42 protein-coding genes and 1 riboswitch are annotated in these 40,819 nt (G+C 40.3%); of the genes, 21 read left to right on the top strand and 21 right to left on the bottom strand.

What is annotated here, in order from left to right:
* A partial coding sequence (locus tag HY063_08325) for a CTP synthase (protein ID MBI3501787.1) occupies window positions 1–1,515 on the top strand: 1,515 nt, incomplete at its 5' end.
* A gap of 23 nt (window positions 1,516–1,538) precedes the next feature.
* Here HY063_08325 and HY063_08320 read toward each other — a convergent pair.
* Window positions 1,539–2,801: a sulfate adenylyltransferase gene (locus tag HY063_08320; GenBank protein ID MBI3501786.1), complete on the bottom strand. Its 1,263-nt coding sequence runs from the start codon at window positions 2,799–2,801 to the stop codon at window positions 1,539–1,541.
* Between the two features lie 222 nt (window positions 2,802–3,023).
* Here HY063_08320 and HY063_08315 point away from each other — a divergent pair, with 222 nt between their 5' ends.
* The 5 genes from HY063_08315 to clpX all read left to right on the top strand — a co-directional run bounded on the left by HY063_08315 (window position 3,024) and on the right by clpX (window position 8,150).
* Entirely contained in the window at window positions 3,024–3,599 is a 576-nt protein-coding gene (locus tag HY063_08315; protein ID MBI3501785.1) for a DUF2267 domain-containing protein, read from the top strand.
* Between the two features lie 9 nt (window positions 3,600–3,608).
* Window positions 3,609–4,748, top strand: coding sequence for a hypothetical protein (locus HY063_08310; GenBank protein MBI3501784.1), 1,140 nt, complete (start codon window positions 3,609–3,611; stop codon window positions 4,746–4,748).
* A 90-nt stretch (window positions 4,749–4,838) separates the two neighbouring features.
* Window positions 4,839–6,179 carry a trigger factor gene (gene tig / locus HY063_08305; protein MBI3501783.1) on the top strand — a complete coding sequence of 447 codons (1,341 nt, stop codon included), beginning with the start codon at window positions 4,839–4,841 and terminating at the stop codon, window positions 6,177–6,179.
* A gap of 18 nt (window positions 6,180–6,197) precedes the next feature.
* Window positions 6,198–6,893: an ATP-dependent Clp endopeptidase proteolytic subunit ClpP gene (gene clpP, locus HY063_08300; GenBank protein ID MBI3501782.1), complete on the top strand. Its 696-nt coding sequence runs from the start codon at window positions 6,198–6,200 to the stop codon at window positions 6,891–6,893.
* Window positions 6,894–6,896: 3 nt separating this feature from the next.
* Window positions 6,897–8,150, top strand: coding sequence for an ATP-dependent Clp protease ATP-binding subunit ClpX (gene clpX / locus HY063_08295; protein MBI3501781.1), 1,254 nt, complete (start codon window positions 6,897–6,899; stop codon window positions 8,148–8,150).
* A gap of 17 nt (window positions 8,151–8,167) precedes the next feature.
* On the opposite strand, the gene thiE is transcribed toward clpX, so the two are convergent.
* The 10 genes from thiE to gdhA all read right to left on the bottom strand — a co-directional run bounded on the left by thiE (window position 8,168) and on the right by gdhA (window position 18,154).
* Entirely contained in the window at window positions 8,168–8,812 is a 645-nt protein-coding gene (thiE, locus tag HY063_08290; protein ID MBI3501780.1) for a thiamine phosphate synthase, read from the bottom strand.
* The gene (locus HY063_08285; GenBank protein ID MBI3501779.1) at window positions 8,809–9,450 is read right to left on the bottom strand and encodes a carbonic anhydrase; all 642 of its coding nucleotides are present in this window, start codon (window positions 9,448–9,450) and stop codon (window positions 8,809–8,811) included. Before HY063_08285 ends, thiE begins: the two co-directional genes overlap by 4 nt.
* Before the next feature lie 2 nt (window positions 9,451–9,452).
* Complete coding sequence (locus tag HY063_08280; GenBank protein MBI3501778.1) at window positions 9,453–10,208, bottom strand: hydroxymethylpyrimidine/phosphomethylpyrimidine kinase; 756 nt, start codon at window positions 10,206–10,208, stop codon at window positions 9,453–9,455.
* Window positions 10,209–10,218: 10 nt separating this feature from the next.
* Window positions 10,219–10,749: a thiamine phosphate synthase gene (locus tag HY063_08275; GenBank protein MBI3501777.1), complete on the bottom strand. Its 531-nt coding sequence runs from the start codon at window positions 10,747–10,749 to the stop codon at window positions 10,219–10,221.
* Between the two features lies 1 nt (window position 10,750).
* Window positions 10,751–12,952, bottom strand: coding sequence for a tetratricopeptide repeat protein (locus HY063_08270; GenBank protein MBI3501776.1), 2,202 nt, complete (start codon window positions 12,950–12,952; stop codon window positions 10,751–10,753).
* On the bottom strand, window positions 12,939–14,579 hold the full coding sequence (gene thiC / locus HY063_08265; protein MBI3501775.1) for a phosphomethylpyrimidine synthase ThiC: 1,641 nt from the start codon (window positions 14,577–14,579) through the stop codon (window positions 12,939–12,941). Before thiC ends, HY063_08270 begins: the two co-directional genes overlap by 14 nt.
* 100 nt (window positions 14,580–14,679) lie before the next feature.
* Window positions 14,680–14,880: a sulfur carrier protein ThiS gene (gene thiS / locus HY063_08260; protein ID MBI3501774.1), complete on the bottom strand. Its 201-nt coding sequence runs from the start codon at window positions 14,878–14,880 to the stop codon at window positions 14,680–14,682.
* A 52-nt stretch (window positions 14,881–14,932) separates the two neighbouring features.
* A riboswitch (TPP riboswitch) is annotated at window positions 14,933–15,033 on the bottom strand.
* Between the two features lie 53 nt (window positions 15,034–15,086).
* Window positions 15,087–15,695: a leucine-rich repeat domain-containing protein gene (locus tag HY063_08255; GenBank protein ID MBI3501773.1), complete on the bottom strand. Its 609-nt coding sequence runs from the start codon at window positions 15,693–15,695 to the stop codon at window positions 15,087–15,089.
* The gene (locus tag HY063_08250) at window positions 15,692–16,621 is read right to left on the bottom strand and encodes a bifunctional riboflavin kinase/FAD synthetase (GenBank protein ID MBI3501772.1); all 930 of its coding nucleotides are present in this window, start codon (window positions 16,619–16,621) and stop codon (window positions 15,692–15,694) included. The genes HY063_08255 and HY063_08250 overlap by 4 nt, the downstream gene beginning before the upstream one ends.
* A 126-nt stretch (window positions 16,622–16,747) precedes the next feature.
* A complete protein-coding gene (gdhA, locus tag HY063_08245; GenBank protein ID MBI3501771.1) occupies window positions 16,748–18,154 on the bottom strand; it encodes an NADP-specific glutamate dehydrogenase in 1,407 nt (468 codons plus the stop codon).
* A gap of 129 nt (window positions 18,155–18,283) precedes the next feature.
* Here gdhA and HY063_08240 point away from each other — a divergent pair, with 129 nt between their 5' ends.
* From HY063_08240 to HY063_08230, 3 genes are read left to right on the top strand one after another with little or no spacing between them, the layout of a single operon-like run.
* Complete coding sequence (locus HY063_08240; protein ID MBI3501770.1) at window positions 18,284–18,925, top strand: 4'-phosphopantetheinyl transferase superfamily protein; 642 nt, start codon at window positions 18,284–18,286, stop codon at window positions 18,923–18,925.
* Window positions 18,926–18,934: 9 nt separating this feature from the next.
* Window positions 18,935–19,672 carry a geranylgeranylglyceryl/heptaprenylglyceryl phosphate synthase gene (locus HY063_08235; GenBank protein MBI3501769.1) on the top strand — a complete coding sequence of 246 codons (738 nt, stop codon included), beginning with the start codon at window positions 18,935–18,937 and terminating at the stop codon, window positions 19,670–19,672.
* A gap of 47 nt (window positions 19,673–19,719) precedes the next feature.
* Window positions 19,720–20,349, top strand: coding sequence for a thiamine phosphate synthase (locus HY063_08230; protein MBI3501768.1), 630 nt, complete (start codon window positions 19,720–19,722; stop codon window positions 20,347–20,349).
* Between the two features lie 5 nt (window positions 20,350–20,354).
* Here HY063_08230 and HY063_08225 read toward each other — a convergent pair whose 3' ends face one another.
* From HY063_08225 to thiH, 4 genes are read right to left on the bottom strand one after another with little or no spacing between them, the layout of a single operon-like run.
* Window positions 20,355–21,512, bottom strand: coding sequence for a HesA/MoeB/ThiF family protein (locus HY063_08225; GenBank protein ID MBI3501767.1), 1,158 nt, complete (start codon window positions 21,510–21,512; stop codon window positions 20,355–20,357).
* Window positions 21,512–22,381 carry a glycosyltransferase family 2 protein gene (locus HY063_08220; protein MBI3501766.1) on the bottom strand — a complete coding sequence of 290 codons (870 nt, stop codon included), beginning with the start codon at window positions 22,379–22,381 and terminating at the stop codon, window positions 21,512–21,514. The genes HY063_08225 and HY063_08220 overlap by 1 nt, the downstream gene beginning before the upstream one ends.
* Window positions 22,378–23,115 carry a polysaccharide deacetylase family protein gene (locus tag HY063_08215; protein MBI3501765.1) on the bottom strand — a complete coding sequence of 246 codons (738 nt, stop codon included), beginning with the start codon at window positions 23,113–23,115 and terminating at the stop codon, window positions 22,378–22,380. Before HY063_08215 ends, HY063_08220 begins: the two co-directional genes overlap by 4 nt.
* A complete protein-coding gene (thiH, locus tag HY063_08210) occupies window positions 23,112–24,239 on the bottom strand; it encodes a 2-iminoacetate synthase ThiH (protein ID MBI3501764.1) in 1,128 nt (375 codons plus the stop codon). Before thiH ends, HY063_08215 begins: the two co-directional genes overlap by 4 nt.
* Before the next feature lie 58 nt (window positions 24,240–24,297).
* Between thiH and HY063_08205 the strand changes: the two genes are divergently transcribed.
* Genes HY063_08205 through recJ form a run of 4 tightly spaced genes read left to right on the top strand, consistent with a single transcriptional unit; the run spans window position 24,298 to window position 28,038 of the window.
* Window positions 24,298–24,750 (top strand): cytochrome B, encoded by a 453-nt coding sequence (locus HY063_08205; GenBank protein MBI3501763.1) that lies wholly within the window; start codon window positions 24,298–24,300, stop codon window positions 24,748–24,750.
* Window positions 24,751–24,782: 32 nt separating this feature from the next.
* Complete coding sequence (locus tag HY063_08200; GenBank protein MBI3501762.1) at window positions 24,783–25,112, top strand: cytochrome c; 330 nt, start codon at window positions 24,783–24,785, stop codon at window positions 25,110–25,112.
* Complete coding sequence (gene hflX, locus HY063_08195; protein ID MBI3501761.1) at window positions 25,109–26,296, top strand: GTPase HflX; 1,188 nt, start codon at window positions 25,109–25,111, stop codon at window positions 26,294–26,296. The genes HY063_08200 and hflX overlap by 4 nt, the downstream gene beginning before the upstream one ends.
* Before the next feature lie 47 nt (window positions 26,297–26,343).
* Entirely contained in the window at window positions 26,344–28,038 is a 1,695-nt protein-coding gene (gene recJ / locus HY063_08190; GenBank protein ID MBI3501760.1) for a single-stranded-DNA-specific exonuclease RecJ, read from the top strand.
* A 1-nt stretch (window position 28,039) separates the two neighbouring features.
* On the opposite strand, the gene HY063_08185 is transcribed toward recJ, so the two are convergent.
* Genes HY063_08185 through HY063_08175 form a run of 3 tightly spaced genes read right to left on the bottom strand, consistent with a single transcriptional unit; the run spans window position 28,040 to window position 29,989 of the window.
* Window positions 28,040–28,816: a hypothetical protein gene (locus HY063_08185; protein ID MBI3501759.1), complete on the bottom strand. Its 777-nt coding sequence runs from the start codon at window positions 28,814–28,816 to the stop codon at window positions 28,040–28,042.
* Window positions 28,817–28,852: 36 nt separating this feature from the next.
* The gene (locus tag HY063_08180) at window positions 28,853–29,257 is read right to left on the bottom strand and encodes a biopolymer transporter ExbD (GenBank protein MBI3501758.1); all 405 of its coding nucleotides are present in this window, start codon (window positions 29,255–29,257) and stop codon (window positions 28,853–28,855) included.
* Window positions 29,258–29,263: 6 nt separating this feature from the next.
* Window positions 29,264–29,989, bottom strand: a complete 726-nt coding sequence (locus HY063_08175) for a MotA/TolQ/ExbB proton channel family protein (GenBank protein MBI3501757.1) — start codon at window positions 29,987–29,989, stop codon at window positions 29,264–29,266.
* Between the two features lie 158 nt (window positions 29,990–30,147).
* On the opposite strand from HY063_08175, the gene ruvB reads away from it, so the two are divergent.
* The 6 genes from ruvB (at window position 30,148) to nuoD (ending at window position 35,285) form a co-directional block, all read left to right on the top strand.
* Window positions 30,148–31,170: a Holliday junction branch migration DNA helicase RuvB gene (ruvB, locus tag HY063_08170; GenBank protein MBI3501756.1), complete on the top strand. Its 1,023-nt coding sequence runs from the start codon at window positions 30,148–30,150 to the stop codon at window positions 31,168–31,170.
* Window positions 31,171–31,173: 3 nt separating this feature from the next.
* Window positions 31,174–32,223 carry a tRNA epoxyqueuosine(34) reductase QueG gene (gene queG, locus HY063_08165; GenBank protein ID MBI3501755.1) on the top strand — a complete coding sequence of 350 codons (1,050 nt, stop codon included), beginning with the start codon at window positions 31,174–31,176 and terminating at the stop codon, window positions 32,221–32,223.
* Between the two features lie 304 nt (window positions 32,224–32,527).
* Window positions 32,528–32,893, top strand: coding sequence for an NADH-quinone oxidoreductase subunit A (locus HY063_08160; protein MBI3501754.1), 366 nt, complete (start codon window positions 32,528–32,530; stop codon window positions 32,891–32,893).
* A 29-nt stretch (window positions 32,894–32,922) separates the two neighbouring features.
* Window positions 32,923–33,483, top strand: a complete 561-nt coding sequence (locus HY063_08155) for an NADH-quinone oxidoreductase subunit B (GenBank protein ID MBI3501753.1) — start codon at window positions 32,923–32,925, stop codon at window positions 33,481–33,483.
* A 92-nt stretch (window positions 33,484–33,575) separates the two neighbouring features.
* Window positions 33,576–34,079, top strand: coding sequence for an NADH-quinone oxidoreductase subunit C (locus HY063_08150; GenBank protein MBI3501752.1), 504 nt, complete (start codon window positions 33,576–33,578; stop codon window positions 34,077–34,079).
* Between the two features lie 3 nt (window positions 34,080–34,082).
* A complete protein-coding gene (gene nuoD, locus HY063_08145; GenBank protein ID MBI3501751.1) occupies window positions 34,083–35,285 on the top strand; it encodes an NADH dehydrogenase (quinone) subunit D in 1,203 nt (400 codons plus the stop codon).
* 324 nt (window positions 35,286–35,609) lie between these two features.
* Here nuoD and HY063_08140 read toward each other — a convergent pair whose 3' ends face one another.
* Window positions 35,610–37,118, bottom strand: a complete 1,509-nt coding sequence (locus tag HY063_08140) for a F0F1 ATP synthase subunit beta (protein MBI3501750.1) — start codon at window positions 37,116–37,118, stop codon at window positions 35,610–35,612.
* Between the two features lie 88 nt (window positions 37,119–37,206).
* Window positions 37,207–37,554, bottom strand: a complete 348-nt coding sequence (locus HY063_08135) for a DUF4296 domain-containing protein (protein ID MBI3501749.1) — start codon at window positions 37,552–37,554, stop codon at window positions 37,207–37,209.
* Window positions 37,555–37,627: 73 nt separating this feature from the next.
* Between HY063_08135 and HY063_08130 the strand changes: the two genes are divergently transcribed.
* Together HY063_08130 and HY063_08125 are read left to right on the top strand one after the other, a co-directional pair.
* Window positions 37,628–39,037 carry a hypothetical protein gene (locus HY063_08130; protein MBI3501748.1) on the top strand — a complete coding sequence of 470 codons (1,410 nt, stop codon included), beginning with the start codon at window positions 37,628–37,630 and terminating at the stop codon, window positions 39,035–39,037.
* Window positions 39,034–39,837 carry an SDR family oxidoreductase gene (locus HY063_08125; protein ID MBI3501747.1) on the top strand — a complete coding sequence of 268 codons (804 nt, stop codon included), beginning with the start codon at window positions 39,034–39,036 and terminating at the stop codon, window positions 39,835–39,837. Before HY063_08130 ends, HY063_08125 begins: the two co-directional genes overlap by 4 nt.
* 26 nt (window positions 39,838–39,863) lie before the next feature.
* On the opposite strand, the gene HY063_08120 is transcribed toward HY063_08125, so the two are convergent.
* Window positions 39,864–40,616, bottom strand: coding sequence for a hypothetical protein (locus tag HY063_08120; protein MBI3501746.1), 753 nt, complete (start codon window positions 40,614–40,616; stop codon window positions 39,864–39,866).
* Between the last annotated feature and the right edge of the window lie 203 nt (window positions 40,617–40,819).

Genomic DNA, 40,819 nt, shown 5'->3' with positions numbered 1-40,819 from the left:
ATTCAAAAATTAGATCCTTATATAAATGTAGACCCCGGCACAATGAATCCGTATGAGCACGGTGAGTGTTACGTTACGGATGATGGCGCGGAAACAGATTTGGATTTGGGACACTACGAAAGATTTCTTTCTGTTCCCACTTCACAGGCGAACAATGTTACCACAGGAAAAATTTATCAGAGCGTGATTGATAAAGAAAGGCGCGGAGATTATCTCGGGAAAACCGTGCAGGTGATTCCGCACATCACCGATGAAATAAAATCGCGCATACGCTTGCTGGGAAAAACAGATAAGTATCAAATCGTCATCACGGAAATTGGCGGAACGGTTGGCGATATTGAATCGCTCCCTTACGTGGAGGCGGTGCGCCAGATGAAATGGGAACTCGGAAAAGATTGCCTCGTGGTTCACCTCACGCTTATTCCTTATTTATCCACCACAGGCGAACTGAAAACAAAACCCACGCAGCATTCGGTAAAAACTTTGCAGGAATACGGAGTGCAGCCTGATATTTTAGTTTGCCGCACCGAACATAAACTGAACAAAGACATCCGCAGAAAAATTGCGCTCTTCTGCAATGTGGAAACTGAATCGGTGATAGAGGCGATTGATGCGAGCACGATTTACGAAGTACCACTGCTGATGGAAAAAGAAAAACTGGATGTGGTAGTATTGAATAAACTTCACCTGCCCGTTCCTGAAAATATTGATTTGGAAGATTGGAAACAATTCCTTCAAAAGTTGAAGCATCCGAAGTTTGAAGTGAAAGTCGGGCTCGTTGGAAAATATATTGAACTGAAAGATTCCTACAAATCAATTTCCGAATCATTGATTCACGCAGGCGCTGTGAATAATTGCCGAGTGAATGTTGAGTGGATTCATTCGGAATGGATAAACGAAGAAAATGTTTCTGAAAAATTGGGCGGGCTTTCAGGATTGATTGTCGCTCCCGGTTTCGGCAAGCGGGGAATTGAAGGAAAGATTACTGCTATTAAGTTTGCGCGCGAACATGAAATTCCTTTTCTCGGAATTTGTCTGGGAATGCAATGCGCGGTGGTTGAGTTCGCGCGAAATGTTTTGGGAAAGACCGATGCGCATTCCACCGAAATAAATCCTGCCACTTCTTCTCCGGTAATTGATTTACTCGAAGCGCAAAAAAATGTTACGCATAAAGGCGGAACGATGCGCTTGGGCGCATATCCCTGCGAACTGAAAGAAGACACAAAAGTTTTTTCTGTTTACAAGGAAAAAAATATTTCCGAGCGCCACCGCCACCGCTATGAATTCAACAACGAATACCTTGGTGATTTTGAAAAAGCGGGAATGCTCGCTTCAGGAATAAATCCCGAAGGCGGGCTCGTTGAAATTGTAGAACTCAAAGACCATCCTTGGTTTATTGGCGTGCAGTTCCATCCTGAATATAAAAGTTCCGTTGCGCATCCGCATCCGCTGTTCGTTGGTTTCATAAACGCTGCTGTGGAAATTTCTTCGCTGAAGAATAAAGTGCCTGCCTGACCGGCAGGCAGGCACGCGTGAGTTTAAACCACGCAACCTCCCACCGTATCATTCGTGTTTTCATCAATGAGGAGAAAAGAACCGTTGGCGCGATTGATTTTAAATTCATCTAAGGCGAGGGGAGAGGCAGCGCGAAGTTGAATGCGGGCAATCTCATTCAGCGAAACAGATTTTTCTCCTTCTATTTTTTCAAGCGAAGTCACATTGATTTTGTAAAGCACATCGCGCACCGATGCTTTCACCGTTTTTCCATGATGACGGATTAAAAATTTTGCTCCCACATTCATCGGGAGCTCGCTCATCCAGCAAACAGTTGCTTCAATATCCTGCGTTGTTGAAATGGAATTATCTTTTTTCACAATCAAATCTCCGCGGCTGATGTCAATGTCATCTTCAAGATGAATTACAACCGGCTGAGGAGCGAATGCTTCATCCGGTTTTTTCTCCGCCATTTCAATTTCCTTAATGCGGGAAGAAATTCCTGCCGGTAAAATTTTCACTTCATCTCCTTTTCTGAAAACACCGCTCACAATTTTTCCGGCATAGCCGCGGTAATCATGCAGTTCATCTTTCTGCGGACGAATCACATATTGTACGGGAAACCGCGAGGAAGAAAAATTTATATCGCTGTCCACTTCTACAGTTTCCAGATGTGCAAGCAACATTTTTCCTTTGTACCACGGCATCTTTGAAGATTTTTCCACCACGTTGTCGCCAAACTTTGCACTGACAGGAATATAGGTAATGTCCTTCACGAAAAGTTTTTTACCAAACTCGTTATAGGCAAAAACAATTTCATTGAAAACTTTTTCAGAATAATTCATCAAATCAATTTTGTTCACGCACACGGCAAGATGCTGAATGCCGAACATAGATGAGATAATGGAATGGCGGCAGGTTTGCTCGGTGATTCCGTTGCGCGCATCAATCAAAATAATGGCAAGGTTGGAATTGGACGCGCCCGTTACCATGTTGCGCGTGTATTGCACATGCCCGGGCGTGTCGGCAATAATGAATTTTCTTTTTGCAGTGGTAAAATATTTATATGCCACATCAATCGTAATTCCCTGTTCGCGTTCGGCACGCAAGCCATCGGTGAGAAGCGATAAATCTATTTCCGCGGAGCCTGTCCCGCCATTAGCGGGATTGTTTTTTCCTTTGCTCGCTTTTTCTGCCGCCTGCAAAATATCGGTTGAAACAGAACCGCTGTCGTAAAGCAATCGCCCGATGAGCGTGCTTTTGCCGTCATCCACATTTCCTGCTGTGAGAAATCGAAGCAAGTCCATGAATTTTCTAAAGGAGCGTGAAGTTACAAAAACTTTTTTCGCTGAAGTATTTTTAAAATCCTGTCGGAAAAAAATGACATGGATTCTTTCTGTATATGATTTTTATCATTTCCTTTTCTTTTCATTACTGTGAATTTAGCAGGACAAACTGAGAACTATTTTTCTCAGAGAATAAAATTTAAGCAAGGTATCTTTTTTGAAAACAATTTTAAAAATAATCTCATGAAAAACCATTCACCCACCAAAAATGCAATTCGCTCCCTTTATAAACCCGAACTCGGTAACGGAACACGCCAGCGGGTAGAGGATGAAAAATGGAACCGCATTTACAAAACTTCCACCGAAGAACGCAGAAGAAAAATTAAAACCATGAACTTTGAAGAATACGCTTCGGAAGGAAACCGTTTTATAAAAGATGTTGCCGAAGAATTAAATACCAACCGCAACCGCGCTGCGCGGATTACGCGCGCAGTGCTTCACGCGCTGCGCGACCGTTTGCCGGCAGATGATTCCATTCAGTTTGCGCAAGGTTTGCCGATGATGCTCAAGGCAATCTGGCTCGACCAATATGATATTTCAAAAACGCCTGTGATTCTCCGCCACAAAGAAGAATTCCTCGATTACATTTATGATAGGGACGGGCTTGCTGCCTTTGCCGACTTTCCTGATGCCGAATCCATCGAAGAAAGTTTGCAGGCGGTGTTTTTTGTTTTGGAAAATAATATGAGTGCCGGGCAAATGCGGCATATAAAAAACATGCTCAACAAGGAAATAGTGGCGCCGATAGAAGATTATTAAATTCTTTTTGTGAAGAAAAAATTTACAAGCCCTGAATTGCAGGAAATGTTTGAAGAAGCGGGAAAGCTCTGCATTTCCATTATTACTCCTATGTATAAAATTTCTCCGGAAAGAAATCAGAATCCTGCCAGGGTAAAAAACGTAATCAAAAAAGCTAAAGAGCAACTCAAGCAAATCCGGGCAAAAGATAAAACGCAGGCAGCACTTCTGAAAAAAATTTCGGATACGATTACTAAACTTCACGATAAAATTAATTTTATTCACAGCGGAAAAGGAGTTGGAATTTTTGTTTCGGAAAACATTGCACACTTAGTTTATTTTCCTTTTGATGTAACAGAGAAAATAATTATTGGCGATTCATTTGAAATCCGCGATATGCTTTACAAGGAACATTACATGGCGGAATATCTTGTGTTGGTGCTCACATTAAATTCAGCAAGGTTGTTTATCGGGAAGGATGGAATTCATAGGGAAATCGCGGATAAAAATTTTCCGAAGGAATATAAAGACGATTTTATTTACAACAAGCCCGCACGTGGAAGTTCTTACGGCAATTCGCTCAAGAGCACGGAAAAAGATACGAGCATTATAAAAATTATCCGGCTGAAAGAATTTTATAGAACCGTTGATGCTGTGCTTCCCGAATATTTGACAGGAGAAATTCCCATCATAATTTCCGGTGTGGCGAAATGCCTGAGCAGCTTTCTCGAAGTAACGAAGTATCAGAAAAAAATAATCACACAGGTGGCGGGAAATTATTCCGACAAAAAGAAAGAAGAGTTTGAAATGAAAACCTGGAAAAAAGTTTTACAGCATCAGCGCGATTCGGAAACTGTTTTGATAAAAGAGTTGGAAAATAAAATCAAGACGCGAGGTTTGGTTATGGGGTTGAAAGATGTTTGGCGAAATGCGGAAGAAGGAAAAGGTTTGCTGCTCGTAGTGGAAAAAGATTTTCGCCAGCCGGGATTTCAGAAACCCGACAGCGAAAAAATTTACGCGAAGTCGTCCAACATTCTAGGTTTAAAAGTGCGCGATGATGCGGTGGATGATTTAATCGAACTCGTGCTCGAAAAAAACGGAACAGTTTCCTTTGTTAAAAATGGCGCGCTGAAAAAAATGCAGAGAGTTGCGCTGGTGACCAGATATTAAATTTTATACGTAAAATTTTTACAGTTTTCACCCAAAACTTCATCACCCATTTTCTTTTATCTTTGCCGTCCTTATACCTTATTATATACTATGGACATTGTCAAAGAAAATGTGGATGATTTGAACGCAGTTTTGAAAGTGAAAATCACGCCTTCGGATTATCTTCAGCGGTACAACAACGCGCTGAAAAAATACCAGAAGAAGGTTGATTTGCCCGGCTTCCGTCCCGGAAAAGTTCCGGTGGATTTGGTGAAGAAGCGTTTCGGAAAACATATTCTCGTGGAGGAAATTAACGATATGCTTTCAGAATCGCTGCATAAATATATTTCGGAAAATAAAATTGACATTCTCGGCAACCCGCTTCCGAAAGAAGATTCACATATTGATTTTGATAACCAAACGGAATTTGAATTTCAGTATGACCTCGGGCTCGCGCCAAAAATTGACATTGAACTTTCTTCTAAAGAAAAATTTCCGTACTATACTGTGAAGGCGGATGACGAACTCATCAACAAGCACGTGGATTATTTCCGCAGGAATTACGGTCAGGTGATTCATCCGGAAGCGAGTGAAGAAAAAGATGTTCTCATAGGAGATTTCACCGAAGTGGATAAAGAAGGAAATGTTGTTCCCGGAGGAGCTTTCAAAACCACGCTGCTCGATATTTCCAAAATCACCAACGCGCAGAACAAAGCAAAACTTGTTGGACTGAAGAAAGAAGATAAAGTTGTTCTCGAAAATCTTTCTGATGATGCGCAATATCTTTTTGAAATATTAGAGTTGCCTGCAGAAAAACTTTCCGGACTTTCTCTTCAATTCCGTTTGAAAAATCTCAGCCGCATTGTCCAGGCGGAAGTGAATCAAGAACTCTTCGATAAGATTTATGGTCCTGGAAAAATAAACAGCGAAGAAGAATTCAGAAATAAAATCCGCGAAGAGCTTGCCGTGATGTTTGTTTCGGACAGCGACAGGAAATTTATGAATGAAGTGGTCGAATCACTTTTGAAAAGAACAAATCTCGTTTTGCCGGAAGAATTTCTGAAAAGATATTTGCTCGCCACAAATAAAGAAAAAATTTCTGTTGAGCAAGTTGATAAAGAATATCACTCCTATTCAGACGCGCTCAAGTGGCAGCTGCTCGAAAATTATTTGCTGAAAAAATACCAGGTTGCCGTTACTTCGGAAGAAGTGGAGCATTACGTTACGAATCTTGTGAAAATGAATTTTGCAAAACACGGAATGGCAAACGCGGATGAAGCAACGGTGAAAGATTCTGTAAAAAAAGTTATGGCGGATGAAAAACAAATTCGCAATGCTTACGATAGATTATACGACCAAAAGTTAATTGACCTTTTTAAAAATACTTTCACGATAGAGAAAAAAGAAGTAACTTACGATGAGTTTTTCAAAACGAAAGAACATACACATTAATTAATAAATCATTTTTTTATGTTTGACCAAAACGAATTTAGAAAATATGCAACCAAACACAAAGGCATTAGCAGTCTGACTATGGATGCTTACACGAAACTAAGCAGCAGTACGATTCGCGGTGACTATTATATTTCTCCAACGATTATCGAAGAGCGCCAGTTGAATGTGGCAACGATGGATGTGTTCTCCCGCCTTATGATGGACAGGATTATTTTTCTTGGCGTGCCCATCAACGATTACGTTGCAAATATTATTCAGGCGCAGCTTTTATTTTTAGAATCAGTTGACGCAAAAAAAGATATTCAGATTTACCTCAACACTCCGGGCGGTTCAGTTTACGCAGGGCTTGGAATTTATGATACGATGCAATACATCGCTCCGGATGTTGCAACTATTTGCACAGGAATGGCAGCAAGTATGGGCGCAGTGATTATGTGCGCGGGCGAACCGAAAAAACGCAGCGCGCTTCCGCACGCACGCGTGATGATTCACCAGCCGATGGGCGGAGCGGAAGGACAGGCATCAGATATTGAAATCACAGCGCGTGAAATTCAGAAACTGAAAAAAGAACTGTATGAAATTATTGCGAAACATTCCGGAAAAGAGTACGATAAAGTTTGGAAAGATTCTGACCGTGATTACTGGATGACCGCGCAGGAAGCAAAGGATTACGGAATGATTGACGAAGTTCTTGTACGCACAACAAAATAATTTATGGCAAGTCAGAAAAATATAAAATGTTCTTTTTGCGGGCGAGACCAGCAGGACATTAACGTGATGGTGTCGGGCTTGGACGGACACATCTGCGATCATTGCACCGAGCAGGCACACCAAGTAGTGAAGCAGGAACTGAAAGCAAAGGGAGGAAAATCTTCTCATTTTGTTTTGAATCTTGTGAAGCCAAGCGAAATCAAAAAACATCTGGATGAATTTGTAATCGGGCAGGATGACGCAAAGAAAGTTTTGTCTGTTGCCGTGTATAATCATTACAAAAGAATTTTACAGAAGCCGAAACGCACCACAGGAAAAGGACAAGATGAAATTGAAATTGAAAAATCAAATATTATTTTGGTGGGTGAAACAGGCACAGGAAAAACTTTACTTGCTCGTACCATTGCAAAAATTCTGAACGTTCCATTCTGCATTGCGGATGCAACCGTTCTCACGGAAGCTGGATATGTGGGTGAAGATGTGGAAAGCATTCTCGCGCGCCTTTTGCAAGTGGCGGATTTTGATGTTGTGTCCGCTGAAAGAGGAATTGTTTTCATAGATGAGATTGATAAAATTGCCCGCAAGGGAGATAATCCAAGTATCACGCGCGATGTTTCCGGAGAAGGAGTTCAGCAAGGATTACTAAAACTGCTTGAAGGTTCAACGGTGAATGTTCCTCCGCAAGGCGGAAGAAAACATCCGGAGCAAAAATTAATTCAGGTGGATACTTCCAATATTCTTTTTATTTGTGGCGGTGCGTTTGACGGAATTGAAAAAATGATTGCGCGAAGAATCAAACCGCAGTCGCTTGGATATGCTGCATCAAAAGAAATGGACGCGATTGATAGAGAAAATATTTTGCAGTATGTGGCTCCTCCCGATTTAAAAAAATTCGGAATGATTCCCGAACTCATCGGACGCTTGCCTGTGCTCACTTATCTGGCTCCGCTGGATGAAAGCGCATTGAGAAAAATTCTCACTGACCCGAAGAACGCGCTTATCAAGCAGTATGTAAAACTTTTTGAAATGGACGGAGTGAAACTTACTTTCGATGATGAAGCGCTTGAATTCATAGTAGAAAAAGCAACAGAGTTTAAATTAGGCGCGCGTGGTTTGCGCTCTCTCTGCGAAGCGGTGATGACAGATGCGATGTTCGAAATTCCTTCGGAAGGAAAAACAAAAGAACTTCATATCACACTCGATTACGCAAAAGAAAAACTTTCCAGAAGCAAGTTGAAGAGATTGAAAGCAGCATAGCCACTGATTTCACAGATTTACACTGATTCTTTTTTCATCTGTGAGAACCTGTGTAATCTGTGGCAGAAGTTTTTTGTGGCTTCAATTTTATCTTCCACCAGATTTATAGCCGATGAAACCGCCACTCCGTGAATTCCGGTTTGCATTAAGGATTCAATATTTTCTAATTTAATTCCTCCAATCGCAATCATCGGAATTTTATTTCCGAACTGCTCAGCGATTTTTCTTATTTCATATAATCCAAGAACAGGATTCAGTTTTTCTTTTGTTGATGTAAATTGAAACGGACCAACTCCAATGTAATCACAACTTTCCTCAATTCTTTTTTTTACATCGTCAATTGTATTTGTGCTGCCTCCGATAATAATATTATTTCCAAGAATTTTTCTCGCTTCTTTCGGATTCATATCTTCTTTTCCAAGATGAACTCCATCTGCACAAATCTCTTTTGCTATCTGAATATTATCGTTGACAATTAATTTTGCTCCGTACTTGAGGCAAATTAATTTTGTTTCTTCTGCAATTTTTTTCCACTCATCAAAAGATTTATTTTTCACCCTGAGTTGAACCCAATCTGCTCCGCCTTTGCAGGCGAATTCGGCAAGTTGCGAGTGAGAAAAATTCAAAATATCCTGTGTGATGTAATGAAATCTGGAAATCACCTGAAAGCAATTTTATAAATGCTGTGCATTTCGGAATCATCGCGCACCGTTACGTTCAAATCTTTTATTAGTCCGTTGGAAACATCATACACCCATCCGTGCACGTGCGGACGCTTATGTTTTTCCCAGGCACGTTGAATGATAGATGTTTTACAGAGATTGTAAACCTGTTCGATGATATTGAGTTCGGTCAATCTGCGATTTCTTTTTTCCAAGTCAGAAATTTTATCCAGTTCTTTATTGTGAAGTCGGTACGCATCTTTAATATTGCTGAGCCAGTTGTCAATCATTCCTCCATAATGTTTGTTGCTGAGCGCGGCAGTAATTCCTCCGCAGTTATAATGTCCGCAAACAATCACATGTTTTATTTCTAAAATGTTCACCGCGAAATCAAGCACGCTCAGCAAGTTTGTGTCATTGTGAACGACCATATTTGCAATGTTGCGGTGTACGAACACCTCGCCTGATTTTGTTCCGGTGATTTCATTGGCGGGAACGCGGCTGTCCGAACAGCCAATCCATAACACCCCCGGTTGCTGACCTTTTGCTAAATCATTGAAGAAGTTGGGTTCTTCCTTGAGTTTTTTAGCAACCCATTTTTTATTTCCTTCGAGAAGTTTTTTATATAATTCCTCCATAGTCAATTTTTGTGGTAGCCGTGCAATGTTTTATTACTCGATAAAAATTTTGTCACGTAATCTTTTCCCTTCAGACAAGAGCGCTGAAGATTATTTCCATTCGATAGATTTGCCGTGATTGCCGAAGATAGTACACATCCGCTTCCATGCTTTCTTGTTGCTGAAATTTTCTTTGCTCTGTATGGAAAAACCTTTCCGTCTGTTGTAAACAGGAAATCTTTCCCCTTTTGTTTTTCGCTGTGCCCGCCCTTCAGAAATACATTGCAATATTTTGATAATTCTTTTGCTCCTTTCATTTCATCTGATTCTCCAGAAAGAATTTTTATTTCATCGGTGTTGGGGGTGAGGAGATAAATATTTTTGAGAATGGAAATGAGTTTTTCTTTTTCAAAGTTTTTATGAATTTCAAATCCTGCGCTTGCTTGTAGAATTGGATCCCAAACCAGCCGGCAGTCGGCAGTCGGCAGTTGGCAAAAGGAAATAATTTGTTCAAGAGTTTCTAAATCTTTTATCATTCCAAATTTCACAAACTGAAATCTATATTTTCTCGTAAGAACTTCAATCTGTTTTATGATTTCATTGGTCTCAATCCATTTCACTCCATCAAATTCGGAATCGTTCTGAAAAGTTAATCCGGTGACAACTCCCATTCCTAAAACCATATGCTGTTCAAATGTTTTTATATCCGCAAGAACTCCCGCGCCTCCGCTGGGATCGAAGCCGGCAATACTTAAAACACAAGGTCTTTCTTTTGGCATAATGGTTCTGTCATTCTGAGCGCAGCGAAGAATCTAAAACAGATGCTTCACTTCGTTCAGCATGACAAAGCAGTTTTAATCTTTTAAACTTCTCTATAGAATTTGGGCTGTTCCATATTGCTCCGAGAACAGCCACTCCTGCAAAACCAAGTTTATGGCAGATTGAAATTTTATCTTCATCAATTCCTCCAAGTGCAATAATTTTTTTGTGTTTAATTCTTTCTTTCACTTCTTGTAAATCAAATTTTGATTTGTAATTAATTTTAGAAATGCTGTCGAAAATGGGGGAGAGGAAAGCATATTCATATTTCTTATAATAATTATCTAATTCATTCAGCGAATAAAATTTTGGAAACTGTGAATGATAAAAAATTCTGCAGGAATATTTTTTTGGAAACCTTCCAAAATAATTTTTTATTTCTTCCTCTGAAAAATCGTGCTTGTGTATGTGAAAAATTTCCAACCCGTTTTCAAACAGAGAATTTATTATTCCAATTTCATTCGGAATATTTTCTGGTGATGATATGACGATGAGTTTCATTTTAGATTTTAATTCCGATTATGAGCAAATCATCCACCTGTTCCAGATTACCTTTCCAGTCCTCAAAAGTTTTTTCGAGAATAAGTTTTTGTTCATTCATTGGTTTGTTGCTGTTTACCGATAACAAATCATTAAGCGGTTTGTATTTGAATTTTTTCCCTTTCGGACCGCCAAACTGGTCGGCAAAGCCATCGGTGTACAAATACAAGGTTTGAGGTTTGAGGTCTGAAGTTTGAGGTTCAACAGCCCTAAGCGTAAAAGAATTTTTTCTGTCGCTCAAACCTACGGGCATATTGTCCGCATCGAGTTCGATAAGTTTTCCGTCCTGAATTAAAATTGGCGCATTGTGCGCGGCTGCATATTCAATTTTTAATTTTTCATTTTTAATTTCTAATTGAATTAGTATTCCATCCATTCCGTCTTTGCCTCCATCCTGGGAAATATTTTGAATCAAGCGCTGGCGAACGTGATTAAAAATTTCATTCGGCTGAATTAATCCTTCTTCATTAATCGCTTCATTGAGGAAAGAAATATTTAATAAACTCATGAACGCTCCGGGAACTCCGTGCCCGGTTGAATCACATACTGCTAAATAAAACCGAGCCCCCTCCTGACCTCCCCCGTTAGGGGAGGAAACTTTTGTAGCCCAGTAGAAGTCGCCCGAAACAATATCCTTTGGTTTGAAGAGAATAAAATAATCCTGTGCAAATTCTCCCTTTAGGGCAGGGGCAAGGAGTGAATCACTCGCCAGCAATGCCCGCTGTATGCGCTGTGCGTAGTTAATGCTATCGGTAATGTCTTTATTTTTTTCTTCAACTAATTTTCTTTGCTCATCAACTATTAATTTTTGTTTTTCAATTATTGATTTTTGTCTATTTGTAATGCGCCAACGGTTAAGAATAAAAATGGAAAACAGAATGATGAGGAATAGTCCGGCAACAACTGACCAGATAATAATATTCTTTCTATAATTTTCTTCTTTTGCAATCTGTTCATGATGCTCAATTTCTTTTTTGTGGAGAGCGTCATTTTTTTCTTTCAAAAATTTTGCTTCTAATTGTGCAACCTGAGATCCTGTAGAAGTACTGTCCTTAATTTTGGAATATATACTTTGAAAATTGTAAGCATTTTGAAAATCTTTTATATTAGAATACGATTCCGATAGAGTCCTACTTGCTTCTTTCATAACATCAATAATTCCAATTTTCTTTGCCTTTAAGAAACTCGCGTTGCAAATTTTGATTGCTTGCTCATATTTCCCCTGTTTCTTATAAATAGAACCAATCGTATTTAACATATCAGCATATCGCCCAGCCATTGTATCTTTCATGCTCTCATATATTTTTGTGACTTTCAAAGCATACTTGATAGATGAATCTAATTGACCACTTTCAAAATATGTATTGGAAATTTCATAATAAGCAGATGCTCGAAATTCAGGATCAGGATTTTTTTCAATTACTTTAAGTCCGTTAAATAAATATTTTAATGAAGTTTGATAATCTTTTTTCTTTCTGTAAATATTTCCTATGTAGTTTAAAGAAGATGCTATACCTAGATCACTTTTCAATTCTTTTAAAATGGTTAGAGATTGCTGATAATAATCAATTGCTTTGTCATAATTCCCTTGCATATCATAGACAAATCCAATTCCATTAATGCTTCTTGTTGATCCCATCTTATCGCCTAATTTCTCATGTAATTTTAGAGCGTCAATATGAAGTTGGATTGCCTTCTCAAAATCACTTTTATACAGGTTAATATATCCTTCCAAATCTAATAAATAGGCTTCTCTCTTTGCAAATCCTATTTTTTTTGCTAATGCTAATCCTTTTCCATCGTAAAGCATTGCAGAGTCTAGATTGATTTCAAGATATTGCCAAGCAATAGCATGATATAAATTCGTTTTTGTTGAATCAACAGCAGTGATTTCTAATACTCTTTTTAGAGAATCAATTTTTTTATTTATCTGTGAAAAAGACGGCAAAGAAAATATTAATGAGAAAAACAAAACACAAAAGTTGAAACTGCAATTTTGTATTTGCGTTAGGGATAGCAGCGGAAATCCCCTGACGCTTTGGTCAGGGATTGCAGCGAATAGCCCGACCCGAGGACATCCCCCTGTTTCGCAAAGCCGAAACTTTCCCCCTTCATCAAGGGGGAATCCGAGGGGAACGCCCAAAAACTTTTTATTCATTAACATAAATTTCATTTCCTGCTTCGGCAAACTCTTTTGACTTTTCAAGCATTCCTTTTTCTGCATACTCGCGAACATCCTGAGTAATTTTCATCGAGCAAAAATGCGGTCCGCACATAGAGCAGAAGTGCGCGGTCTTGGCTCCGTCCTGCGGCAAAGTTTCATCGTGAAATTCTTTTGCCGTGTCGGGGTCGAGCGATAAATTAAACTGGTCTTCCCAGCGAAATTCAAAACGCGCCTTGCTCAAAAGATTATCCCGCAACTGCGCTCCGGGATGTCCTTTAGCAAGGTCGGCAGCGTGCGCGGCAATTTTATAAGCAATCACTCCATCCTTCACATCTTTTTTATTCGGCAACCCGAGATGTTCTTTCGGAGTTACATAACACAACATCGCAGTGCCGTACCAGCCAATCATCGCTGCGCCAATGGCAGAAGTGATGTGGTCGTAGCCGGGCGCGATGTCGGTGGTGAGCGGACCGAGCGTGTAAAATGGCGCTTCGTGGCAATGCTTCAATTGCAAATCCATATTTTCTTTTATGAGGTGCATCGGCACATGCCCGGGTCCTTCAATCATCGTTTGCACATCGTGCTTCCACGCAATTTTTGTGAGTTCACCGAGCGTAATCAATTCTGAAAACTGCGCTTCATCGTTTGCATCAGCAATACTTCCGGGACGCAATCCATCACCGAGAGAAAATGCAACATCATACTTTTTCATAATCTCGCAGATGTCTTCAAAATGCGTGTAAAGAAAATTTTCTTTGTGATGAGCGAGACACCATTTTGCGAGAATGCTTCCGCCTCGCGAGACAATTCCCGTCACTCTTTTTGCCGTAAGCGGAATGTAGCGAAGCAAAACTCCAGCGTGCATGGTAAAATAATCCACGCCTTGTTCGGCTTGCTCAATTAATGTATCTCTGAAAATTTCCCAGGTAAGGTCTTCGGCTTTGCCATTTACTTTTTCAAGCGCCTGATAAATCGGAACAGTTCCCACGGGCACAGGACAATTTCTGATTATCCACTCTCGCGTCTCGTGAATATTTTTTCCCGTTGACAAATCCATCAGCGTATCGCCTCCCCATCTGCAACTCCAAACCGCTTTCTCCACTTCTTCTTCAATGGAAGAACTCACTGCAGAATTTCCGATGTTGGTATTTATTTTCACTAAAAAATTTCTTCCGATAATCATCGGTTCCGCTTCGGGATGATTGATGTTGGAAGGAATTATTGCTCGTCCGCGGGCGACTTCGTCTCTCACAAATTCAACAGAAACATTTTCACGAATGGAAATATATTCCATTTCGGGAGTGATAATTCCTTTTCGTGCATAATGCATTTGAGAAATATTTTTTCCGCTCCTCTGAAATTTCCATTGCGAACGCAAACGGGGAATTCCTTTTTGCAAATCAATTTCTATTGATGGGTCGGTGAACGCACCGCTTGTGTCGTAAGCAATATATTTTTCTTTTGCGTTTCCATTTCCATTTTTGGAAGCGATACCGCTTGAGATTTCAATTTCTCTCATCGCTACTTTTATGTCGGAATGGATGTTTCCGCTCACATAAATTTTTTTGGAGTTGGGAAATGGTTCGCGGGTTATAGTCGCGCTGGTTGGGAGTTTTTCGGTTTTCATAGTTTTATTTTTTATTCGTCATTGCGAGGGCGTTTCGCCCGAAGCAATCCCACAAAAAAATTCTGTGAGATTGCTTCGCTTCGCTCGCAATGACGGTTAATTATCCGCCTTGCGTTGCTTTTATGATTAATATTTTATCGTTGTCATTCAGTTGAAATTTTTCCCATTCAGTTTTCGGAACTACTTTTTCATTCACGGCTAAAGCAATCCCATTTGTGGAAATCATATTTAATGATTCCACCAATTCGGAAATATTTTTTCCGGAGAATTGTTTTTGTTCATTATTTATAGTCAGATTCATAATTAAACAGACCCTTCGACTTCGCTCAGGGTGATAACAGGAAAACTTAAGGAGAGATTTTTCACTTATTCCCTGCGTCAGAATTACCTGAATCAGGTTCCAAGGGTTTGCTCTCAGTTCAGACATTATGCCCAAACACCCCTATAAGTTTTCTGTGCCAAAGATGAAAAAAATATTGAGAAAAGAAAATCTGGCTTATCAACATTTCACCCCGTCACGCAATGGCAATTAGGTGAGAAAAATATTTTTGCTTTCGGCAGAAGCTGGCGGATACGTTCTTCTTGGTTATCATCGATCATGATAACGCGCAGATCCATCCAGCGGAGTTTTTTTAGTTTGGAAAGTTCTTCCGGAAAAACAGAGAGGTCATTTTCCCACAAGTCAAGGATTTCTATGCTTTCAAGATCGCCTATGCGTTTGGGAAGCGCAATTAAAGAATTGCGAGAGCCAACCAGTTTTTTCAGATTCTTTAATTCTCCTATAGAATCAGGAAGATATTGTAATTTATTTCCTGAAACATTCAGCACTTGCAGATTGGTCAGCAGTCCGATTTCTTCCGGAAGAGAATCCAATTTATTTTTACTGAGATTAAGTTCCTGAAGATTTTTGCATTTGAGAATTTCCATCGGAAAAACTTTCAATTTCTTTTTACTAAGGTCAAGGCGATAAACTTTATCCGGATTCTCGAGCGCTTCATTAAGATGGGTATATATTTTTGCAGCGTTGAATTGTGCGGAGTCGAGAAGTTGGGCGAAAAGAAAAGAAGGCAGAAGGGAGAAGGCAGAAGGCAGAAGTATTTTTATAAATGATTTCATGCGCTCAAAATCTTTAACGTTTTTTCTTTATCTCCGTCAATGGCTTTCTTCAATGTTTCCATGCTGTCAAACTTTTTTTCGTCTCGTAATTTCTGTTTGAAAAAGATACGAATGTTTTCGCCATAAATTTCTTTTTCAAAATCAAAGATGTTAACCTCAATACTTTTTTTATCACCGCCAATTGTCGGATTGAAGCCAATGCTTATCATTCCGTTGTATAGTTTGTTTTCTACTTCAGCAGTCACTGCATAAATCCCATCAGCAGGAATCAGTTTATGTTTATCATCTATTTGGATGTTTGCCGTTGGATAGCCGAGTTGCTTGCCTAATCCTTTTCCTTTAACAACTTTTCCTTTGATAGAGTATTCGTAACCTAGAAATTTATTCGCAATTTTAATATCACCGCCCATTAATGCCTTTCGGATTTTGGTGGAAGAGATTTCAACTTTGTTTATCACCTGAGCAGAAATTTTTTCCAGTTCAAAATTATAAATGCGCGCGAGTTCTTTCAGTTTCTGAAAAGTTCCTTCCCGGTTTCTGCCGAAGTGATGATTGTAGCCGATGATGAGCTTTTTTGTTTTCAGTTTGTTTACCAGAATATCGCGTACATATTCTGTATAAGTAATGCGCGAGAATTTTTTCGTGAACGGATGAATAATTAAATGCTCCACTCCGAATTTTTCCAGCAGTTCTTTTTTTTCTTCTTCGGTGTTCAGCAGTTTCAAGTCCTCGTCATCGGGAAAAAGCACCATGCGCGGATGCGGATAAAAAGTAAGTATCACCGATTCTCCTTTTACAGATTCCGCGCTTTCTTTCAATTGCTGAATAATCTTCTGATGCCCCAAATGCACGCCATCAAAAGTGCCGATGGTGACAGCGGGATTTTTCACACCCGAAAATTTTTCTATGCTGTCGTAGATTTTCAAAGATTGTATTTTACTGATAAAAATACGAAATAAAAATTTCTATTCTTTTTAAGAATAAATAGGAATCGTTCAAAAAAAAATCCCATGATGTTCTCATGGGATTCCATTCTTTCAGAAATTTTCTTATTACACCATTCCCTGCGCCAGCATTGCATCGGCAACTTTTACAAATCCTCCGATGTTCGCTCCTTTCACATAGTTGATGTAGTCGCCATCTTTTCCGTACTTCACGCAGGTTGCATGAATGTTTTTCATGATGCCGTGAAGTTTCTGATCAACTTCTTCGCGCGTCCAGGAAAGGCGCAGAGAGTTCTGCGACATTTCCAAACCGGAAGTTGCAACACCGCCCGCGTTGGAAGCTTTTCCGGGAGCAAATAAAATTTTGTTGTTCTGGAAAATTGTAACTGCATCGGGAGTGCTTGGCATGTTCGCGCCTTCGCCAACCGCAATGCATCCGTTCTTCACGAGCAACTCGGCATCGGTTGCGTTCAGTTCATTTTGTGTTGCAGATGGAAGCGCCACATCGCACTTAACTTCCCATGGAGTTTTTCCCGCAAAGAATTTTGCCGATTTATATTCTTTCACATATTCTTTTATGCGTCCGCGTTTTTCATTTTTCAAATTCATGATGAACGCAAGTTTTTCCGCATTGATTCCGTTCGGATCGTAAATATATCCTTCCGAATCGGAAGCGGTAACCACTTTTCCTCCGAGTTGATTTACTTTTTCAATTGAGTGCTGCGCCACATTGCCTGAACCGGAAACCACCACGCGTTTTCCTTTGAAAGAATCTCCGCGCGTTGCGAGCATTTCCTGAACAAAATAAACACAGCCGTAACCGGTTGCTTCCGGGCGAATCAAACTTCCGCCATACTGCAAACCTTTTCCGGTAAGTATTCCTGTGAATTCGTTTCTCACTCTTTTATATTGTCCGAACATGAAACCAATCTCTCTTCCTCCCACGCCAATGTCTCCTGCGGGAACGTCTGTATTATCACCAATATGTTTTGAAAGTTCAGTCATAAACGACTGGCAGAATTTCATCACTTCGTTATCTGATTTTCCTTTCGGATCGAAATCGCTTCCGCCTTTTCCTCCGCCCATCGGAAGTGTGGTGAGAGAATTTTTGAAAACCTGTTCGAACGCCAAAAATTTTAAGATGGAAAGATTTACCGAAGGATGAAAACGCAAACCTCCTTTGTAAGGACCGATAGCGCTGTTCATTTGAATTCGGAAACCGCGGTTAATCTGAAATCTTCCTTTATCATCTACCCACGGCACACGAAACTGGAGCAGGCGCTCGGGTTCTGCAATGCGCTCGAGAATTTTCGCGTCAGCATATTTTTGATTTTCCAAAGTGAACGGAATCACCGCTTCGGCAACTTCCATTACCGCTTGTAAAAATTCCGGCTGGTTCGGATCTTTTGCCGAAACCTTTGCCATGAATTTTTTGATTTCATTTTCTGCTTTGCTGTGTCCGTTTGATTTTGCTTTCGCTGCTTTCGCAGGTGCTTTTGCTGTGGTAGTTGCCATAAATTTTTCTTTTGTTGTTTGGTTGCCGAAGGTAAAAATATTTCTTAATCACGATAAGTTCTTACAGGGAATTTTAGATGAAAAAAATGGAGGATTTTTCTTTAATTTTTGGAGTTTTGCAGGATGGGAATGTTCCTACTCAGAAACGCGGGCAACAGGGGAAAACTTAGTATCTGGCATATTACAGAACCGGTGGATGAACTTTTGAAGATGAAAAATTTTTCTGAAGAAGATTTAAAAATTGTGAACGGTTTTTCCTATGAGCATAGAAAAAAAGAATGGCTTGTTTCAAGAATTCTGCTGGAAGAAATAACAGGAAATAAAAATCTGAAAATAGTGTATGATGAAAACAATAAACCATTTTTAGAAAATTCAAAAAAAAATATTTCCATTTCTCATTCTCATAATCTTCTTGCGCTCATCATTGATGAAAAGGAAACGGGAATTGATATTGAACAAATCAAGCCTAATGTTTTGCGGATTAAAGAAAAATTTATGAGTGATTTGGAATTGAAAGCGCTGGAGCGCGGACATAAAGAAGAAGAGCTCACGCTTTACTGGTGCGTGAAAGAATCGCTGTATAAATTATACGGGAAGAAAAAATTAACTTTTAAAGAAAATCTTTTTGTCGAACCGTTTGAATATTTAGGAAAAGGAAAAATTATGGGAGAAATTATTTTCGGTTCGGAAAGAAAGAAATATATCCTGCATTACGAAAAAATTTCAGCAGATGGAAAAGAGTTTATGCTGACATATGTCCTGAATGAATAATTTCACCTTGTGAAAGAAATCTTCCGCTATATTCTCAATTGTGAACAGAAAGGCAAAAAACTTTTCGCTGTTCTCATTGACCCCGATAAATTCAATCCGGAAGTTATTGATGAATGCAACCAATCAAAAGTGGATTTTATTTTCATTGGCGGAAGCGAATTAAAGAACGGAAGTTTTCATCGCTGTGTAAACACAATTAAGAAGAATACAAAAATCCCTCTGGTAATTTTTCCGGGAAGCCGGGAACAAATTTCAGAAAAGGCAGACGCTATACTTTTGCTTTCGCTTATCTCAGGAAGAAATCCGGATTATTTAATTGGCGAACACATTCGCGCAGCAAAGCAATTAAAAAAATCAAAACTCGAAATTATTCCGACCGGTTATATTTTGATTGGCGGAGGGAAAAATATTTCAACACAGAAAATCACACACACTTCTCCGATAAAAAATTCAGATATAAATCTTGCCGTTTCTACTTCTATTGCAGGCGAACTCTTGGGAATGAAAATGATTTATCTTGAGGCAGGGAGTGGTTCAAAAAATTCTTTAAGTGAGAAAATCATTCGAAACGTAGAGAAAAATATTTCTGTTCCGCTGATTGCTGGCGGGGGAATTAACTCCGCTGAAAAAGCAAAAGCGCTTTGCAAAGCCGGAGCAGATGTGATTGTAGTTGGCAATGGAATTGAAAAAGATATTACACTTGTAAAAAAAATCAGCCACGAATTAGCACGAGTTAACACCAATTGATTTTTATTTGTGATTTTAATTCGTGAAAATTAGTGCAATTAGTGTTTATGAAAGTAATTTTAATTTCTCCTTCCGATAAAAAAGAATCTGAAATTCCTTTCCTGCTGAATATGTTTGAGCAGGGATTGCAGACCTATCATTTGCGCAAGACAAAATATTCTACTCGGCAGCTCAGAAATTTCATAGGGGAAATTCCTGAAAAATATCATCCGCGCATTGTCATACATACGCATCACGAACTTGTAATGAAATTTAATCTGAAAGGTGTTTATATTTCCCGCTCTCATAAAAAAAGAAAGTTAAGAACCGCGCTCAGAATGTTTTGGTTCAGATTGCGAAAAAGAAAACTTGCACTCTCCTGTACGTTCAGAAGCATTGAAGATATTCTCGACTACAAACCGAAATATGATTACGTACTTCTCTCGCCTGTGTTCGACAGTTTATCCGGAAATTTTCAGGCAGGATTTTCGGAACAGAATCTTCGCAATGCACTCAGGCAAACAAAATACACAGTGCTTGCTCGCGGTGGAGTTTCTGTTGATACAATTCAGAAAGCATACGAGTTAGGATTTAACGGGCTCGCATTTTATTCCGGAATCTGGAAAACAAAATACCCGGTGGAAGAATTCAAAAAAGTAAAAGAAAAATTTAACGAACTGAAAATTCCGATGGAGTGACGAAGTCATTTCGAAAGCGCGCTTCGCGCTGAGAAATCTCTTTGATGATGTGCAGGAATATTTTCAGGAGATTCCTCGCGTTGCTCGGAATGACAATTGTTGAAAGATTCAATCCCTCCCGTAAGGTTCAACAAATTTGTAAATCCAAATTCTTTCTGCAACAATTCAATTGCGTGTTTGCTTCTGTTTCCTCGCTGGCAGTGAATAATTACGGGAATATCTTTTTTAATTTCTGAAATCCTGTTAGAGAGTGAATGTAAAGAAATATTTTCTCCGTTAATATTGAATTCAGAATATTCAGACGGCTCGCGCACATCAATGATTTGAATTTTTTCTTTTTGTTTTATCTTTCTTATTAATTCCTCAGCAGAAATTTCCCGGATTGAATTTGATTTTGCTTTGCAGAAGTTTTCATAGTCAATCAGCGAATTTATTTTTGCATTCGCAACATTTTTTTCAAAGTAAAGAATTTGTGTTTGCATTGAAAGCGCATCCAGCACAAAAAGTTTTCCGGAAAGAACTTCCCCGATTCCCAAAATAATTTTCAGCGCTTCGTTTGCCATCAATGTTCCGATGATGCCGGGTAAAACCCCGAGCACTCCAATCTCTGCGCAGTTCGGAGAATCCTGCGGAGGTTCAGGAAAAAGACAGCGGTAAGTCGGCCCATTCTTATAATTGAAAACAGAAACCTGTCCTTCAAATTTGAAAATCGAACCGAACACAAGCGGTTTGTTCAGCATTACGCAAGCGTCATTCACAAGATACCTCGTTGGAAAATTATCAGAGCCGTCAATTACTAAATCATACTCTTTGATTATATGAAGTGCGTTTTCAGATGTAAGACGTAATATGTAAGAAGTAATATTTACCAGCGGATTCAACGCTTGCAATTTTTTCTTAGCAACTTCTGCTTTTTGCAATCCAACTTCTTCCTTATTATATAGAATTTGTCTTTGCAAATTTGATTCATCCACTTTATCATCATCCACAATTCCAATTTCTCCGATTCCCGCTGAAACTAAATATTGCAAAACAGGACAACCCAAACCTCCCGCACCAACAACCAAAACTTTTGCGCGTTTTAATTTCTCCTGTCCGTCCGCTCCGATTTCAGAAAGAATGATTTGCCGAGAGTAACGATTTATTTCTTCTTTGTTCAGCATTAAATTATTTTATAATTCCTGAATTCTCCTATGTGGATTCCGGTTGTTTGATAAATGTAATTCAAAATTTTTAAACGAAGAGAAGTTTTCATCGCTTTTCTTTTGTCAAATTCGAATTTCCAATTTTGCTGGGCGATTCTTTCCTGCATCACTTTTGGATGCGAGCCGGTGAACTTTGCCACCGAATCAATTTTTGAATAATCAAATTCAGGTGCGGCAATTTTTTCCTGAATGTATTTTTCATCGTGCCATAACTTTTCAAACGATTCTCTTTTCTGCTGCTGAATTTTTGGCGACTTCACCCAGCCGTAATGATAGATGAGCGCATCCACAAATTTTACATTCAGTTTTTCTTCGTGCTTACGAAAACTCATCGCATCCTTCCACGAGCGGATATTTTTGTCATTACGAATCACACGCACTTCTTTTTTATTCCACTTGCGCGAGTCAGCATAATAATCAAAAGTGCCGTAAAAATTAATATGATTGAAAACTAATCCTTCCACACACTTGTCATCTTTCCATTTTTCCATAGCAGATTTTATTTTCGGCAAATCATTTTCGTGAAAGCATTCATCCGCCTGCATATAAAATGCCCAGTCGCTGTCGGGAGAAATGGCATCAAATGCTTTGTCGGTTTCAAGCGCTAAAACTTTTCCGCATTCGCGGAGAGAATCATCCCAAATTGTTTCGATAATTTTTATTTTGGGCGAGCCGATGGATTTTATTAAACCAAATGTAGCATCTTCCGAATTTCCAACGGCAACAACTACTTCATCGCAAATCGGCAGAATGGATTTTATTCCTTCCGCTACAGGATAATCAAACTTAACAGCGTTGCGTACAAATGTAAATCCCGAGACCTTCATGAAAATAAATTTTGCAAATATGATTTCTGAAAATAATATCCTCTTGCTTTGAATTTAAATTTTGATAAGCCATCTTTTGGTCTTATTTCTATTCTTCTGATTCGCATTAAATCCTCCTGCAAATTTGCCGGACCAAAAATTGTGCTGATACCATATTTATATCCTGCATTTTGCACTGCTTGTTCTGTTTCTATATTATGTGCGCCAAAAGGATAAGCAAAACTCACAACGGGTTTGCCTGTAATTTCCTCGACATCTTTTTTACATCCTGCAATTTCATCAGCAAATTTTTCTTTGGGAGTTTTTTTCAGATCAACGTGCGTGCGCGTGTGTCCGCCAAATTCAATTCCGTAACCGCTCATTTCTTTTATCATTTCTTTGTTCATCATTTTTAATTCCGGTTCGCCTTCTTTCATTGCCCATTCGTTGCGGGTTTGTTTTGTAACAAGAAAAATCACAGCGGTGAATCCGAATTCTTTTAAAACCGGAAAGAGAATCGTGTAATTATCTTCATAGCCGTCATCGAAAGTGAGAATGATGGAAGGTTGGAAGGTTGGAAGGTTGGAAGGTTGGGAAAGTTTTTCAAATGTGATTGTTTCATATCCATTCTCTTTCAGAAATTTCATCTGCGCTCTGAAATTTTTCTCCCAAACATAAATTTTATGCTTGCCGATTTTGGAATTTTCATTCACAATTCGATGATAAAGCAAAATTGGAAGTTGGAATTCGCTCATACTTTTTCTGCGTGATAAGTTCTGTCCCAATCCTTCCAAACTGCTTCGTAGCCCTGTCTTCGAATCATTTCAGAAATTTCTTTAGGAGAACGCTCATCGTGAATTTCAAATTGCTCGAGTGATTCTTTTCCCACTGCGTAACCGCCCGGATTTGTTTTCGATCCGGCACTGATAGAAGTAATTCCTAATTTGATAATGTTATCTCTGAACTTCGGACTTTCACGTGTGGAAAGAGAAAGTTCAACTTCTTCATCAAAAATTCTATAGGCGCAAATTAATTGCGTCAATTCTTTATCGGATAAAAATTTTTTTGGTAGTTCAGCACCTTCTGCAGGGCGAAGACGAGGAAATGAAACAGAATATTTTGTCTGCCAGAATTTTTTTTCCAGATAATCCAGATGCATTGCGCAGAAAAAAGAATCAGAGCGCCAATCCTCCAAGCCAATCAAAACCCCCAATCCGATTTTATAAACTTCAGCTTTTCCTAATCTTTCAGGCGTTTCTATTCTATAGGAAAAATTTGATTTTTTCCCTTTCGGATGATGTGCAGAATAATTTTCTCTATGATAAGTTTCCTGGTAAACCAAAACGGAATGAAGCCCGAGCGAAATTAAAAATTCATATTCATTTTGCTCCAGCGGCTGAACTTCAATGGAAATATTTGAAAAGAATGGACGAATCAGATTAATTGCATTCGCGAGATAAGAAACTCCGACAGTTTTATTCGCTTCACCGGTCACAAGCAGCACGTGGTCATAGCCCATCGCTTTAATCACGGAAACTTCTTTCAGAATTTCTTCATCGGTCAATGTCTTGCGAGGAATTTTATTGTCGAGGGAAAAACCGCAGTACGTGCAAATGTTCTGGCACTCGTTAGAAAGATAAAGCGGGACATACATCTGCAACGTTTTTCCGAAACGTTTTTGCGTGATGCGATGACTAAGCTGCGCCATCTCTTCCAGATGATTTTTTCCAGCCGGAGAAATCAGTGCCTTGAAATCTTCTAAAGTTTTTTTTCCGTTTCTGTTCAATGCAATTTTCACATCCAAAGAAGTTTTGGAATAAATACTTTCCTGAACTTCGTTCCAATCATAACCGCTGAATATTTCTTCGAAAGATTTCACAGACAAATATAGTCAAGGAAAATTATTTCTTACCTTCGATTCATTAACAAACAAAACAATGTACACAATCCTACTCACAGTTCATTCTTTTCTCAGGTATATTTTACTTATCCTGATTTTATTTTCCATCGTGAAATCTTTCAGCGGATGGCTCGGGAAAAAACAATTTACTCCGGGAGATAAAAAAATTGCACTCTTCACTTTAATCTCTGCGCATTTGCAATTAGTGCTCGGGCTCATACTTTATTTCGTCAGCCCCACAGTAAAAGTCGGATTGTCAGATATGAGTTCCACTATGAAAGATTCAATGCTCAGGTTTTGGACGGTGGAACATATTTCAATGATGCTGATTGCAATTATTTTAATCACGCTCGGCTATTCACTTTCAAAACGCGCAGCCGATGATGCAGGAAAACACAAACGCATTGCGATATTTTTTCTGCTCGCGCTCATTGTAATTTTCATAGCGATTCCCTGGCCGTGGTCGGCAGTTTCAAGAGGATGGATGTAATCAACGAAAAGCGAATTGGTACTATTCTACGAATGAGATTTACATTTTGTTTACTGCCTACTACGACTGCCTGCTGCCTGCTCGCATTTTCTTCCTGCGGAAATAATTCCTCACAAAAAAATTCTCAGGCAAAATCTTCGGGGCAAACTCTCTACGAAAATTACTGCACTAACTGCCACGGAAGCGATGGCAAGCTTTGTGCATTGGGAGCAAAAGATTTATCAATGTCAACACTCAACAAAGAAGAAAAAATCGAAATCATTACAAACGGAAAAAATACAATGGCTTCATTTAAAAATGTGATGAACGAAAAAGAAATTGGCGAAGTAGTGGATTACATTCGAACATTGAAAGCAAAATGAACCGAAGAGCAATTCTCATAGGCATTATTAACCGCCAGCAGAACGAAGCAACTATTTCGGAATATCTTGACGAGTTGACTTTTCTTTCCGAGACCGCAGGAATGTTTCCTGTAAAAAGATTTACGCAGCAGCTTGCAAAACCCGATTCGCATACATTCATTGGCAAAGGAAAGGCGGAAGAAATAAAATTATTTGTCAGTGAAAATAATATTGATGTGGTGATTTTTGACGATGAGATTTCTCCTTCACAGCAGCGCAATCTCGAAAAACTTTTTGAAAAAAAAGTAATTGACCGCACCGGATTGATTCTTGAAATTTTTTCTCAGCGCGCGCGCACTTCTTATGCGAAGACGCAAGTCGAACTCGCGCAACTCGAATATATTTATCCGCGCCTCGTAGGAATGTGGACTCACCTTGAACGCCAGCGCGGAGGAACAGGAACTCGCGGAGGTGCAGGTGAAAAAGAAGTGGAGACGGACAGGCGCATTGTGCGGAAAAAAATTTCTGCGCTGAAAGAAAAACTCGTTGACATTGACAGGCAGATGGCAACGCAAAGAAGAAACCGCGGAGAAATGATTCGTGTTGCGTTGGTTGGATATACAAATGTTGGAAAATCCACGCTGATGAATATACTTGCGAAAGCTGATGTGTTTGCAGAAAATAAATTATTCGCCACGCTTGATACCACTGTGAGAAAAGTGGTGATTGACCGTGTTCCATTTTTACTTTCCGATACGGTTGGATTCATTCGCAAACTTCCTCACCAATTGGTAGAAAGTTTTAAATCCACACTCGATGAAGTTCGCGAAGCAGATGTGCTGCTTCACGTAGTGGATATTTCTCATCCGAAATTTGAAGAGCAAATGCGAGAAGTGAAAAAAACTTTGTCGGAAATCGGGGCGGGAGAAAAAAATATAATTACCGTATTCAACAAAATTGATTCCATTGAAGGAAGAACCGATGTCGCGGTGTTGCATCAACACGACTGGGAAAAATTAATTGACGAAGAAAAAATTCCTATCACGCTTGAGAATTTGCAGAACAGTTGGCTTTCAAAAATGTTTGAACCGTGTGTTTTTATCTCCGCGCAAACGAAAGAAAATGTTTATGAATTAAAGCAATTGCTTTTTTCCCAGATTAAAGAACTGCATTTGGAAAGATATCCACATCAATTGCCGTTTTAAGAAAATCTTTCTTTCTTTTTTTATATTTGTTCTTCATTTATAATAGTGTGACTAAACGCTGGAAGATAAAAGATGCTGCTCCTGCAGAAATAATCGAACGGTTTACCAAAGAAGTAAAGGTTAGTTCTGTCATCGCAAATCTTCTTTATCATAGGGGAATTACAACTTACGATGAAGCAAAATTATTTTTTCGTCCGCAGTTGGAACAATTGCACGATCCATTCCTGATGAAGGATATGAACAAAGCCGTTGCAAGAATTGAAACGGCAATTTCATCGGGAGAAAAAATTTTGGTGTACGGAGATTACGATGTGGATGGCACTTCTTCTGTTGCGCTGGTTTATTCTTTTCTAAAAACGATTTACGGGAATTTAGATTATTATATTCCGGACAGATATAAAGAAGGATACGGAATTTCTACTGCGGGAATTGATTTTGCTTCTTCAACTAATTTTTCACTCATCATTGCACTTGATTGCGGAATAAAAGCAGTTGACAAAGTCGCTTACGCGAAAGAAAAGGGAATTGATTTTATTATTTGCGACCATCACTTGCCTGGAGAAATAATTCCAAACGCAGTTGCAGTGCTCGACCCGAAAAGAAAAGATTGTTCTTATCCTTACAAAGAACTTTCCGGATGCGGAATTGGTTTCAAATTAATTCAGGCATTAGCGCAGAAAAAAAATATTCCAATAGAAAATTTAGAATCTTATCTTGATTTGGTTGCCATCAGCATTGCTGCCGATATTGTTCCCATTACAGTAGAAAACAGAATTCTTGCTTACTACGGATTGAAGCGTTTAAATAATTCCCCTCGTGAAGGAATCCGGGCGATGCTGGAACTGACGAACATGAAAAAAGAACTGACCATCACCGATATTGTTTTTGTGATTGGTCCAAGAATAAATGCAGCGGGAAGAATGGAGAGCGGAAAAAAAGCAGTGGAACTTTTAATTGCTCCTTCTACCGAAATTGCGATTGAATCAGGCAACTATCTCAACAAAAATAATTCTGACAGAAGGGATTTAGATATTTACACCACACAACAAGCACTCGCAATGATTGCTGAGAGCACGATTCTCCAGCAGAGAAAAACCACTGTGCTCTTCGACCCATCGTGGCATAAGGGAGTGATTGGAATTGTTGCTTCGCGTTTAACCGAAACTTATTATCGCCCTACGGTAATGCTCACGCAGTCGAACGGAATTGTTTCCGGTTCTGCGCGCTCGGTAAAAGACTTTGATTTGTACGAAGCGCTCAGCGCCTGCAGCGATTTGCTCGAGCAGTTTGGCGGACATAAATTCGCAGCAGGGCTTACATTGAAACCGGAAAACGTGGAAGCATTCAAAAATAAATTTGAAGAAGTAGTTTCTTCCACTATCACTGATGAAATGCTGATTCCCGAAATTGAAATTGATGCGGAAATTTCCCTGAATGAAATCTCGCCTTCATTTTACAATATCATAAAACAATTCGCGCCTTTCGGTCCCGGAAATATGAATCCTGTTTTCCTCACGGAAAATGTTTCTGACCGCGGTTACGCGAGTATCGTGGGGAGCAATCACCTGAAAATGGATGTAACACAAAAGGAAATAAAATTTCCTGCGATTGGTTTTGGTCTATCAACTCACTATGAACTTGTCGCAAAAAAAAATCCTTTCACAGTTTGCTACAACATCCGCGAGCAGGAATGGGAAGGAAAAACTTATCTGCAACTTCAAGTTAAAGATTTGAAGAAATAAATCAGCGAACAGTAAAATTTATATAGATAGTTCCGCGCGCTTCTTCTCCTGCGGGGCTTTGATTAAAGAGAACTTTATTCAGCAAACCGTCTTTGGCTTTTTTCCATAGGAGAGAACTCGTAGTGGTTGAGCCAATGAGAACAGGTTCTGCTTTGATAATTTTTCCGTATCGGTCAACAAGAATTTCCACAGCAACAATTCCGGTTTCCTGCGAATCATCATAGATGGCAACATCGCCAATCATTTTTCTTCCGCTGCCTTTTAACCGCCCGTGAATTCCTCCTGTTCCTTCAAAAGGGCTGTACACATTTGAATTGAGCGAACCATTCGGGTCGCCCTGATTGCCGGGAGTGTTTGTATTTCCATCTCCGGAATTATTTCCTGTTTTAGAATTTATTTTATTCAGCGCACTCAAAAGATTTTGGTCGGGCTTTGGTTCTTCCACTTTTACTTCTTTGTTTTTCTTTTTAACCGAAGGAGCAGTCACATTGCTTGCTTCCTCGCTCGAAAGCATTTCAGAAGAAGAATTGTTTTCCGGCTGACTCGCGGAATTATTTTTTTTCTGATTATCGGAAACGGGCTGCAAAGAATTATTATCTCCCATCCCCGCTTCGTCATAGCCGAAATTCACTTCCAGTCCGCCCATCGGGCTTGCATCAAACGGAGGAATAGGAGTGATGAACTTGATGAAAAGCAAAATAATAAAAAGCAGTGCGGCAAAAAGAATTGTTATTCCTAAAGAGATGAGTCGGTTATTTCTTTCGAATGTATATTCCATTTTCTATATAAGATGTAAAGAATATAAAATTCCACATCAGCCCGCATTGGGTGGTTTTGTTCCGAGAACCATTTTCACTTTTAGTTTCGCTCCAATCTGCATCACGTTTACCAAATCCTGAACTGTGAGCCCGTTATCTACTTTCAGAATTACAGTCGGTTCTTTCATTTCTTTCACAGCGGAAATTAATTCGCTTTCCAAATTAATCACATCAACAGGTTTATTATTTATAAAATATTGTAAATCTTTATTTACTGCCAGCACAATAGATTTTGTTTCAATCGAAATATTTTTTTTCGAGTTCGGAAGATTTATTTTTATTACGCTGGGATTTGCAAGCGTTGAAACAATCAGGAAAAATATCAAAAGAAAAAACATAATATCGTTGAGCGAGTCAGTGCTCACTTCCGTTCCTTCGCGATGCCTTCTTCTGATTTTCATAGTGAATTATTTATGGTCAGAAATTATATCGATGAAATCTGCTGAAGTTTTTTCCATCGCATTCACACGCTTGTCCACCATCATTTGAATGATGTAATAAAACACGAATGCTAAAATTCCAACGGTTAATCCTGAAGCGCTGCTCACCATTTTCTGGTAAAGCCCTTTTGAAATCACATCAATCTCCACCGTTTTTGAAAGAGAGATTTCATAAAAAATATAAATCACACCTATAATTGTTCCGATGAATCCAACCATTGGCGCTACGCGTCCGGCAATACTGAGGATGGAAATATTTTTTTCCATCCGGAAAAGTTCCTGCTGCGCAACTCCCTGCATCGCTTCTTCAATTTCTTTTATCGGTTTGCCGAGGCGCTGAATTCCTTTTCCAACGATTGCGGCTTGCGGACCTTTCGTATGCATCACCAGAGTTTTTGCCGCATCAATGTTTCCGCTCGCGAGCATATCTTTTATATTGTGAACGAAATTATCTTCCGCTTTTGGAGTGCGCGCAACTGAAAGCAGGCGTTCGATGAAAATATAAACCGACATCAAAAAAAGAATTCCGATGGGAATCATCATCGGCCCGCCCTTCAGCATTAAATCAAAAAGTGAAAGCGTGTCCTGTGTTGGAGTTTGAACAACTGGCATTGCATTGGCAACTGCGTTCACCGCTTTGCTTGCCGAATCCGTTGGAGTTGTTACAACTTGCAGAAGAATTGTACTTAACATATTTTTTACCTTATTATGATTCTACCAAAATTACTTTTAAGCATCCGCAGATTCAAGCCGAAGAGTTTTACTTTTCCACAGAGCAATGTTAGTTTGATTGATAACGTTTCTTCCTTGAAAATATTTTACAAAGATTCATTTCATTACATTTGTCTCCGATGAACCCGAATTTAAATCCCGATTCCGAAAATCTTTCCCTTGTCGAAAAGGAAATAGAAAAAACTTTGCGTCCTTCTGATTTTAGAGATTTCACCGGACAGGAAAAAGTAGTTGAGAACCTGAAAATATTTGTGCGCGCGGCAAAACAAAGAGGCGAATCGCTCGACCACGTTTTGCTTCACGGGCCTCCGGGATTGGGAAAAACAACTTTGTCTTACATCATCGCAAATGAATTGAGTGTAAATGTCCGTGCAACATCAGGACCTGTTCTTGAAAAACCAGGCGACCTTGCAGGACTTCTCACCGGGCTTGAACCGAACGATGTTTTGTTCATAGATGAAATTCACCGACTCAACACAACGGTGGAAGAATATTTGTATTCCGCTATGGAAGATTACCGCATTGACATTATGCTCGACAGCGGACCGAATGCAAGAAGCGTACAGATAAAATTAAATCCGTTCACGCTCGTGGGAGCAACTACACGTGCGGGCTTGCTTACATCTCCGCTTCGCTCGCGCTTTAGCATTAATCTGCGTTTAGATTATTACGATTCCGCACTCATCAAAAAAATAATTCTTCGTTCATCCAATCTTTTGAATATTGGCATTGATGAAAAAGCATCGGAAGAAATTTCCCGCAGAAGCCGCGGCACTCCGAGAATTGCAAACGCATTGCTACGCAGAGTCCGCGACTTTGCGCAAATAAAAGGAGATGGAAAAATTGATCTCAAGATTGCCGATTACGCACTCAACGCGCTTAACGTGGACAAACACGGGCTCGATGAAATGGATAATAAAATTCTCAGCACCATCATTGAAAAATTTCAGGGCGGACCTGTGGGCATCACTACCATTGCCACTGCGGTTGGTGAAGAAGCCGGAACGATTGAAGAAGTGTACGAGCCGTTTTTAATTCAGGAAGGTTATCTCAAGCGCACTCCCCGCGGGCGCGAAGCAACTGAAAAATCTTACAAGCATCTCGGAAAATTTCCCAACCAGAAAACTGGAAATCTTTTTTAGTCCGTGAATTTTTCACGAAACACTTCCCTCATCAAGCAAGAAAGCAAACGTCTAGGCTTTGACTTCTGCGGTATTTCAAAAGCAGAATTTTTGGATGAAGAAGCGCTTCGTTTAGAAAAATGGCTGAAAGAAGAAAAGCACGGCAAGATGGGTTATATGGAAAATCATTTTGACATGCGACTTGATCCGCGCGTGCTGGTGCCGAATGCAAAGTCAGTTATTTCTCTTCTGCTGAATTATTTTCCTGAGTCGAGCCGTCATGCTGAACTCGTTTCAGCATCTGGCGAGACCCTGAAACAAGTTCAGGGTGACAGCCACAGCCAACCCAAAATTTCGAAATACGCCTATGGAAAAGATTATCACTTCGTCATCAAGGAAAAATTATTTCAGCTGATTGAGTTCATCAAGAAAAATATAGGAGATGTGAACGCAAGAGCGTTTGTAGATTCCGCACCCGTGATGGATAAAGTGTGGGCGAAAAAATCCGGTCTCGGATGGATCGGAAAAAATTCAAACCTCATTACGAAAAACAACGGCTCTTTCTTTTTCATCGCTGAACTTATTGTGGATCTGGATTTGGAATACGATGGAGAAATTCCGGACTACTGCGGAACCTGCACCAAATGTGTTGATGCTTGTCCGACCGATGCGATTTCCGAACCTTATGTTGTTGACGGAAGCAAATGCATTTCTTATTTCACCATTGAGTTGAAAGAAAATATTCCGAACGATATGAAAGGAAAGTTCAATGATTGGATGTTCGGCTGCGACATTTGCCAGGATGTTTGTCCGTGGAATAGTTTTTCATCTCCTCACCACGAACCACACTTCCAACCGAAACCGGAAATTCTGAACTTCACAAAAAAGGACTGGGAAGAAATTTCAGAAGAAACTTTTAATAAAACATTTTCGGATTCGCCACTTCAACGAACAAAGCATAAAGGAATAAAACGAAACCTGGAATTCTTAAACCTTGGTAATCGTTTGCCGGAAAACTTCAGCGATAACATCCTTGTACATTCCAAAGTTGGCGAGGCACCAGATGTAGAGTAAAGTTTTTTCTTTCGGCTGAAGCCACTTGAGCGCTTTGAATAATTCTTTCTTGAAAAGTTTCTTGTCGAAACTTACGCGCTGGAGAATCATTTTTGACATTTCGAACATGACAGGATGTTTTTGAATTACAAAGCGAAGGTAATCGTTCATTTTAAAAAGTCAATACTTTTTTGTGCTTATCATTTAAATTGTTGAAAACTCAAAACCGGTGGAAAACTTTCTACAAACCGTCAAAATAATCCTGAAATAAAATCGTCAATGCAAGTTTGGAATTATTCCTAAATTTAGGCTCTTAAAATTGTATATGGAAAATTCACCGATTGATTTTCTCCCCATCATTATCACATTCATTGTGGCTGGTGGTTTTGTTGTTACAACCATGTTCGTTACACATTTATTAGGGCCGAAAAGGCATTCAAAAATAAAAGACGAAAGTTTTGAGTGCGGAATCGAACCGCAGGGCAACGCACGCATTCCTTTTTCGATAAAATATTTTTTGGTGGCAATTTTATTTGTCCTGTTCGATGTGGAGGTAATTTTCATGTATCCCTGGGCGGTAAACTTCAAAGAACTTGGAATACTTGGATTTATGGAGATGGGATTGTTCATCGCATTTTTCCTAGTAGGATTTTTTTATATCATGAAAAAGGGCGCGCTTAAGTGGGAATAAATTTGTAAATTAGAGAAGAAAGAAAAATTATGTCAGAAGCAATTACAAAACCAACAATTGTTGCCTCTCCTGAAGGGCACGAGCAACCCGGATTTTTTGCGACCTCTCTGGAAAAAGCAGTCGGGCTTGCAAGAAAAAATTCCATATGGCCTTTACCTTTTGCTACGAGTTGCTGCGGAATTGAATTCATGGCATTGATGGCTTCGCATTATGATTTGGGAAGATTCGGAAGCGAGCGTTTAAGTTTTTCTCCGCGTCAGGCAGATTTACTGATGGTGATGGGAACCATCGCAAAAAAAATGGGGCCGATTGTGCGCCAGGTTTACGAACAGATGGCAGAACCAAAATGGGTTCTCGCAATGGGTGCTTGTGCTTCCAGCGGAGGAATTTTTGACACATACAGCGTTTTGCAGGGCATAGATAAAATAATTCCTGTGGATGTTTACGTGCCCGGCTGTCCTCCGAGACCGGAACAAGTCATTGACGGCATCATGCAGATTCAAAATATGGTTGGGAAAGAACATTTCAGAAGAAGATATTCTCCTGAATACAAAGATATGATGAAGAAATACGGATTTGAAAACCAGTAGGCAGTTGGCAGTAGCCAGTAGGCAAGAAATACAAAAACAAAAACTGATTAGTAATATTCGTAACCAGATTCGTTAATTCGTTACCAGAGAAAATGGAATCACTTTTAGAAATAGTAAATAATAAATTAACAGCGGAATTCGGAGACGCGATTATTTCTTCCGAGCAGAGTTATGATTTTCCTGTCTTTGTTGTTAGGCGCGAAAAAATATATGAAGTTGTAAAATTCCTGAAAGAGGATGTGGAACTTGATTTCGGATTTCTCACCACGCTCTGCGGATTGCATTATCCCAATAATAAAGGACAGGAACTCGGTGTGATGTACCAACTGCACAACCTCCCGAAGAACTGGAGAATACGACTAAAAACTTTTTTCCCTATTAACGAACCTGAGGTTCCAACGATGACTCCATTATTTTCCACTGCCAACTGGATGGAAAGGGAGGGATACGATTTTTACGGAATCATTTTCAGAGGACACCCTAATCTAAAACGCATTCTGAATATGGATGAGATGAATTATTTCCCGATGAGAAAAGAATATGCGCTGGAAGACGGAACAAGAACGGATAAAGATGATACCATGTTTGGTAGATAGATTATGAAAATCGAAGCAGAAGAAATACTCAAAGACGCAGGAAAACAATTTTCCACTTTAAATCTTGGACCCACCCATCCCGCCACGCATGGAATTTTCCAGAACGTGCTGAAGATGGATGGAGAAATTATTGTGGACGCTGAGCCGACAATCGGATACATTCACCGCGCGTTTGAAAAAATTGCAGAGCGAAGACCGTTCTATCAGGTTACTCCGCTTACTGACCGCATGAATTATTGCTCATCGCCCATCAACAACATGGGCTGGCACATGACGGTGGAAAAATTAATCAACTGCGAAATTCCAAAACGCGCGCAATATCTCCGAGTGATTATTATGGAACTCGCGCGCATCACCGACCATTTGGTTTGCAACAGCGTGATTGGTGTTGACAGCGGAGCAATGACAGGATTTTTATATGTGTTTCAGTTACGCGAGCATGTATACGAAATTTACGAAGAGATTTGCGGAGCAAGATTGACAACCAACATCGGGCGCATAGGAGGAATGGAACGCGACTTCAATGAAACTGCCTGGAAAAAATTAAAAATGTTTATTGAAGAACTTCCAAAAAAATTAGAAGAGTTCGAAAAATTATTAGTGCGAAATAGAATTTTCATGGACAGAACAATCGGCTGCGGAGGAATTTCTGCAGAGAAAGCGCTGAGTTATGGTTTCACTGGTCCCAATCTTCGCGCTGCCGGAGTGGATTACGATGTGCGCGTAATGAATCCATATTCTTCTTATGAAGATTTCAAATTTATTATTCCCGTTGGAAAAAGCGGAGATGTGTACGACCGTTTCATGGTGCGTGAGCAGGAAATGTGGGAATCGCTCAGCATAATAAAACAGGCGATTAAAAATATGCCCGATGGTCCGTTCCACGCTGATGTTCCTGAATTTTATCTTCCGCCAAAAGAAGAAGTGTATAATAATATGGAAGCGCTCATCTATCATTTTAAAATTGTGATGGGCGAAAGCGAAGTTCCGAAAGGTGAAGTGTATCACTGTGTGGAAGGCGGAAACGGTGAACTCGGATTTTATCTCATCAGCGATGGAGGACGCTGCGCGTATCGCTTGCATTTCCGCAGGCCTTGCTTCATTTATTATCAGGCGTATTCTGAAATAATAAAAGGCGCAATGTTGTCTGACGCAATTCTTACGCTAAGCGCGATGAATGTTATTGCAGGGGAACTCGATTCGTAGCCACAGATTGCACAGATTATCACAGATTTTATTCGGAACGAAAATCCCGTAGGGATTTAATATTAATAGCCCCGCGCTTCAGCGCGGGGAAAACGAAATGCCACACCACACCGGCTGTTTGCGCGAACGATTGAAGTGGAAATCCTTTTCCCGCGCTCGCGGGAAAAGATTGGAACGGAAAGCGTGACCCGAGTCTTCGAGGGACGCGCCAAAAAGACATCCCCCGTTTCGCAAAGCCGAAATTTCCCTCTTCATCAAGGGGGAATTAAAAACAAAAAAGCCCAACATCTCTGTCGGGCTTTTGACTAAAAAACTTTTTTGCTCTTATTTGGACTCCGCCATTATCTTTTTGGCTTTCTCTTTTGCTTCATCAATGTTGCCAACAAGGTGGAATGCCGATTCAGGAAGGTCATCCACTTCACCGTTAAGAATCATATTGAAACCTTTGATGGCATCTTCGATGGAAACGAGCGCGCCTTTCAAACCTGTGAAGGCTTCCGCCACGTGGAAGGGTTGAGAAAGGAAACGCTGAACGCGCCTTGCACGGCTCACAACTAATTTATCTTCTTCAGAAAGTTCATCCATGCCGAGAATCGCGATGATGTCAAGCAGTTCTTTGTAGCGCTGAAGAATCATTTTCACGCGCTGCGCACAGTTGTAATGTTCTTCGCCCACAATGGTAGGAGTAAGAATCCGTGAAGTAGAATCGAGAGGATCCACCGCAGGATAAATTCCTAACTCTGCAATTTTACGCGAGAGAACGGTTGTAGCGTCTAAGTGCGCGAATGTTGTAGCAGGTGCAGGATCGGTCAGGTCATCCGCAGGTACATATACCGCTTGCACGGAAGTGATGGAACCGCGCTTGGTCGAAGTGATTCTCTCCTGCATCGTTCCCATTTCGCTTGCGAGCGTGGGCTGATATCCTACTGCCGATGGCATGCGTCCGAGAAGCGCTGACACTTCTGAACCCGCCTGTGTGAATCTGAAAATATTATCAATGAAGAAAAGAATATCCTTTCCTCCGGATTTTTCATCGCCATCACGAAAATATTCCGCAACCGTTAATCCGGAAAGAGCAACGCGCGCGCGCGCTCCCGGAGGTTCATTCATCTGCCCGAAAACAAATGTTGCTTTGGATTCTTTCAATCCATCCATATCCACTTTTGATAAATCCCATCCGCCTTTTTCCATCGAGTGCTTGAACGCATCTCCGTATTTCATAATGCCCGCTTCAATCATTTCGCGGAGCAAATCGTTTCCTTCGCGCGTGCGCTCACCCACTCCTGCGAATACAGAAAGTCCACCGTATCCTTTCGCGATATTGTTAATCAACTCCTGAATCAAAACTGTTTTTCCAACTCCTGCGCCACCGAACAAACCAATCTTTCCGCCTTTCACATACGGCTCAAGCAAGTCAATAACTTTAATTCCCGTGAAAAGAATTTCTGATGAAGTAGAAAGGTCTTCGTATTTCGGAGGATTGCGGTGAATCGCATAACCATTTTTCTTTTCCACCTGCGGAAGTCCGTCAATCGCTTCGCCAATAACATTAAATAATCTTCCGTTTATTTTTTCGCCAATCGGCATTTTAATCGAAGCGCCCGAAGGACGCACTTCCGTTCCGCGGCTCAATCCGTCTGTAGAATCCATCGCAATGGTTCGGATGGAATCTTCACCGATATGCTGCTGACACTCAAGCACCACGTTCACACCGTCAGGGCGCGTTACTTCAAGCGCGTCAAGAATATTCGGCAGCATAACTTTTTCTCCGTGAAAAGAAACGTCCACCACCGCACCAATGATCTGAGAAATTTTTCCGTTTAACTGTGACATATATATATTGAATATTGTTTTCTTTTTGTGTTCGCGAAAATAACAGTATTTGCCGAATGACAAACGAGAAAATTATCAAGAGAAATGTTTACTGCTGCTTCTTCGCTTCTCCCTGCATTTTGCTGAGTTCATTCAGCACGGCTTCATAAATTTCATCGAGGAGTTCCGGATGGCTGATGTAAAAAGATAAACTTTCTTCGTACTGCTGTTTGGTAACCGAATGCTTCTCGAAAATTGTCCCGTAACTTATTTTTTTCCCCGAAGAAGAATCGGGCAGCATGTGAATGTTCGCTTCGGCTTCTGCCAGGTGAATGTCGGCAATCACTGCCGCCATTTTTTCTTTGGGAAGAATAGTAGGCGGAATGGAAACCGTTTTGTTTTCCCCGCAGGAAAAAATCAAACAGGAAAAAATAAAAATGGAAATGAGTTTTTTCACAGGGCAAATGTAAGATAAGAAGGCGGAAGGCGAACAAAAAATAAATTACTTTTGCCTGAATAAAGAAAATGAAATGAAAAAATTATTCCTCTTCTCTTGCTTTTTATTTTTTACCTCTTACATTTTTTCCCAGGTTGACCTCGGCTTGCCGGGCCCTGCGGGAAAAGGCGGAGTTGCCAACGGCATTGCGAAGGATTGGGAGTGCATCGGCATCAATCCTTCCAACCTCGGCTGGGAAAACAATTATAAGTTTTCCCTGTCTCTTCTCACTTTCGGAATCAGCGCGCAATCGAAAGCGCTTGATTACAACCAGCTGAAAAATGCGCTCACGCATCCGAACGATACTTTCTCCGCAGCCGATAAAAAGGTCTTTGCCGGTTTGTTCACCGATAAGGACGGGCTGAACCTTCAATCCAACCTCAACTGGCTTTCGTTTTCTTTTGCCGTTCCCAAAGTGGGCGGCTTCGCCATGAATGTGCGCGACCGCACCTTCGGGCATGTGCGCCTGAATCAGAACGCTGCCGATATTCTTTTCATGGGAGAGAATGCGCCCATTTTTCATGACACGATGTTCTGGCTGAATCCGAAAAATATTTCACAGGTGTTTGATGGTTCCAAAATTTCTTTTCTGCATTACCGCGAAATGAATTTTGCTTACGGAGCAAAAATTCTCGGCATTGGGGGAACAAAGGATTCGAGCGCCATTTCCATTTACGGAGGAATCGGTTTCAAATATTTATGGGGCATGGCAGATATGGAAATGATTGCCAGCAACGGAGTGCTCACCGGGCATTCGGCTTTCACTTCCAATTACGGAATCAACTACGACAGCGTCCGGAATTTTAATCCCGTGAACACCTCGGGAATTTTTCCTTCCGTAGGAAACGGAACCGCGTTTGATTTGGGAGCGGGAATCGGAATCGGGAAACTGAAAATAACTTTCTCGGCAATTGACATGGGCTCCATTCACTGGAATAAAAATGTGCTGGTGGCGCAGGACACGCTGCTGCCCGACACTTCCAAATTCAAATTCCAGGGAATCAATTCCTGGAACCTTCAGCAAACGGCAAGCGACATGTTTAATAAATGGGGAATTATAAAATTCAAACCGGGCAGCCCTTACACCACGCAACTCCCTTCCAAGTTCCGCTTAGGTGCAAGTTACCGCCTCACCCGGAGAATGCTGGTGGGAGCCGACATGGTGATGCCCCTGAGCAGCAACCCCACCAATCTTGAAAAAGCATTTTTCGCTGTGGGCACCGACATGGCGCTTGCCAACACGTTCCGCCTTTCATTCGGCTTTGCGGGAAATCCCACCTATGGGTTTTCGCTGCCGATGGGCGTAACGCTTTCCGGCTTGTTCCGCATCATGGAAGTGAGCGTGGGCACGGGCGATGTGCTCACCTATCTTTCGCACGGCTCCAACCCGAATATTTCTCTTGCCGTAAGTATCCTTCGGTTTAATGTGGCAGGAAAGAAATGAGTTTCTTCCGCGATAAAGTAATCTGGATTACGGGCGCATCGTCCGGCATAGGAGAAGCGCTGGCAAAAGAATTCGCTGCCGCGAAAGCAAAATTAGTTTTATCGGCCCGAAGGGAAAAAGAACTTGAACGCGTGAAAAACGACTGCGCGAAATTTATTTCCGCGTCAACTATTTTTATCCTTCCGCTCGATGTTGCTGAACTTTCAACGGTACATTCCGCAGTTGAAAAAATAATTCAGCGCTTCGGAAGAATAGATATATTGATTAACAATGCCGGCATTGCGCAACGTTCTTTTGCAGGAGATACGCCTGTTGAAGTGGAACGGAAAATAATGGATGTAAATTATTTCGCACCAACTATTTTAACAAAAGCGGTTTTGCCCGTCCTACGCAAACAGCGCAGCGGAAACATTGTGGTCATCAGCAGCGTGATGGGAAAACTCGGCTATCCCGGGCGCAGTTCCTATGCGGCAAGCAAGCACGCGCTGCACGGCTATTTTGAATCGCTGCGCATTGAAGAGCATTCCAATAAGATTCACGTGCACATCATCTGCCCGGGCTATGTGAAAACAAATGTTTCGCTGAATGCGGTGAACGAAAAAGGGGAGAGCCACGGCAAAATGGATAAAGGGCAGGAGCGCGGAATGAATGCGCACGCTGCCGCAAAAAAAATTCTGAACGCCATACGCAAAAACAGGTTCGAGACCTTTTTTGGCGGAAAGGAAATGCTGGCGCTTACCGTGAAAAGGTTTTCGCCTGCTGCGTTTTATAAAATTATTTTAAGAGAAGGGAAGAAGTAATTTTTCAAAGAGTTGGAATACTTGAGTTACTCTTTTTTATGCAGTACATAAACTAACTTAAATCCGATAGGAAAAGCAGGCAATCTATTTTTTTCTGAATAATGAAGCGGAGTTAGATTAGGAGTATCGTGGCGGCAAGTAGATGTTGCCTGGGGATAAACCGTATAATCGCGGTTTCTGAAACTAAGCCCCACGCCTATAAAAAAATCAGAGTGAAAATATTTTGAATAATGTTTTTCATGCCCGATAAAATATGTAATGCCAAATAAAGAAGCCCTTTCAGTTTGCAAATAATCGTAATGTCCATTATCTTCTCCGCATACCAAATAACTAACAAAACTTGCTGAGTTCATGTATAAATCCTTATAAGTTCCAAGCAAACCAATATATTCTCCTCTTTTAAAATAATACCTAGAATTTATCCTTACAATTGTTCCATTATATGCTAATCCTTGCGGTTCGTCTGTTATTAAATTGTGAAGCGTAGGAAATATATGTCCTACTCCTATGCCCGCAGAAAAATGCTTTGAGAATTTATAATCGGAATAGAAAATTTCATTTCCGCAAATCATTTCTGTTGGAGAAAAAGAAACAGTAAATTGTTTTTCCCATAAACTGGTTGTGTCAGACAAGTCAAAAGAGTTATATGATGAGTCATATTTAATTTTTGCCGCTGACTGAAGCCCCGAAGTTGTACATACTAAACTATATTTCCAACGGTTTGAAAAAAAATCTTTTTGCTTTTTTATAATGAAAACAGATTCGTTATGTTTATTCAAAAAAAGTTTTTCGCTTATAGTGCCAAGCAAAGAATCGGCAAATACAATTTTTACTGAATATGTTGGTGCATTCAAGGCCTTAGCGCAACAAGGCGATTTTTGGTTTAGAGTTTAAAGTTACATTTTTTGTTTTAGAGCAACAGTATTAATGTTCAGAATAACTCGTGGCGAGTTATTACCGAACATTAACACTACATCATCAT

It is taken from the genome of Bacteroidota bacterium (assembly GCA_016195025.1).
Classification (GTDB): Bacteria; Bacteroidota; Bacteroidia; order Palsa-948; family Palsa-948; genus Palsa-948.
The sequence above is the reverse complement of the archived record's forward strand: the minus strand, read 5'-3'. Positions and strand labels throughout refer to the sequence as shown.

Excerpts from the sequence above, each read along its gene's own strand:
- nuoD (MBI3501751.1), top strand. The coding sequence starts at position 34,083 with ATGAAAATCGAAGCAGAAGAAATACTCAAAGACGCAGGAAAACAATTT.
- HY063_08130 (MBI3501748.1), top strand. The coding sequence starts at position 37,628 with ATGAAAAAATTATTCCTCTTCTCTTGCTTTTTATTTTTTACCTCTTAC.
- HY063_08155 (MBI3501753.1), top strand. The coding sequence starts at position 32,923 with ATGTCAGAAGCAATTACAAAACCAACAATTGTTGCCTCTCCTGAAGGG.
- HY063_08285 (MBI3501779.1), bottom strand. The coding sequence starts at position 9,450 with ATGGAGGAATTATATAAAAAACTTCTCGAAGGAAATAAAAAATGGGTT.
- HY063_08225 (MBI3501767.1), bottom strand. The coding sequence starts at position 21,512 with ATGCTGAACAAAGAAGAAATAAATCGTTACTCTCGGCAAATCATTCTT.
- gdhA (MBI3501771.1), bottom strand. The coding sequence starts at position 18,154 with ATGGCAACTACCACAGCAAAAGCACCTGCGAAAGCAGCGAAAGCAAAA.
- HY063_08280 (MBI3501778.1), bottom strand. The coding sequence starts at position 10,208 with ATGCCAAAAGAAAGACCTTGTGTTTTAAGTATTGCCGGCTTCGATCCC.
- HY063_08320 (MBI3501786.1), bottom strand. The coding sequence starts at position 2,801 with ATGGACTTGCTTCGATTTCTCACAGCAGGAAATGTGGATGACGGCAAA.
- HY063_08275 (MBI3501777.1), bottom strand. The coding sequence starts at position 10,749 with ATGAAACTCATCGTCATATCATCACCAGAAAATATTCCGAATGAAATT.
- tig (MBI3501783.1), top strand. The coding sequence starts at position 4,839 with ATGGACATTGTCAAAGAAAATGTGGATGATTTGAACGCAGTTTTGAAA.
- HY063_08185 (MBI3501759.1), bottom strand. The coding sequence starts at position 28,816 with ATGGAATATACATTCGAAAGAAATAACCGACTCATCTCTTTAGGAATA.
- HY063_08205 (MBI3501763.1), top strand. The coding sequence starts at position 24,298 with ATGTACACAATCCTACTCACAGTTCATTCTTTTCTCAGGTATATTTTA.
- hflX (MBI3501761.1), top strand. The coding sequence starts at position 25,109 with ATGAACCGAAGAGCAATTCTCATAGGCATTATTAACCGCCAGCAGAAC.
- HY063_08125 (MBI3501747.1), top strand. The coding sequence starts at position 39,034 with ATGAGTTTCTTCCGCGATAAAGTAATCTGGATTACGGGCGCATCGTCC.
- HY063_08255 (MBI3501773.1), bottom strand. The coding sequence starts at position 15,695 with ATGAAATCATTTATAAAAATACTTCTGCCTTCTGCCTTCTCCCTTCTG.
- HY063_08270 (MBI3501776.1), bottom strand. The coding sequence starts at position 12,952 with ATGTTAATGAATAAAAAGTTTTTGGGCGTTCCCCTCGGATTCCCCCTT.
- HY063_08175 (MBI3501757.1), bottom strand. The coding sequence starts at position 29,989 with ATGTTAAGTACAATTCTTCTGCAAGTTGTAACAACTCCAACGGATTCG.
- HY063_08140 (MBI3501750.1), bottom strand. The coding sequence starts at position 37,118 with ATGTCACAGTTAAACGGAAAAATTTCTCAGATCATTGGTGCGGTGGTG.
- thiC (MBI3501775.1), bottom strand. The coding sequence starts at position 14,579 with ATGAAAACCGAAAAACTCCCAACCAGCGCGACTATAACCCGCGAACCA.
- clpX (MBI3501781.1), top strand. The coding sequence starts at position 6,897 with ATGGCAAGTCAGAAAAATATAAAATGTTCTTTTTGCGGGCGAGACCAG.
- HY063_08160 (MBI3501754.1), top strand. The coding sequence starts at position 32,528 with ATGGAAAATTCACCGATTGATTTTCTCCCCATCATTATCACATTCATT.
- HY063_08230 (MBI3501768.1), top strand. The coding sequence starts at position 19,720 with ATGAAAGTAATTTTAATTTCTCCTTCCGATAAAAAAGAATCTGAAATT.
- HY063_08180 (MBI3501758.1), bottom strand. The coding sequence starts at position 29,257 with ATGAAAATCAGAAGAAGGCATCGCGAAGGAACGGAAGTGAGCACTGAC.
- HY063_08200 (MBI3501762.1), top strand. The coding sequence starts at position 24,783 with ATGAGATTTACATTTTGTTTACTGCCTACTACGACTGCCTGCTGCCTG.
- HY063_08240 (MBI3501770.1), top strand. The coding sequence starts at position 18,284 with ATGTTCCTACTCAGAAACGCGGGCAACAGGGGAAAACTTAGTATCTGG.
- HY063_08215 (MBI3501765.1), bottom strand. The coding sequence starts at position 23,115 with ATGAGCGAATTCCAACTTCCAATTTTGCTTTATCATCGAATTGTGAAT.
- clpP (MBI3501782.1), top strand. The coding sequence starts at position 6,198 with ATGTTTGACCAAAACGAATTTAGAAAATATGCAACCAAACACAAAGGC.
- HY063_08315 (MBI3501785.1), top strand. The coding sequence starts at position 3,024 with ATGAAAAACCATTCACCCACCAAAAATGCAATTCGCTCCCTTTATAAA.
- thiS (MBI3501774.1), bottom strand. The coding sequence starts at position 14,880 with ATGAATCTGACTATAAATAATGAACAAAAACAATTCTCCGGAAAAAAT.
- ruvB (MBI3501756.1), top strand. The coding sequence starts at position 30,148 with ATGAACCCGAATTTAAATCCCGATTCCGAAAATCTTTCCCTTGTCGAA.
- HY063_08150 (MBI3501752.1), top strand. The coding sequence starts at position 33,576 with ATGGAATCACTTTTAGAAATAGTAAATAATAAATTAACAGCGGAATTC.
- HY063_08220 (MBI3501766.1), bottom strand. The coding sequence starts at position 22,381 with ATGAAGGTCTCGGGATTTACATTTGTACGCAACGCTGTTAAGTTTGAT.